This window comes from Aestuariimicrobium sp. Y1814, from assembly GCF_050113895.1.
Classification (GTDB): Bacteria; Actinomycetota; Actinomycetes; order Propionibacteriales; family Propionibacteriaceae; genus Aestuariimicrobium.
In genome coordinates this window covers 1-53932 of the sequence record NZ_JBNJRW010000008.1, presented here as the reverse complement: position 1 = coordinate 53932, position 53932 = coordinate 1, and the positions used below count along the sequence as shown (strand labels likewise).

The 53932-nt window shown below is 68.6% G+C and carries 63 protein-coding genes and 1 pseudogene (1 of these 64 cut by a window edge); 25 read left to right on the top strand and 39 right to left on the bottom strand.

Annotated features, from left to right (window positions below; genetic code table 11):
* Positions 1-234 carry the 3' portion of a cysteine hydrolase family protein gene (locus ACQE3C_RS10415; RefSeq protein WP_434539119.1) on the top strand. The gene continues 339 nt to the left of window position 1, outside the view, so 234 of the gene's 573 nt are visible here — the last part of the coding sequence; its start codon lies off the left edge, out of view; it ends in the stop codon at positions 232-234.
* Here ACQE3C_RS10415 and ACQE3C_RS10410 read toward each other — a convergent pair.
* Entirely contained in the window at positions 207-1208 is a 1002-nt protein-coding gene (locus tag ACQE3C_RS10410) for a YeiH family protein (RefSeq protein WP_434539118.1), read from the bottom strand. The two genes, ACQE3C_RS10415 and ACQE3C_RS10410, sit on opposite strands and share 28 nt — an antisense overlap.
* 81 nt (positions 1209-1289) lie before the next feature.
* Here ACQE3C_RS10410 and ACQE3C_RS10405 point away from each other — a divergent pair, with 81 nt between their 5' ends.
* Genes ACQE3C_RS10405 through ACQE3C_RS10395 form a run of 3 tightly spaced genes read left to right on the top strand, consistent with a single transcriptional unit; the run spans position 1290 to position 3891 of the window.
* Positions 1290-2171 (top strand): metal ABC transporter solute-binding protein, Zn/Mn family, encoded by an 882-nt coding sequence (locus tag ACQE3C_RS10405; RefSeq protein ID WP_434539117.1) that lies wholly within the window; start codon positions 1290-1292, stop codon positions 2169-2171.
* A complete protein-coding gene (locus tag ACQE3C_RS10400) occupies positions 2168-3031 on the top strand; it encodes a metal ABC transporter ATP-binding protein (protein WP_434539116.1) in 864 nt (287 codons plus the stop codon). Before ACQE3C_RS10405 ends, ACQE3C_RS10400 begins: the two co-directional genes overlap by 4 nt.
* Positions 3028-3891, top strand: a complete 864-nt coding sequence (locus ACQE3C_RS10395) for a metal ABC transporter permease (RefSeq protein WP_434539115.1) — start codon at positions 3028-3030, stop codon at positions 3889-3891. Before ACQE3C_RS10400 ends, ACQE3C_RS10395 begins: the two co-directional genes overlap by 4 nt.
* Here the strand turns inward: ACQE3C_RS10395 and ACQE3C_RS10390 are convergent.
* From ACQE3C_RS10390 to tpx, 3 genes are read right to left on the bottom strand one after another with little or no spacing between them, the layout of a single operon-like run.
* On the bottom strand, positions 3827-4753 hold the full coding sequence (locus ACQE3C_RS10390) for a Sir2 family NAD-dependent protein deacetylase (protein WP_434539114.1): 927 nt from the start codon (positions 4751-4753) through the stop codon (positions 3827-3829). The two genes, ACQE3C_RS10395 and ACQE3C_RS10390, sit on opposite strands and share 65 nt — an antisense overlap.
* Positions 4750-5715: an alpha/beta fold hydrolase gene (locus tag ACQE3C_RS10385; RefSeq protein WP_434539113.1), complete on the bottom strand. Its 966-nt coding sequence runs from the start codon at positions 5713-5715 to the stop codon at positions 4750-4752. Before ACQE3C_RS10385 ends, ACQE3C_RS10390 begins: the two co-directional genes overlap by 4 nt.
* A gap of 20 nt (positions 5716-5735) precedes the next feature.
* Positions 5736-6230 (bottom strand): thiol peroxidase, encoded by a 495-nt coding sequence (gene tpx / locus ACQE3C_RS10380; protein WP_434539112.1) that lies wholly within the window; start codon positions 6228-6230, stop codon positions 5736-5738.
* 50 nt (positions 6231-6280) lie between these two features.
* Here tpx and ACQE3C_RS10375 point away from each other — a divergent pair, with 50 nt between their 5' ends.
* Positions 6281-7006: a hypothetical protein gene (locus tag ACQE3C_RS10375; RefSeq protein ID WP_434539111.1), complete on the top strand. Its 726-nt coding sequence runs from the start codon at positions 6281-6283 to the stop codon at positions 7004-7006.
* The gene (locus ACQE3C_RS10370) at positions 7003-7503 is read left to right on the top strand and encodes an NUDIX hydrolase (RefSeq protein WP_434539110.1); all 501 of its coding nucleotides are present in this window, start codon (positions 7003-7005) and stop codon (positions 7501-7503) included. Before ACQE3C_RS10375 ends, ACQE3C_RS10370 begins: the two co-directional genes overlap by 4 nt.
* Positions 7504-7515: 12 nt before the next feature.
* Here ACQE3C_RS10370 and ACQE3C_RS10365 read toward each other — a convergent pair whose 3' ends face one another.
* Positions 7516-8532: a glutathione S-transferase family protein gene (locus ACQE3C_RS10365; RefSeq protein WP_434539109.1), complete on the bottom strand. Its 1017-nt coding sequence runs from the start codon at positions 8530-8532 to the stop codon at positions 7516-7518.
* A 328-nt stretch (positions 8533-8860) separates the two neighbouring features.
* On the opposite strand from ACQE3C_RS10365, the gene ACQE3C_RS10360 reads away from it, so the two are divergent.
* The gene (locus ACQE3C_RS10360; protein ID WP_434539108.1) at positions 8861-9952 is read left to right on the top strand and encodes a hypothetical protein; all 1092 of its coding nucleotides are present in this window, start codon (positions 8861-8863) and stop codon (positions 9950-9952) included.
* 81 nt (positions 9953-10033) lie between these two features.
* On the opposite strand, the gene ACQE3C_RS10355 is transcribed toward ACQE3C_RS10360, so the two are convergent.
* On the bottom strand, positions 10034-11419 hold the full coding sequence (locus tag ACQE3C_RS10355) for a serine hydrolase domain-containing protein (protein WP_434539107.1): 1386 nt from the start codon (positions 11417-11419) through the stop codon (positions 10034-10036).
* Between the two features lie 59 nt (positions 11420-11478).
* On the opposite strand from ACQE3C_RS10355, the gene ACQE3C_RS10350 reads away from it, so the two are divergent.
* Positions 11479-12174, top strand: a complete 696-nt coding sequence (locus ACQE3C_RS10350; protein WP_434539106.1) for a type 1 glutamine amidotransferase — start codon at positions 11479-11481, stop codon at positions 12172-12174.
* Positions 12175-12188: 14 nt separating this feature from the next.
* Here the strand turns inward: ACQE3C_RS10350 and ACQE3C_RS10345 are convergent, their stop codons facing one another.
* The 8 genes from ACQE3C_RS10345 to ACQE3C_RS10310 all read right to left on the bottom strand — a co-directional run bounded on the left by ACQE3C_RS10345 (position 12189) and on the right by ACQE3C_RS10310 (position 16725).
* Complete coding sequence (locus tag ACQE3C_RS10345; protein WP_434539105.1) at positions 12189-12704, bottom strand: hypothetical protein; 516 nt, start codon at positions 12702-12704, stop codon at positions 12189-12191.
* Positions 12705-12771: 67 nt separating this feature from the next.
* The gene (locus ACQE3C_RS10340) at positions 12772-13107 is read right to left on the bottom strand and encodes a YnfA family protein (protein WP_434539104.1); all 336 of its coding nucleotides are present in this window, start codon (positions 13105-13107) and stop codon (positions 12772-12774) included.
* A gap of 27 nt (positions 13108-13134) precedes the next feature.
* A complete protein-coding gene (locus ACQE3C_RS10335) occupies positions 13135-14106 on the bottom strand; it encodes an SRPBCC family protein (RefSeq protein WP_434539103.1) in 972 nt (323 codons plus the stop codon).
* A 24-nt stretch (positions 14107-14130) separates the two neighbouring features.
* Positions 14131-14484, bottom strand: a complete 354-nt coding sequence (locus tag ACQE3C_RS10330) for an ArsR/SmtB family transcription factor (protein WP_434539102.1) — start codon at positions 14482-14484, stop codon at positions 14131-14133.
* A gap of 55 nt (positions 14485-14539) precedes the next feature.
* Positions 14540-14929, bottom strand: a complete 390-nt coding sequence (locus ACQE3C_RS10325; protein WP_434539101.1) for a hypothetical protein — start codon at positions 14927-14929, stop codon at positions 14540-14542.
* 163 nt (positions 14930-15092) lie between these two features.
* Positions 15093-15359: a hypothetical protein gene (locus ACQE3C_RS10320; RefSeq protein ID WP_434539100.1), complete on the bottom strand. Its 267-nt coding sequence runs from the start codon at positions 15357-15359 to the stop codon at positions 15093-15095.
* Positions 15360-15375: 16 nt separating this feature from the next.
* Positions 15376-16344: a calcium/sodium antiporter gene (locus ACQE3C_RS10315; protein ID WP_434539099.1), complete on the bottom strand. Its 969-nt coding sequence runs from the start codon at positions 16342-16344 to the stop codon at positions 15376-15378.
* Between the two features lie 18 nt (positions 16345-16362).
* Positions 16363-16725, bottom strand: coding sequence for a DoxX family membrane protein (locus tag ACQE3C_RS10310; RefSeq protein WP_434539098.1), 363 nt, complete (start codon positions 16723-16725; stop codon positions 16363-16365).
* A 152-nt stretch (positions 16726-16877) separates the two neighbouring features.
* Here ACQE3C_RS10310 and ACQE3C_RS10305 point away from each other — a divergent pair, with 152 nt between their 5' ends.
* The 5 genes from ACQE3C_RS10305 to ACQE3C_RS10285 all read left to right on the top strand — a co-directional run bounded on the left by ACQE3C_RS10305 (position 16878) and on the right by ACQE3C_RS10285 (position 21460).
* Positions 16878-17600 carry an ABC transporter ATP-binding protein gene (locus ACQE3C_RS10305; RefSeq protein ID WP_434539097.1) on the top strand — a complete coding sequence of 241 codons (723 nt, stop codon included), beginning with the start codon at positions 16878-16880 and terminating at the stop codon, positions 17598-17600.
* A 2-nt stretch (positions 17601-17602) separates the two neighbouring features.
* Positions 17603-19015 carry an FtsX-like permease family protein gene (locus tag ACQE3C_RS10300; RefSeq protein WP_434539219.1) on the top strand — a complete coding sequence of 471 codons (1413 nt, stop codon included), beginning with the start codon at positions 17603-17605 and terminating at the stop codon, positions 19013-19015.
* Positions 19012-19422, top strand: coding sequence for an NAD(+)--rifampin ADP-ribosyltransferase (gene arr / locus ACQE3C_RS10295; protein WP_434539096.1), 411 nt, complete (start codon positions 19012-19014; stop codon positions 19420-19422). The genes ACQE3C_RS10300 and arr overlap by 4 nt, the downstream gene beginning before the upstream one ends.
* A gap of 23 nt (positions 19423-19445) precedes the next feature.
* Complete coding sequence (locus tag ACQE3C_RS10290) at positions 19446-19994, top strand: YdeI/OmpD-associated family protein (RefSeq protein WP_434539095.1); 549 nt, start codon at positions 19446-19448, stop codon at positions 19992-19994.
* A gap of 143 nt (positions 19995-20137) precedes the next feature.
* Entirely contained in the window at positions 20138-21460 is a 1323-nt protein-coding gene (locus tag ACQE3C_RS10285) for a DUF222 domain-containing protein (RefSeq protein WP_434539094.1), read from the top strand.
* Between the two features lie 3 nt (positions 21461-21463).
* Here the strand turns inward: ACQE3C_RS10285 and rocD are convergent, their stop codons facing one another.
* From rocD to ACQE3C_RS10270, 3 genes are all read right to left on the bottom strand, one after another.
* Positions 21464-22666 carry an ornithine--oxo-acid transaminase gene (gene rocD / locus ACQE3C_RS10280; RefSeq protein WP_434539093.1) on the bottom strand — a complete coding sequence of 401 codons (1203 nt, stop codon included), beginning with the start codon at positions 22664-22666 and terminating at the stop codon, positions 21464-21466.
* Complete coding sequence (gene ddaH, locus ACQE3C_RS10275) at positions 22663-23487, bottom strand: dimethylargininase (protein WP_434539092.1); 825 nt, start codon at positions 23485-23487, stop codon at positions 22663-22665. Before ddaH ends, rocD begins: the two co-directional genes overlap by 4 nt.
* A 107-nt stretch (positions 23488-23594) precedes the next feature.
* Complete coding sequence (locus ACQE3C_RS10270; RefSeq protein ID WP_434539091.1) at positions 23595-23984, bottom strand: hypothetical protein; 390 nt, start codon at positions 23982-23984, stop codon at positions 23595-23597.
* 34 nt (positions 23985-24018) lie between these two features.
* On the opposite strand from ACQE3C_RS10270, the gene ACQE3C_RS10265 reads away from it, so the two are divergent.
* Positions 24019-24492 carry an SRPBCC domain-containing protein gene (locus ACQE3C_RS10265; RefSeq protein ID WP_434539090.1) on the top strand — a complete coding sequence of 158 codons (474 nt, stop codon included), beginning with the start codon at positions 24019-24021 and terminating at the stop codon, positions 24490-24492.
* Positions 24477-25262: a hypothetical protein gene (locus tag ACQE3C_RS10260; RefSeq protein WP_434539089.1), complete on the top strand. Its 786-nt coding sequence runs from the start codon at positions 24477-24479 to the stop codon at positions 25260-25262. The genes ACQE3C_RS10265 and ACQE3C_RS10260 overlap by 16 nt, the downstream gene beginning before the upstream one ends.
* Here ACQE3C_RS10260 and ACQE3C_RS10255 read toward each other — a convergent pair.
* The 12 genes from ACQE3C_RS10255 to ACQE3C_RS10200 all read right to left on the bottom strand — a co-directional run bounded on the left by ACQE3C_RS10255 (position 25259) and on the right by ACQE3C_RS10200 (position 32829).
* Positions 25259-25705, bottom strand: a complete 447-nt coding sequence (locus ACQE3C_RS10255; protein WP_434539088.1) for a hypothetical protein — start codon at positions 25703-25705, stop codon at positions 25259-25261. The genes ACQE3C_RS10260 and ACQE3C_RS10255 overlap by 4 nt on opposite strands.
* Positions 25706-26078: 373 nt before the next feature.
* Positions 26079-26258 (bottom strand): hypothetical protein, encoded by a 180-nt coding sequence (locus ACQE3C_RS10250; RefSeq protein WP_434539087.1) that lies wholly within the window; start codon positions 26256-26258, stop codon positions 26079-26081.
* A gap of 106 nt (positions 26259-26364) precedes the next feature.
* Positions 26365-26724, bottom strand: a complete 360-nt coding sequence (locus ACQE3C_RS10245) for a hypothetical protein (RefSeq protein WP_434539086.1) — start codon at positions 26722-26724, stop codon at positions 26365-26367.
* A gap of 38 nt (positions 26725-26762) precedes the next feature.
* Positions 26763-27185, bottom strand: a complete 423-nt coding sequence (locus tag ACQE3C_RS10240) for a type II toxin-antitoxin system VapC family toxin (RefSeq protein WP_434539085.1) — start codon at positions 27183-27185, stop codon at positions 26763-26765.
* Positions 27182-27415, bottom strand: coding sequence for a FitA-like ribbon-helix-helix domain-containing protein (locus ACQE3C_RS10235; RefSeq protein ID WP_434539084.1), 234 nt, complete (start codon positions 27413-27415; stop codon positions 27182-27184). Before ACQE3C_RS10235 ends, ACQE3C_RS10240 begins: the two co-directional genes overlap by 4 nt.
* Positions 27416-27558: 143 nt before the next feature.
* A complete protein-coding gene (locus ACQE3C_RS10230) occupies positions 27559-28833 on the bottom strand; it encodes an ATP-binding protein (protein WP_434539083.1) in 1275 nt (424 codons plus the stop codon).
* A 4-nt stretch (positions 28834-28837) separates the two neighbouring features.
* Positions 28838-29161 carry a nucleotidyltransferase family protein gene (locus tag ACQE3C_RS10225; protein ID WP_434539082.1) on the bottom strand — a complete coding sequence of 108 codons (324 nt, stop codon included), beginning with the start codon at positions 29159-29161 and terminating at the stop codon, positions 28838-28840.
* A 104-nt stretch (positions 29162-29265) separates the two neighbouring features.
* The gene (locus tag ACQE3C_RS10220; protein WP_434539081.1) at positions 29266-29601 is read right to left on the bottom strand and encodes a HigA family addiction module antitoxin; all 336 of its coding nucleotides are present in this window, start codon (positions 29599-29601) and stop codon (positions 29266-29268) included.
* Positions 29561-29842, bottom strand: a complete 282-nt coding sequence (locus ACQE3C_RS10215) for a type II toxin-antitoxin system RelE/ParE family toxin (protein WP_434539080.1) — start codon at positions 29840-29842, stop codon at positions 29561-29563. Before ACQE3C_RS10215 ends, ACQE3C_RS10220 begins: the two co-directional genes overlap by 41 nt.
* A 33-nt stretch (positions 29843-29875) precedes the next feature.
* A complete protein-coding gene (gene ychF, locus ACQE3C_RS10210) occupies positions 29876-30949 on the bottom strand; it encodes a redox-regulated ATPase YchF (protein ID WP_434539079.1) in 1074 nt (357 codons plus the stop codon).
* A gap of 34 nt (positions 30950-30983) precedes the next feature.
* Positions 30984-32246 carry a M18 family aminopeptidase gene (locus ACQE3C_RS10205; RefSeq protein ID WP_434539078.1) on the bottom strand — a complete coding sequence of 421 codons (1263 nt, stop codon included), beginning with the start codon at positions 32244-32246 and terminating at the stop codon, positions 30984-30986.
* A gap of 19 nt (positions 32247-32265) precedes the next feature.
* Positions 32266-32829: a TetR/AcrR family transcriptional regulator gene (locus tag ACQE3C_RS10200; protein ID WP_434539077.1), complete on the bottom strand. Its 564-nt coding sequence runs from the start codon at positions 32827-32829 to the stop codon at positions 32266-32268.
* A gap of 83 nt (positions 32830-32912) precedes the next feature.
* On the opposite strand from ACQE3C_RS10200, the gene ACQE3C_RS10195 reads away from it, so the two are divergent.
* Genes ACQE3C_RS10195 through ilvA form a run of 3 tightly spaced genes read left to right on the top strand, consistent with a single transcriptional unit; the run spans position 32913 to position 36382 of the window.
* Positions 32913-33590 (top strand): hypothetical protein, encoded by a 678-nt coding sequence (locus tag ACQE3C_RS10195; protein WP_434539076.1) that lies wholly within the window; start codon positions 32913-32915, stop codon positions 33588-33590.
* Positions 33591-33594: 4 nt separating this feature from the next.
* Positions 33595-35055 (top strand): DNA recombination protein RmuC, encoded by a 1461-nt coding sequence (gene rmuC, locus ACQE3C_RS10190; RefSeq protein ID WP_434539075.1) that lies wholly within the window; start codon positions 33595-33597, stop codon positions 35053-35055.
* A 49-nt stretch (positions 35056-35104) separates the two neighbouring features.
* Positions 35105-36382: a threonine ammonia-lyase IlvA gene (ilvA, locus tag ACQE3C_RS10185; RefSeq protein WP_434539074.1), complete on the top strand. Its 1278-nt coding sequence runs from the start codon at positions 35105-35107 to the stop codon at positions 36380-36382.
* A 19-nt stretch (positions 36383-36401) separates the two neighbouring features.
* Here the strand turns inward: ilvA and ACQE3C_RS10180 are convergent, their stop codons facing one another.
* Positions 36402-37367, bottom strand: coding sequence for a 4-hydroxy-3-methylbut-2-enyl diphosphate reductase (locus tag ACQE3C_RS10180; protein WP_434539073.1), 966 nt, complete (start codon positions 37365-37367; stop codon positions 36402-36404).
* Positions 37368-37444: 77 nt separating this feature from the next.
* Here ACQE3C_RS10180 and ACQE3C_RS10175 point away from each other — a divergent pair, with 77 nt between their 5' ends.
* From ACQE3C_RS10175 to ACQE3C_RS10165, 3 genes are read left to right on the top strand one after another with little or no spacing between them, the layout of a single operon-like run.
* The gene (locus tag ACQE3C_RS10175; protein ID WP_434539072.1) at positions 37445-38242 is read left to right on the top strand and encodes a DUF2510 domain-containing protein; all 798 of its coding nucleotides are present in this window, start codon (positions 37445-37447) and stop codon (positions 38240-38242) included.
* A gap of 34 nt (positions 38243-38276) precedes the next feature.
* Positions 38277-39527 (top strand): exodeoxyribonuclease VII large subunit, encoded by a 1251-nt coding sequence (gene xseA, locus ACQE3C_RS10170; protein WP_434539071.1) that lies wholly within the window; start codon positions 38277-38279, stop codon positions 39525-39527.
* The gene (locus ACQE3C_RS10165; protein ID WP_434539070.1) at positions 39520-39732 is read left to right on the top strand and encodes an exodeoxyribonuclease VII small subunit; all 213 of its coding nucleotides are present in this window, start codon (positions 39520-39522) and stop codon (positions 39730-39732) included. Before xseA ends, ACQE3C_RS10165 begins: the two co-directional genes overlap by 8 nt.
* Here the strand turns inward: ACQE3C_RS10165 and ACQE3C_RS10160 are convergent.
* The 3 genes from ACQE3C_RS10160 to trhA all read right to left on the bottom strand — a co-directional run bounded on the left by ACQE3C_RS10160 (position 39721) and on the right by trhA (position 42572).
* A complete protein-coding gene (locus ACQE3C_RS10160; protein WP_434539069.1) occupies positions 39721-40269 on the bottom strand; it encodes a DUF4245 domain-containing protein in 549 nt (182 codons plus the stop codon). The genes ACQE3C_RS10165 and ACQE3C_RS10160 overlap by 12 nt on opposite strands.
* A gap of 45 nt (positions 40270-40314) precedes the next feature.
* Positions 40315-41598: a PhoH family protein gene (locus tag ACQE3C_RS10155; protein WP_434539218.1), complete on the bottom strand. Its 1284-nt coding sequence runs from the start codon at positions 41596-41598 to the stop codon at positions 40315-40317.
* A gap of 299 nt (positions 41599-41897) precedes the next feature.
* Positions 41898-42572, bottom strand: a complete 675-nt coding sequence (trhA, locus tag ACQE3C_RS10150; RefSeq protein ID WP_434539068.1) for a PAQR family membrane homeostasis protein TrhA — start codon at positions 42570-42572, stop codon at positions 41898-41900.
* A 64-nt stretch (positions 42573-42636) separates the two neighbouring features.
* Here trhA and ACQE3C_RS10145 point away from each other — a divergent pair, with 64 nt between their 5' ends.
* Genes ACQE3C_RS10145 through ACQE3C_RS10135 form a run of 3 tightly spaced genes read left to right on the top strand, consistent with a single transcriptional unit; the run spans position 42637 to position 45559 of the window.
* Positions 42637-43473 (top strand): isoprenyl transferase, encoded by an 837-nt coding sequence (locus ACQE3C_RS10145; protein ID WP_434539067.1) that lies wholly within the window; start codon positions 42637-42639, stop codon positions 43471-43473.
* 26 nt (positions 43474-43499) lie between these two features.
* On the top strand, positions 43500-43850 hold the full coding sequence (locus ACQE3C_RS10140) for an ArsR/SmtB family transcription factor (RefSeq protein ID WP_434539066.1): 351 nt from the start codon (positions 43500-43502) through the stop codon (positions 43848-43850).
* A complete protein-coding gene (locus ACQE3C_RS10135; RefSeq protein WP_434539065.1) occupies positions 43847-45559 on the top strand; it encodes a SulP family inorganic anion transporter in 1713 nt (570 codons plus the stop codon). The genes ACQE3C_RS10140 and ACQE3C_RS10135 overlap by 4 nt, the downstream gene beginning before the upstream one ends.
* Here the strand turns inward: ACQE3C_RS10135 and ACQE3C_RS10130 are convergent.
* Positions 45522-47309 (bottom strand): glycoside hydrolase family 15 protein, encoded by a 1788-nt coding sequence (locus ACQE3C_RS10130; RefSeq protein WP_434539064.1) that lies wholly within the window; start codon positions 47307-47309, stop codon positions 45522-45524. The genes ACQE3C_RS10135 and ACQE3C_RS10130 overlap by 38 nt on opposite strands.
* A gap of 15 nt (positions 47310-47324) precedes the next feature.
* Positions 47325-49370, bottom strand: coding sequence for a thioredoxin domain-containing protein (locus ACQE3C_RS10125; RefSeq protein ID WP_434539063.1), 2046 nt, complete (start codon positions 49368-49370; stop codon positions 47325-47327).
* 369 nt (positions 49371-49739) lie between these two features.
* On the opposite strand from ACQE3C_RS10125, the gene ACQE3C_RS10120 reads away from it, so the two are divergent.
* Positions 49740-51422, top strand: a complete 1683-nt coding sequence (locus tag ACQE3C_RS10120; protein ID WP_434539062.1) for a 5-methylcytosine restriction system specificity protein McrC — start codon at positions 49740-49742, stop codon at positions 51420-51422.
* 51 nt (positions 51423-51473) lie between these two features.
* On the opposite strand, the gene ACQE3C_RS10115 is transcribed toward ACQE3C_RS10120, so the two are convergent.
* The 4 genes and pseudogenes from ACQE3C_RS10115 to ACQE3C_RS10100 all read right to left on the bottom strand — a co-directional run.
* Positions 51474-51872, bottom strand: coding sequence for a hypothetical protein (locus ACQE3C_RS10115; RefSeq protein ID WP_434539061.1), 399 nt, complete (start codon positions 51870-51872; stop codon positions 51474-51476).
* Positions 51869-52456 carry a nucleotidyltransferase family protein gene (locus ACQE3C_RS10110; protein WP_434539060.1) on the bottom strand — a complete coding sequence of 196 codons (588 nt, stop codon included), beginning with the start codon at positions 52454-52456 and terminating at the stop codon, positions 51869-51871. The genes ACQE3C_RS10115 and ACQE3C_RS10110 overlap by 4 nt, the downstream gene beginning before the upstream one ends.
* Before the next feature lie 88 nt (positions 52457-52544).
* A complete protein-coding gene (locus ACQE3C_RS10105; RefSeq protein WP_434539217.1) occupies positions 52545-53318 on the bottom strand; it encodes a phospholipid scramblase-related protein in 774 nt (257 codons plus the stop codon).
* A 174-nt stretch (positions 53319-53492) separates the two neighbouring features.
* Positions 53493-53720: pseudogene (locus ACQE3C_RS10100) on the bottom strand (DUF2510 domain-containing protein); the annotation flags it as partial.
* Between the last annotated feature and the right edge of the window lie 212 nt (positions 53721-53932).

Here is a 53932-nt window from a genome sequence, read left to right as displayed (position 1 = left end):
CTGGCGATCACCGGCCCCCACCCGCACCTGGTACTGGCCGGGGTGTCGACCGACTGCTGCGTCCTGTCGACCGCGTTGGCTGCCGTCGACGACGGCGCCACGGTCACCGTGGTCGCCGACGCCTGCGCCGGCTCGAGCGACGACAACCACCGCAACGCCCTGGCCGCGATGGCACTGTATGCCCCGCAGCTGCAGGTGAGTTCGACTCAGGAGATCATCCGCACCCCGACGTAGGCCACCGAGGCCACCAGCAGCCAGGCCAGCAGGCCCAGCACCAGCGCACGCCCACCGGCCCTGCGCATCACCTGCCAGCGGATCGTGGTGCCCAGCGCGAACAGGGCCACGGTGAGCAGCGCCTCCTGGCTGGTGTGGGCCACCTGCAGGAACCCCTGCGGCAGCGCCACCAGCGAGTTGACCAGGATCGCGGCCAGGAAGCCGACCACGAACAGCGGCACCAGCGGCGGCTTGCGGGCACCCTCGTCGCGCGGCTCGTCCTGCCAGCGGCGGCGCAGGTACAGCCCCACCCCGAAGACCATCGGCGCCAGCAGCACCACCCGGGTCAGCTTCACGATCACCGCCGATTCCAGCGCACCGGGCACGGTGTTGGCGGTGGCCACGGTCTGGCCGACATCATGCACCGAGGCGCCGACCCATTGCCCGAAGGTGGCGGGCTCGACCAGGCCCAGCGGCAGGCGCAGCAGCGGCAGCACCACGATGGCCAGGGTGCCGCACAGGGTGACCAGGGACACCGCGACGGCGGTGTCGTCCTTCTTGCCGCGGGCCATCGGCTCCATCGCCGCGATCGCCGAGGCCCCGCAGATCGAGAAGCCGGTGGCGACCAGCAGGCCGGTGGCCCGGGGCAGTTTCAGCGCTCGGGCCAGCACCAGGGTGCCGGTGAAGGCGCACGCCACGGTGGCCAGGACGACCAGCAGCCCCGGGCCGCCCAGCTGGGCGACCTCACGCAGCGACAGTGCGAAACCGAGTAGGACGACGGCCAGCCGCAGCAGTTGCTTGGCCGCCACGGCCAGGCCGGGCCCGGCCCACTCGGGCAGCACCCCGAGGTTGACCAGCACCGCCCCCAGGACCACGGCGACCGTACCGGCCTGCACGCCCGGGAACCACCAGTGCACCAGCAGGCCGAGGCCACCACCGAGGGCGGCCAGGACCAACCCGGGTACCGGGGAGGACACTGTCGCGGGGCTGTTCACCGGTCCAGTCTGGCCCGTGATTTGGCAGAGCGGAAACCGGCTCATATGATAATCGTTATCAACCTTTGTGGAGGATGCTGAATGACCACCCAGATCACCCGCCGCGGCCTGTTCGGCCTGGCCGCCGCCACCCTGGTCGCGGCCGGCTGCAGCAGCAACGGCGGCGCCACCGACCCCGACGTCCCGACCGTGTTCGCCACGACCATCGTGTGGGGCTCGATCGCCGAGGCAGTCGGCGGTGACGCGGCGAAGGTGACGGCATCCATCTCCAGCCCCGACCAGGACCCGCACGACTACGAGGCCACCGCGCAGGACAAGCTGCTGGTCTCCCAGGCCGCCGTGGTCGTGGTCAACGGCGGCGGTTACGACGCCTGGGCCCAGCCCCTGCTCGAGTCGGTCGACAACGACCCGAGCGTCGTCAACGCCTTCGTCCTCAGCGAGTACCCCGAGGGCGCCAATGAACACGTCTTCTACGACCTCGACACCGCCATGGCGGTGGCGCGCCAGGTGGCCACTGCGCTGGGTGAGGTGAACCCGGCGCAGGCCCAGACCTACACCAGCAACGCCGACAACCTGGTCGCCGAACTCGAGGCGCTGCGCAAGCGCGCCACCGACTGGGCGGCGGCCAACGGCGGCGCAAAGGTGGTCAGCACCGAGTCGGTGGCCGAGTACCTGCTCGACGACCTCGGGCTGACCGATGTCACCCCCGCCGACTACATCCGCCAGTCGGAGGCCGAGTCCGGCCCCTCGGTGGCCGTGATCGAGGCAACCCGGCAGCTGATCGGCACCGAGGCACAAGTGCTGATCGTCAACGGGCAGACCGAGGACGCCGTCTCGAACCGCCTGGTCCAGCGGGCCAACGAGACCGGGGCGAAGGTCATCAAGGTCTACGAGACCTTCCCCGAAGGCACCACCGACTACGTCTCGTTCATCGGTGCCGCAGTCGATAGCCTGACCGAGTGAACGCCGCCATCACGAACCCCGACCGGGACGAGTCCCAGCCTGCGGTGTCCCTGAGCAATGCCTGCGTCGCCTTCGGTGGCCGCCCGCTGTGGGACCACCTGGACATCGACATCGCCCGCGGTGAGTTCGTCGCCGTGCTGGGCCCCAATGGCGTCGGCAAGACGACCCTGCTGCGGGTGCTGCTCGGCCAGGTGCCGCTTGCCCATGGCCAGGCCAGGGTCGGCGGTGAGCCGATCCGGGTGGGGTCGCGGCGCATCGGCTACGTCCCCCAGCAGAAGAGCCTCGACAACCGGGCCGCGATCCGCGGGCGCGACCTCGTCCGCTTCGGCCTGGACGGCGACCGGTGGGGCGTGGCCCTGCCGAGCCGCTCGCGGCGCCGCCAGGTGGACGAAGCGCTCGAGATGGTGGGGGCCACCGCCTACGCCGACGAACCCATCGGGATGCTGTCCGGGGGTGAGCAGCAGCGGCTGCGGATCGCCCAGGCGTTGGTCACCCGACCCGACGTGCTGCTGTGTGACGAACCGCTGCTCAGCCTCGACCTGGCCCACCAGCAGGCCGTCACCGACCTGATCGACCGCATGCGGCGCGAGCACCGGATCGCGGTGCTGTTCGTGACCCACGAGATCAACCCGATCATGCCGGTGGTCGACCGGGTGATCTACTTCGCCAACGGCCGCGCCCGCGTCGGCCCGCCCGACGAGGTGATCACCAGCGCCTCGCTCAGCGAGTTGTACGGCTCCTCGATCGAGGTGATCCGGCACCGGGACCGCGTGCTGGTGTTCGGCGCCGAGGAGGAGCCGCACCACGACCACGCCCATGACCACCATCACGACCATTCCGAGGAGGTGCCGTTCTCGTGAATGCCATCATCAACTTCGACAACTTCACCGCGCTGGTGCCCCTGGTGCAGGGGTCCCTGGTGGCCGGACTGATCCTGGGTGTGATCGCCGGGTTGATCGGGCCGATGATCCACGCCCGCGACCTGTCCTTCGCGGTGCACGGCACCAGTGAGTTGTCCTTCGCCGGGGCGGCCGCCGCGCTGTACTTGGGCTTCAATGTCGCCCACGGTGCGATCGTGGGCTCGGTCCTGGCGGCGCTGCTGCTGGGCCTGTTGGGCGCCCGCTCGCGTGAACGCAATGCCGCCATCGGCATCTTCCTGCCCTTCGGTCTGGGCCTCGGGGTGCTGTTCCTGTCGCTGTACAAGGGCCGCTCCTCGAACAAGTTCGGGCTGTTGACCGGCCAGATCGTGGCCGTCGACGATGCCCAGCTGGTGACCCTGTCGGTGGTCGCGGTGATCGTGGCGGTGTCGTTGGCGATCATGTGGCGGCCCCTGTTCTTCGCCTCGGTCGACCCGGAGGTCGCCATGGCCCGCGGGGTGCCGCTGCGGCTGCTGTCGATCGCGTTCATGGTCGTGCTGGGGTTGACCACCGCGATGGCGGTGCAGCTGGTCGGGGCACTGCTGGTGCTCTCGCTGCTGATCACCCCCACGGCGGCCGCGGCACGGGTGACCTCGAACCCGGTGGCGCTGGCGGCGCTGTCGGTGGTGTTCGCGGTGACCTCGGCAGTGGGCGGCATCCTGCTGTCCCTGGGGCCCGGGTTGCCGATCAGCCCCTACGTCACCACCGTCTCGTTCCTGATCTACCTGCTCTGCCTGCTCATCGGCCACCTGCGCCGTGGCGAGGGGTTCCGGCGCCGACCAACCCTTCGAGCAGGTTACTGACCGAACCGTCGAGTCGCACGCTCGCCAGGTCGTCCCCGCGGGTGGCGCCGTGGTTGATGATGATGATCGGCAGTCCCCGGGCGGCCGCCTGACGGACGAACCGCAGCCCCGACATCACTGACAGGGAACTCCCGGCGACCAGCACCGCCTCGGTCCGCTCCACCCAGTCGCGGGCCCGTTCCACCCGGGAGCGGGGCACCGTTTCGCCGAAGAAGACCACGTCCGGTTTCAGCACTCCCCCGCAGGATTCGCAGGCGGGGACGACGAAGTCGTGCCAGTCGTCGACCACGGCATCACCGTCGGGCCGCAACTCGGGGTGGCCACGCCAGGTGACGGTGCGCACGTGCGGGTTGGCCAGCGCCATCCGGTCCTGCATCAGCTGGCGGCTGGTCACCTCGTCGCAGTCGAGGCAGCGCACGTCGTGGATGCTGCCGTGCAGTTCGACCACCCGGTGACTGCCGGCCTGCAGGTGCAGCCCGTCGACGTTCTGGGTGATCAGACCGGTCAGTTCGCAGGGCCACCCGGCGTCCTCCCAGGCAGCGATCGCGGCGTGGCCCCGGTTGGGGGCCGCGACCCCCATCGCCGCCCAGCCCTGGTAGCCGCGGGCCCAGTAGCGCCGCCGGTTGGTTTCGCTGGAGACGAAGTCGGCCAGTTGCATGGGGGTGCCGCGCTGGGCCCCTCGTCCGCGGTAGTCGGGCACACCGGAGTCGGTGGAGACCCCGGCGCCGGTCACCACCACGCAGGAACCGACCCCGGCCAGCGCCTGCCAGGCGTCGTCAGGCACCCCGAGCGGCACGCCGGTGGGTTCCCATTCCTGCAGGGCACGGTCGAGCGGGCGGGGGGTGCCGACGATGCGGGTCACTTCTTGCGACGCCCGCCCAGGGCGTCGAGCCAGGTGAGCAGGTCGGCGAACACCTCTGCCCGGTTGGTCTCGTGGTAGACCTCGTGGCGCGCCCCGGAGTAGGTCTTGAGCGTGACGTGCTTGTTGCCGATGCTGCGGTAGAGCCCCTTGAGGGCGGTGGCGGCCCGTTCACCGCCGACCGGGTCGAGCGAGCCGGTCTGCAGCAGCACCGGCAGCTTCTTGCCGGTGTTCTTGACGACCTTCTTGGAGTTGACCCGTTCCAGCCCGCCGATCAGGTCGACATAGAGGGCGCTGGTGCACACGAAACCGCAGGCGGGGTCGGCGATGTAGGCGTCGACCTCGGCCTCGTCGCGGCTGAGCCAGTCGAAGTCGGTGCGGGCGGGCTTGAACTGGTTGTTGTAGGCGCCGAAGTTCATCCGGTCGAGCCGGTTCGCCCGGCTGCGGGGGCCACGGGCTCGCACCTGGGCCTTCGCGAACTGCTTGGCGGCCGACCCGATCAGGCCCTGCGGACGAGGGGTGCCGCTGAGCACCAACCCGTCCAGGTCGTGGGCCCACTGGGAGGCGTAGTCACGGGCCAGCAGGGACCCCATGCTGTGCCCGAGCAGCACCGTGGGCAGGCCGGGGTGCAGCACGGCGGCATGCAGCGCCACCGCGCGCAGGTCCTCGACGACCTTGCTCCACCCGAGCTTGTCGGCGAAGTGGCCGAGGTTGCCCAGCGGGTCGGCCGCGGCCTGGGTGGCCGGCGCCGCGGCCGCCGCCGTGCGACCGTGACCACGGTGATCGCCGGCGATGACGACCCAGCCCTGCTCGGTGAGTGCCCGGGCCAGGCCGTCGTAGCGACCACCGTGCTCAGCCATGCCATGGGAGATCTGGACGATCCCGCGTGGGTCCGTGTCGGGGATCCAGTGGTGGATGCCCATGCCCTGGCCGTTGACCTCGAGGTGGAAGACGGTGCTCCTCATGGCGCCAGTCTAGGGGTGGTTCACAGGGCCGACAGGGCAGCCTCGTAGTCGGGTTCCTGGGCGATCTCGGGCACGAGTTCGGTGTGCGACACGGTGCCGTCGGCGGAGATGACGACGATGGCGCGGGCCAGTCGGTCGGCCAGCGGGCCGTCGAGGATGGTCAGCCCGTAGTCGTCGCCGAAGCTGGTGCCCTTGGCGGAGGCGACCACGACATTGTCCAGGCCCTCGGCGGCGCAGAAGCCGGCCAGGGTCTCGAGTTCGTCATTGCTGAGGCACACCACCACGGTGTCGCTCAGGGAGCTGGCCCGCTCGTTGAAGGTGCGCACGCTGGTCTGGCACACGCCGGTCTCGATGTTGGGGAAGATGTTGAGCACCACGCGGGTGCCGGTCCAGGTGGAGGGCGTCAGCCGGACATCACCGGTGGATGCCACATCGAATGCGGGGGCCGGGGAGCCGACCGGGGGCAGCTCGCCGGAGGTGGTGGTGGGTTCGCCGCGACGCAGAATGTTAGCCATGTCCCCAGCGTGCCACACTTGAATGACGCACCCAGCCCAGGAGGACAGCCGTGACTACAGCCCGCAGCCGGTTCGTCGGCGCCGCCCTGGTCGCCCCGTTGCTTGTCGCCCTGTTGCTGGTCGGCTGCAGCAACGACGAGGGGCAGACCGCCGAACCCGTGGTGACCAGCGCCGGGCCCTCGGCCTCGGTGGCCGTGCCCGAGTCGACCTCGGCCACACCGCACCCCACCAGCTCGGCGCCGAGCAGCCTCCCCGCCACTGCCACCAGCCCGGTGGCGACCCGGCCGACGGTGCCCGCCGAACCCAACGGCACCCCCTCGGCCACCGGGACGATCCCGGCGACTTCTGCGCTGGGCACTGCCAGCGCCACCGGCACCAATGAGGACGGTGTGCCCAGCGGCACGGCGGCCTTCGGCCAGCCGTTCCAGTTCCCGAGCGGGTTGAAGGTCAATGTGACCAGCCCGACCACCTTCACCCCCACCAGCCAGGCCGACGTGCCCGCCGGGCAGCGGTACGTGTGGGTGAACGTCACCCTGCAGAACTCCAGCTCGACGGCCATCGACATCGGCATCGTGGGCCACGACGCGTCGGCCGGCGGCACCGAGGCCACCCGGATCTACGACCCGGCCAACCAGATCGTCCCCGCCGACGAGAACCCGGGCCAGCTCGGCCCCGGCCAGGTGCTGAGCTACCGGGTCGGCTTCGCGCAGGCCCCCGGTGCCGCGCTGCGGGTGCGCACCATGTACGGCTGGGACGGCCAGGTGGTCCACGCGTGAGCCCCACCCCACAGTTCATCCTGGACCTGCGCGCCACGATCGGGCATGCACCCCTGTTCCTGTTCGGGGTGACCGCAATCGTGCTGCGGGAACACGAGGGGCGCCAGCAGGTGCTGCTCGTCCAGCGCAGTGACACCCACGAATGGACCGCGGTCTCGGGCATCGTGGAGCCCGGCCAGCAGGTGCACGAGGCAGCGCTGCGCGAGGTCCTGGAGGAGACCTGTGTGGTCGCCGAGATCGTGCGGCTGACCTGGGTGAAGACCTACCCGATGGTCACCTACGTCAACGGCGACCAGGCCGAGTACATCAACCACACCTTCCTGATGCGCTACGTCTCTGGCGAGGCCACCCCCGGCGACGACGAGTCGGTGGCCGCGGCCTGGTTCGACCTGGACGACCTGCCGCCGATGCAGGTCGGCTACGTCGAACGACTCGAGCAGGCACTGCGGGACGAACCGGGCGTGCTGTTCGGCGACCTGCCGGGCACCCGCGCCTGATCCCCGGCTTGCTCAGGCGGGCTCGGGGGCGGTGCCGCCACCCCAGGGGTCGTCGCTGAGCGCTTCTCGTCCGTGGGGGGTGAGCCAGTTCGACAGGTCGGGGCCGACCGGGACGATCTGGCTGGGGTTGATGTCGGTGTGGACGATGTAGTAGTGCTGCTTGATCTGTTCGAAGTCGACGGTGTCGCCGAAGCCGGGGGTCTGGAACAGGTCGCGGGCGTAGGCCCACAGCACCGGCATCTCGGCCAGCTTCTGGCGGTTGCACTTGAAGTGGCCGTGGTAGACCGGGTCGAACCGCACCAGGGTGGTGAACAGGCGCACGTCTGCCTCGGTGATGTGCGGTCCCATCAGGTAGCGCCGGTCGGCCAGGTGCTCCTCGAGCCAGTCGAGGGCGACCCAGAGGCGTTCGTGGGCGGCCTCGTAGGCCTCCTGGGTGCCGGCGAAGCCGCAGCGGTAGACCCCGTTGTTCACCTCGGTGTAGATGCGCTTCATGATCGGCGCCATCTCGTCGCGCAGGTGCACGGGCCACAGGTCCGGCGCCCCCTCGCGGTGGAACTGGGTCCATTCGGTGCTGAAGTCGAGGGTGATCTGGGCGAAGTCGTTGGTGACCACCTCACCGGTGGCCTCCTCCACGACCGCCGGCACCGTGATGCCCCGGGGGTAGCCGGGGAAGCGCTTCTCGTAGGCGTCCTTCAGCTTGTGGATGCCGAGCACCGGGTCGACGCCGCCCGGGTCGAGGTCGAAGGTCCAGGAGTCGGCGTCGTGGGTGGGGCCGGGCAGGCCCAACGAGATGACGTCCTCGAGGCCGAGCAGTCGCCGGACGATGATCGTCCGGTTGGCCCAGGGGCAGGCGCGGGCCGCGACCAGTCGGTAGCGGCCGGGCTCAACGGGGTACTCGTCGGCACCCGGCGTGGGGTCGGCGACGATGCGCGTGGTGATGTAGTTCGTGTCCCTGGCGAACTCCTTGCCCTTGCTGGAGTAGACCCCACCTTGGGAGTGTTCGGCGGCCACCTGGTCGTTGTCTGACATGGCTCCAGCCTACGGCGCTTGATCGGCAAACTATGATGACATCAAGACAGTGTCACCGATGAGCACACCGAGTGCGGCATTGGGAAGCTGCCACACCGACGCGCACGCATGTGCTCGCTTGGCCAGTCCTGACTAGACAAGTGTGCAAACGGTGTCCGACTAGGGGCGACACAGCCCGCCATTTACCGAGCCCCTCTGGTGAATCGAACGTGGGGCATGTTAGTTTTCCCCGTGAGGGGCATCCCCCTCGGTCAGGTCTGACAAAGCTTGTGGATCTGATTTCACGTTCGGCGCCCCTCGGGGCGCTCCGTCTCGAATGGGAACAAGGATGTTCACAGCTTCTCTTGGCATCTTCCTGCTCGGCCTGATCGTCGCGGCCGCAGGTGGATTCTTTGGCGCAGCAGTGGGTGGCAACTTCGCCTTCGCGCTGACTGGTTTCTGCGTGCTCTTCGCTTGGGGCGTCGTGGTGACTCCGGTCGGCTCCACCATCGGCCTGGATCCAGCCATCGCTTTCAACTACATCGCCTTCGGGCCGTTCGTCGGCCCCCACATCGCCTTCGCCGGTGGCGCAGCAGCCGCCGCCTTCGCCGCCCACAAGGGGTACATCCCCTCCGGCAAGGACGCCACCTCCCCGCTGGCCGGCCTCGGCCGCCCGTCGGTGCTGCTGGTCGGCGCCGCCTTCGGTGTCCTGGGCTACCTGCTCCAGATCGGCCTGTCGCAGATCCCGTGGTTCGGTGCCCACACCGACTCGGTCGCCCTGACCGTTTTGATCTCCGCTCTCATCGCCCGTCTGGCCTTCGGCAACTCCGCCGCCGGCAAGGCCTCCATCACCAACCCCGAGCGCTTCCGCAAGGACAAGAAGGCCAAGGGTGGCTTCATGGGCAAGTGGGACACCACTGATGAGTACAAGTGGCTGCCCTACCAGGAGACCCCCGCCCAGTTCACCGCGATCGGTATCTTCTTTGGTCTTGCTGCGGCTGGTGTCGCCCTGATGCTCGCCATCAACTTCCCGGAGATGGCCGGCAGCGCCGCGACCTTCGCCTTCGGTATCTCCGCCATCATCATCTTGTTCCTGATCATCGGCTGGGACATGCCGGTTCAGCACCATGTGACCATCGTCGCTGGTCTGGCCGCCGTGCTGTTCTTCCCGATCTTCGCGGGTGAGGCTGAGAAGGGCTTCGCGTTCTACAGCGAGATCACCGAGATGACCAACTCCCTGTGGTACTCGGCCATCGGCGCACTGCTCGTCGGTGCTGTCTTCGGCTGGATCGGTGCCCTGCTCGGTGAGGTCTTCCAGCGCATCTGGTACGCCCGTGGCACGACCCACGTTGACCCCCCGGCTTCTTCGATCTGGCTGAACACCACCATCATCTGGGTGGTTGCCAGCGCCCTCGGCTTCGCCGGCGGCTTCGTCCTCTGACAGTCGGACTCAACCCAACACCCCCATTCGGAAGGCCCGTCGAGCACCTGCTCGGCGGGCCTTCCGCTTGCCCCGGCGGGCTCAGCGCAGCTGGCGCCAGCCCTGCTCGTCCACCCCGCCGGGCACCATGGCGTCGGGGTCGTAGGGTTCGCGGGTGTGGTGCAGCCCGGCCAGGATGAACCAGCGGGGGTCGTCGGGGTGCTCGGGGTCAATGCGCAGTTCCTCCCCGAAGGCCAGGTCCTCGCTGGTCCCGACCAGCCGGCCGTCCCCGTCGGGCCGCACGTGGGAGGCCAGGCCGGGAGCGTCGGTGGGGTGCACCACGACTTCGCTGTCGAGCACCTTCACCAGGAAGGGACGCGGGCCCCGGTACCACAGCCCGGTCAGCGCGCGGATTCCGTCGGGCAGGGCGGGTTGCTGGGACAGAGGTGACCCGGGGGACGAGCTGGCCAGTGGCGCCAGCAGGGCCAGGGCCTGCAGCCAGTCCGAGGCTCCCCCGTTCCACGCGGTCGAGTTGCCGCACACCGCCATGCTGGCACCGGTGCGGGGGTCCAGCACCAGATGGGCGGTGAACCCGGGCACCGAACCAGTGTGCATCACCTGGACGACCCCGTCGATGTTCTGCACCCGCAGCCCGAGCCCGTACCCACTGGTCCACGGTTGGCCCGCGGTGGTCACCAGGGTGGCCGGGTGCCGCATCAGGGCCAGGGTGTCGGGCCGCAGCACTCCCCTGCCCTCACCCACGCCGGCGAGGAAGGACCCGAGGACGACCAGGTCGCTCGGGGTCGACCACAGTTCGCCGGCCGGCCCCATGGCCAGGTAGGGGTTCACCGGTTCGGCGTGCACCAGCGGCTGCAGGGGGTGCACGGCCACGCCCTGGGCGTGGCTGCGCCCGGGCGTCCGGGCGGTGTGGCGCATGCCGAGTGGCTGCCAGACGACCTCGTCGAGCACCTGGTCCCATGGCACGTCATGGACCACCTCCAGCAGGCGACCGAGCACGGCGTAGCCGAGGTTGGAATAGTGGTGGGTGATGCCGGGTGGGCAGACCTGGGGCAGGTCCATGGCGACGATCTGTGCCCAGGTGCAGCCGCCGGCCCGCTCCCACCAGGGGCCGTCAATCTCGGCCACCAGCCCGCTGGTGTGCGACAGGAACTGTGCCACGGTGGCCCCGCCTGCCGGGGCATCGGGCAGGTAGCTGCGCATCGGGGCACCCAGGTCGATCGTGCCGGCCTCGACCAGCGCCAGCACCGCGACCGCGACCTGGGGTTTGGTGATCGAGGCGATGCGGTAGCGGGTGGTGGCCGTCGGCTTCCTGGCCCGCTTCCCCAGGGGGCACGCATCGCCGATGGCGGCCGACCAGACCACCTCGCCGCCGAGCGCGGCGGCCACCGACAGGGAGGGCTGGCGCTGGGCGCGGGCCCGCTCGGCCAGGGCGTGGGTGAGTTCGGCGAAGAATGCGTCGATCGGCATGGTCTCGACACTAGTCACCGCATCCACCGGCGGCAGCCACTGCCGATACGATCGCCCGCATGGCCAAGAAACCACGCATCACGGTCCTGCAGCCGGAGTCCGACGTGCCGCTGGACAGGTTCGAGGACTGGTTGCCGCGCGGGGTGCGGATGTCGGTCATCGACCTCGAGACCAAGGACGTCCCGAACCTGGACGCCATCGGCGACGGGCTGGTGGTGCTGGGCGGGCGCACGAGCGCGCACGGGTCCGAGAAGTGGATCCCGGTGGTCAAGGACCTGATCGCCGACCTGCACGACATCGACATCCCGGTGCTGGGCATCTGCCTGGGCCACCAGCTGGCCGCGGAGGCACTCGGCGGTCGGGTGAAAGTGGCCGACCCCCGCGGCCCCGAGGAGGGTGCCTTCGAGCTGGAGTGGCTGCCCGGTGCCGCCGCCGACCCCGTGCTTGGTGGCGCGGTCGTGGCCGGTGGCCCGGTGCCGATGTCCCACCACGATGCCGTCGTCGAGCTGCCGGCCGGCGCGGTCGAGCTGGCCCGCACGGCCACCTACGAGAATGCCGCGTTCCGACTGGGCGACACCTGGGGTGTGCAGTTCCACCCCGAGGCCTCCCCGGAGTTGATGCAGCGCTGGTGGGCGAGCAAGGGCCGCAAGGGCACCACGATGCTCGACCGGATGCGTCAGGTCGACCACCGGGTGGCCCCCACCTGCCAGGCGGTGGCCGACGGGTTCACCGCCGTCGTCAACGGCGACGCCTGACCCGTCGGCCCCGGTCAGCGGAAGCGGCGCAGCAGGTCCTCCCCCCTCGCGGTTCGGTCGGCGAACCCCACCCCGGCAGCCTCGGCGATGAGGGGCACCTGTGCCTCCAGGAAGTCGGACCGGTGCCGCACGAGGCGTCGGGTCCGTCCGTAGAGGATGCCCTCCAGCAGGCTGTCACGTTCCTGTCGTCCGCCGGCGCAGGGGGTGAGCCGGTACTCGGCGGCCAGGTAACCGACGACGAGGTCGGGCAGGTCGTCGAGCCCCTCCACCCGGCCGGGCCGGGGCTGCCAAGCCCGGTTCGGGTCGAGCCGTCGGACGACCTCGTTGTGCACCTCGACCAGGGCGTGGGCGTCCAGCCTGGCCAGGGCGATGTCGGTGGCGCAGTGCCCGTCAAGGGTGGGCTCGACCACGACTTCCCAGCAGCGGGCCACCCAGTCGTGGGACTGCCGGGGATTGTTGCTGTAGCACTCGAGGCTGCCAAGCTCGAGCGGGGACACCTCTTCCCAGAGGCTGGTGAGGACACCATTCATGATTCTTCGACCCTTCTGCTGGTGTTGGCACCACTCCACCAGCAGGGTCTGACAAAACTTGCGTACCCTACGCCGTGCGGGGCGCGTACATGATGACCGCCACGCCGACCAGGCAGATCAGCGCACCGGTGATGTCCCAGCGGTCGGGTCGGAAACCGTCGGCGACCATCCCCCAGAGCAACGAACCTGCCACGAAGACCCCGCCATAGGCGGCCAGGATTCGTCCGAAATTGGCGTCGGGCTGCAGGGTCGCGACCAGGCCGTAGAGGCCCAGGGCGATGACCCCGGCCCCGACCCAGGCCAGGCCCTTGTGTTCACGCACCCCCTGCCAGACCAGCCAGGCCCCACCGATCTCGAGCAGCGCGGCGAGGATGAACAGCGGCACTGACCTGAACACGTCCATGGGGACCAGTCTGGCAGGGGCGGGCGGTCAGGCGGCCAGTTGAGCCTCCAGCCGGGCGTAGCTGGCCTCCATGCCGTCGGTCATGCCGGTGCCCAGGACGATCTCGCGCACCTCGGCGCTGGGGTAGGTGATCAGCAGGCTCAGCAGAGTGCCCCCGTCGACCGGGGTCAGCGTGAGTTCGTTGCGGCTCGGCGGTCCGTCGGTGCCGATCATCTGCTCGGAGGTCACCTCGCGCACCCCGGGCTGCACCTCGAGCATCTGCCCGGTGAAGCCGAACCCGTTCTCGCCATTGGCGTCGACCCATTCGGTGCGGTGGGTATCGCCCACTTCCCGGGCGATCTCGCAGACGACCATCTGCCAGCCGTCGGGGCCGAGCAGCCACTGCTTCATCAGCTCGGGTTCGTGGTGCGCACGCCAGACCTGCTCGGTTGTTCCCCGGATGATGCGGCTGACGCGCACCTGGGTATCGCCGATCAGCTGGGCGATGGTCGCGGCGTCGCGGGCGAAGCTGGTCAGGTCGGCCAGCACCTGGTCGATCTGCGACATCGCTGCCCGGGTGCCCTCCTCCATGCCCATGTCGACCAGTTGCTGCAGTTGCTCGGCACTGTTGAACCAGGTGGTGGTGACCAGCCGGGTTGTCTCGCCGGCCTCCTCGAAGGTGAACACCATGCGCATGTTCGGCAGGCTGTCGTCGGGGGTGCCGTCGGCACCGGCGAAGCCGTCGAGCACCTCGAAGGACCTGCCGGGCTGCACGTCGAGGAACTGCCAGTAGCCGTGGCTGCGCTCGCCGTCGGGGCCGCTCATGTAGTAGTTCGACCGGCCGCCGGCGGCCATGTCGTGGCGGGTGAAGGTGGCCGGCCACTCGGGCGGGCCCCAGAAGCGTTCGATCTGGCGGGGGTCGACGTAGGCGTCCCAGACTCGCCGCAGGGGTGCGGCGAACTCGGCCTCGACGGTCATGGTGAGGTTCTCGGGGTCCTTGGTGATGGTGGTGATGGGCATCTAGGTGCCTTTCAGTGGGTGGGGTCAGTGGGTGGGGTCTTCGGCCAGGAGCGCGTCGAGCCGGTCGACGCGCCCGCGCCAGATGCGTTCGAACTCGTCCAGCAGGGACTGCGCGCTGCGGATGACTGCAGGGTTGCCGCTCACGAGTCGTTCACGGCCCTGCGCCGTCTTGGTCACCAGCCCAGCTGCTTCGAGGGCGGCAACGTGCTTCTGTACTGCCGCGAACGACATGTCGTAGTCCGCGGCCAGGGTCGACACCGAGATCGGCTGCACCAGTGTCCGCCGGACGATGTCACGTCGGGTGGCGTCGGCCAGTGCCCGGAAGATTCGGTCGATGTCCTGGTCGGAGAGTGCTGGGTCCTTCGGATGTACAACCATTTGGTTGTAGATTATTGCGGGTAGGGGTCGGCTGTCAAGAGGTGTGCTGCCGGCCTCAGGTGGCCTGGTCGCCGCCGAGGACGTCGACGTCGACGTGGTGGGTGTCCCACCGCAACCGCATCTGCAGCCGGCCGTCCACCAGCCCGACGGCGGTGACCAGGATCGCCCGGCGCCTGGCGACCGCGACACCCAGCGGGCCGATCCCCCGCCGGGGGCTGTCACAGTTGATCAGGACCGCGGTGTTGTCGGCGAACTGCAGCCGGGCCACGCCCTGGCTGAACCGGGTGACCAGCCGCAGCGGGGTCCCCCTCGCCTGCAGCAACAGCAGGCGTTGCTCGAGCGGGGCGAGGATGGCGGCGTGGTGCTCCCCCGCGACACGTTCGAAGGCCGCGGCAAACTCGGGGTCGACGAGTGCCTCGAGCACCTCGTCGCGCTCCTGCGCCATGCCTCCATTCTCCCCGGCTCCCACCGGGCGGGAAAGGGCTGGCGGCAATCGTTACCGCTGCGCGGCCCGTGCGCGGGAGTCGAGCTGCCGCAGGAGTCGCCAGGCGTTGAGCACGGCGAGGCTGATTGCGTCGGGGCCGCGGCAATGGCGGGTGCGAGCATCGTCAGGGGTTGTCGGCGCGCAGTTCTTCGTAGTGGGCCTCGACCACGTTTGCCGCGGCGGCGACGAACTGGGCAGGGACCCCGGCGAAGGTTCCACCGGGCTGCACCAGGGCGTCGAGGGCGGCCTTGGTCTCGACGGCCTGTTCATCGTGCAGGGCCTGGGCGGCCCTGATGATCTTGAGTGCCGCGCTCTGCAGCACTTCGGGCAGTTCGGCAAAGGCCGCGAGGAAGTCCTCGGCCTCGTCCTCGGGGGCGTTGTGGTGAGCCATGTGACCAGCCTAGAACTCAGACCCGGGCTGTGAGCAGGTACGCGAGATGGGCGAGGTAGGCGATCACCAGAATGATGCCCTCGAAGCGTTCGATCCGCTGGCCCGACCGGAACACGGGGATGCAGGCAGCCACGGCCACGGCCAGCACCACCAGGTCGATCGTCAGCACGTCGCGGGGAATGCCGATCGTCTCGGGCGAGAGGGCCATGGTGGCGCCGAGGATGAACAGGAGGTTGTACACGCTGGAGCCGAGCAGGTTGCCGATGGCGATGTCGCGTTCACCCTTGATAGTGGAGACCACGGTGGTGACCAGTTCGGGCGCCGAGGTGCCGATCGCGACGATGGTCAGGCCGATCACGGCTTCGCTGACCCCGCGCGAGACCGCCACGGCCACCGCGCCGTCGACCAGCCAGTCCGAGCCGACCACGATGATGACCAGGCCGATCACCAGCATCGCCGAGTCGGCCAGGATCCCCTTCCAGTTCTTGCCGTTGGGTACTTCGTACTCGTGTTCGTACTCCTCCTGCACCTCTTCGGGCTCGCTGCGGGCCGAGCGCAGGATCACCCAGGTGTAGACGACTCCGGCGACCAGCAGGATGATCCCCTCGAGGCGGGTCAGGCGTCCGTCCCACGCGACCACGACGAACAGTGCCGTGGCCGCCGCCATCGAGGGCAGGTCGAGCCGGATCGTCCGCGATTCGACGGCGATCGGGCTGAGCACCGCGCTGACACCCAGAATCAGCAGGAGGTTGACGATGTTGGTGCCGACGATGTTGCCCACGGCCAGCCCGCCGCTACCGGCCACCGCCGCCTGGATGCCGACCGCCAGTTCGGGGAACGAGGTGCCGATGGCCACCACGGTGAGCCCCACGATGATGGGTGGGATGCCCAGCCGGGTGGCCAGCCCGGAACCACCGCGGACGAGCAGTTCTGCGCCGACCACCAGTGCCAGCAGGCCGACGATGATGAGCAGGGCTGGACCCACCTCAGATCACCGCCCCATTCAGTCGCGGGTGGCGTAGGCCAGCAGTCCGCCGGCCATGGCCAGGTTCTTCAGGAACTGGATGCGATGGTTCGCCTTCATCGCCGGGTCGTCATGCTTCCAGAACGGGTGGCCGGCCAGGGTGGTCGGCACCAGCGCCAGCGCCAGCCCCGTGGCGGCAGCCCGCGGCAGCACCCCGACCGCCAGCGCGGCGCCACCGGCGACCATGGCCCCACCGTTGATCCGCACCGCGAGTTCGGGCTCGGGGACACCGAAATCCTCGGCTGCCTTCACGCGGGGACCGGGCTCGGTGGCCGCACCCCAACCCATGACGATGAAGGGTGCCCCGAGTGCGACTCGGCCGAGGATGTGCAGAAGTTTCATAACAGGGTCCCCTCGTCGTGGGTGCGTTTCCGCCCCCCAGCCTAGCGAGGGCCATCGAGGGGTTACTGTCATGCTTGGACCCACCCCGCTATTGAGAGAAGCCACCAATGACGGTGACAGAGGCAAACACGCAAGCAACCACCCTCCAGACCATGATCGGCGCCGCGGGCGTCCACAAGTCCTACGAGGTGGGCCGGGACCAGGTGGAGATCCTCCACGGGATCTCACTGGAAGTCCGCGAGACCGAGATGGTCGCGGTCATGGGCCCCTCGGGCTCGGGCAAGTCCACCCTGATGTACTGCCTGGCGGGGCTCGAGGACGCCACCCAGGGACAGGTCGTGGTCAACGGCGTTGACCTGGCCGGCCGTTCGCGGGCAGAACTGGCGAAGATGCGTCGGTCCGAGTTGGGGTTCATGTTCCAGAGCTACAACCTGGTGCCGACCCTGACCGCGTCCGAGAACGTCGAGCTGCCCTACCTTTTGGCGGGGACCAAGCCACCCAAGGACCTCGTCCGCGAGACCCTCGAGCAGGTGGGCCTGGATGAGCGCCGCGATGCCCGCCCGTCGTCGATGTCCGGCGGTGAGCAGCAGCGCGTCGCGCTGGCCAGGGTGATGGCGCAGCAGCCGAAGGTCCTGTTCGCCGACGAACCCACCGGCGCCCTGGACACCCGCATGGGCGGCATCGTCCTCGAGGCGCTGGGCCGGATTGCGCACTCCCCCGGCCAGTGCGCGCTGATCGTCACCCACGACCCCAACGTCGCCGCCGAGTGCGACCGCGTGCTGTTCCTGCGCGACGGCCGCCTCGTCCAGGAGCTCACGCGCCCCGACGCGGCGGCGGTGGCCGCCCAGCTCACCGCGCTCACGCCGGGGGCGTGACCATGCTCAAGATCCAGCGCGCAGAGTTGCGCAACTCGTGGACGAACTGGCTGGGCGTCAGCATCGTCTTCCTGACCCTCAGCCTCGTGTTCGTGTTCTCGTCGCTGACCATCGTGAGTGGTTTCACGGCGGTCGCCAACGGCGAGATGGCACTCGAGCAGTCCGGTGAGTTCACCCTGGTGCCCATCACCAACTTCGTGCTCGGCGGCATCGTGGGGCTCGGGGTCGTCTCGTCGTCGGTCGGCTTGGTCGTCGATTACCGGCGCGGGGCCCTGGCGCGGCTGTCACTGGCGGGGGCGACGCCACGCCAGGTGGCGGGCACCGTGATGGGCCAGTTGGCCGCGGTGACGATCGCCTGCGCCCTGGTCGCTGACGTGATCTGCCTGATCGGGCTGGGGGCCGGGCTGGAACTGCTGGCGGCTGCCCGCACCGAACCGGACATGCTCGTGGTGGCCCCGACCCCGATCCGTGACCTGGGGGCGGTCCTGTTGACCAATGTGCTGACCGTGGGGTTCGCCCTGCTGGCCGGCTGGGGGCAGGCCCGCAAGGCGAGCAGGATCCCACCCGTGGAGGCCCTGCGCCAGGCGGAGTCGGCGACCTCGAAGCCCCGGGTCGTCCTGCCGGTGCTGGGCGCAGTGGCCGCTGTGGTGGCCACGCTGGCGGCCTTCGCCATGATCCCCGTGCTGGCGCAGTACCGCGACAAGGAGACCGCCAGCAACGTCATGCAGTTGGCGATCGCGGTGCTGCTGACCAGCACGCTGGCGATGTCGGCGGTGGCGCACCTGTACGTCGGGCCGTTGGCGCGGTTCTGGACCGGGCTCATCCCGGTGCGTAGCGCCACCTGGCAGATCGCCCGCCGCAACGTGTCGCGGCGCGGCACCCGGTTCGCGCGCTCGGTCACGCCGGTGATGTTCACCGTCGCCCTGCTGCTGGGTATGACGGTCATCATGCCCACCATCGCTGCCACGACGGCGAAAGCCGGGCTGGAGATCCAGCTGTCGGCAGCGGGGCTGGGCCCGGTGCTCACCATGGTCGGACCCATGCTCGCGATCGCCCTGGCCGGTGGTGTGGGGTCGCTGTTGATGATGAGCAAGCAGCGTGACGCCGAACTCGCCCTGACCGGGGTGCTGGGCGCCACGCCGAGCCAGCGGCGGGTCCTGCCGATCCTCGAGGCCGGGATCATCGCCGGGACCGCCCTGTTCCCGGCGTTGGTGGCCGTGGGTGTCGAGATCGCCTACTTCTGGTTCGGGCTGCCGGCGGCCGGGTACGACCCGGTGGTGTCGGTGCCGTGGGCGTACTTCGTCGGCTCGTTCCTGGTGGCGCTGCTCATCACGGTGGCGGCGACGCTGCTGCCCACCCTGCCCGCACTGCGGCTGCCCGAACGCCGGGTGCTGGCGAGGCTGGCGGCGGAGTGAGCGATGAGGGACCGTTCTTCCACGGGACGATCGCCGACCTGCGGGTCGGTGACCTGCTGCGGGCGGGGCACCGGTCGAACTACCGGCCCGATGTCGTGATGAACCACGTCTACTTCACGGCCCAGCGCGACGGTGCCGGGCTGGCCGCCGAACTGGCACGGGAACTCGACGGTGGCACCGCCGCTCCGCGGGTCTACCGGGTCGAACCGACCGGGGCGTTCGAGGACGACCCGAACGTGACGGACAAGAAGTTCCCGGGGAACCCCACCCGCTCGTACCGGACCCGTGAGCCGTTGCGCATCGCCGAGGAGGTCACCGACTGGACCCGGCTGACGCCGGAAGCGCTGCAGGAGTGGCGCGACCGGCTGGCCCGGCTGCGGGAGAGCAACGCCGAGATCATCAACTGAGGCGCTCGAAAGGGGGCCCGCCGATGCAGGCCGATGCCGAGAACGTGGAACCGCAGGGCCTCGACGAGTGGTCTGCCTGGCTGGCCGAACACCATGGTCGGGGCGATGGGGTGTGGCTGGTGTCACGCCGCAAGGCCGCTGACAGGGCGGTCTCGTACGAGGACTGCGTGGTCGAGGCCCTGCGGTGGGGCTGGGTCGACTCGACCCAGCAGCCCGTGGACGAGCACCGTTCCCGCATGTGGTTCGCGCCGCGGCGGTCCGGCAGAATCTGGACGCGGCGGAACAAGGAGCGGGTCGCCCGGCTGGTGGCCGAGGGTCGGCTCGAGCCCGCGGGCCCGGCGGCGGTGGACGCAGCGAAGGCCAACGGCAACTGGACGCTGATGGATGCTGTGGAGGACCGCATCGTCCCCGACGACCTGGCCGCTGCGCTGGATGCCCTCGGTGCGCGGGAGGGCTGGGACCGGCTGACACCTTCGGCGCAGAAGCAGCAGTTGGCCTGGATTGCCACGGCCAAGCGGCCTGAGACCCGGGCGAAGCGGGTGGCGGCGACGGCGGAGGCGGCCGCGGAGTAGGTCGGGCGCTCTGCAGGTTTTGTCGGACCCTCGGGGGAGAATGGATCATCAGTTCGAATCAATGGTGATCGGGGACGATGATGGCGCAGGGTGGGCAGGTTGCGCAGTTCGATGTGGTGAGGGCGCGGGGGAGACTCGCGGAGTTGGCGGGGGCGAACCAGGCGGTGTGGCAGGCCGAAGCCGTCCGGTTTCGGGTGTGGGCGGAGTTCGCCGATGAGTACACCACGCCCGCCCATGATGGTGGGCCGGTGTTGGCCGGTACGGAGCGGATGCTGCAGTGGGGTGGGGACGGGACCCCGTTGGTGGCCGAGTTCTGCGTCCTGGAGGTGGCGGCGGCGTTGCGGTTGGACGAGCACCAGGTCCGTTGCCAGATCGGGGACGCGTTGGCGGTGCGGCACCGGTTGCCGGGTGTGTGGCAGGCCGTGATGGCCGGCTGGTTCCGGGTCTGGGCCGCGGTCGACCTGGCTGATGCCACCCGCACCCTGCCCCTGGCGGAGGCCCTCCTCCTGGATAGGGAGATCAAGCCGTTGTTGTTGGTGTGGTCGCGGCGCCGGTTGCTGAAGTATGTGAAGGGTCGGGTCACTGACCTGCACCCCCAGCAGGCCCAGTCTGAGCATGAGCAGTTGAAGGAGCAGTGCCGGGTGGACTTCGAGGAACCCGTGGCCGGGTTCACCCGGGTCTTCGCGACCCTGCCGGCCGGGGAGGCGGTCGGGTTGAAGGCCCGTATCCAGCAGGTGGCGGTGATCCTGGGCAAGTGCCCCCGTGACCCCGACGTACCGGTGGAGTCGTTGGAGTACCGGCAGGCGCAAGCCCTGGGGTTGTTGGCCAGCCCCGCCTACGCCCTCCAGTTGCTGCAGGCCGACCTTGCGGACCGGTTGCCGGCACTCGACCCCCAGTGCCCGATGGCCGGGTGGGCCGGGCATGAGTGCGGCACCATCACCACCGACCCGGCGAAACTGCTGCCCACCGTCGAGGTGGTGGTGCACCTGACCGACCAGGTCCTCCGCGACGGTGCCGGGGTGGCCCGCAGTGAACAGGTCGGCCCCCTGCTCGCCGGCTGGGTGAAGACGCTGGTCGGGCACAGTCGGGTCCGGGTCCGCCCCGTCCTCGATGCGGGCAACCAGGTGCCGGTGGATTCCTACGAATGCCCACCGAACATGCGCCGGGCCGTGGAACTGCGCAACCCCTACGAGGTGTTCCCGTTCTCCAGCCGCCTGTCCCCGGGCCTCGACCTGGACCACACCACCCCCTGGACCCCCACCAGCGGACTCACCAGGGCGGACAACCTCGGGCCGTTGTCCCGGCGGGTCCACCGCGCGAAAACCCACGGTGGCTGGCACCTCGAACAACTCCACCCCGGCATGTTCATCTGGACCTCACCCCTGGGATTCCGCTACCTCGTCACCCCCACCGGATCCTGGATGATCAACGACCCCACCACCCACATCACCACCCTCGCCGGCTGAGCACTACTCGGCCAGCACCAGCGCCAGTTGGTCGACGGCCCAGTTCAGCTCGGACTGCTGGATCGTCAGTGGCGGTGCCAGTCGGACGGTATGACCGTGGGTGTCCTTGACGAGCACTCCGCGCGCGAGCATGCGCTCGGCGACCTCGCGTCCGGTGCCGCGGGAGGGTTCGATGTCGACCCCTGCCCAGAGCCCGGCCACGCGCACGTCCGTGAGCCCGTGTCCGAGCAGGGCGTCCAGTCGCGCCTTGAGGTGGCGCCCCAGGGTCGCGGAGCGGTCCTGGAACTCGCCGGTGCGCAGCAATTCGACCACTCGCAGGCCGACGGCCGCGGCAAGCGGGTTCCCTCCGAACGTCGACCCGTGCTCGCCGGGCTGGAACACACCGAGCACCTCGCGGTCCCCGACGACCGCCGAGACCGGCAGGATCCCGCCGCCCAGGGCCTTGCCCAGCAGGTACAGGTCGGGGACGACACCGTCGCGCTCGCACGCGAAGGTGACCCCGGCTCGTCCGAGCCCGGACTGGATCTCGTCGGCGACCAGCAGCACGTTGTGCCGGGTGCACAGCTCGCGGACCCTGCGCAGGTAGCCCGCCGGCGGGATGATGACGCCGGCCTCACCCTGGATGGGTTCGATGAGCACCGCGGCCGTGGACTCCCCGATCGCGGCCTCGATGGCGTCCGCCTCCTGGTACGGGACGATGTCGAAGCCGGGGGTGAACGGACCGAACCCGTCACGGGCGAGCGGGTCGTCGCTGAACCCGACGATGGTGGTCGTGCGGCCGTGGAAGTTGCCCGCGGCGACGATGATGCGGGCGCTGTCGGCAGGCACCCCCTTGACCCGGTAGGCCCAGGCGCGAGCGGCCTTGATGCCGGTCTCGACGGCCTCCGCGCCGGTGTTCATCGGCAGCACGAGGTCCTTGCCGCACAACTCGGCCAGGGCAGCACAGAAACCAGCGAGCTGGTCGTTGTGGAAGGCCCTGCTGGTCAGGGTCAGTCGTCCGATCTGGTCAACCGCCGCCCCGACCAGGTCGGGGTGGCGGTGCCCGAAGTTGAGGGCCGAGTAGGCCGACAGCAGGTCGAGGTAGCGCCTGCCCTCGACGTCGGTGACCCACACGTCCTGCGCCGAGGCCACGACCACCGGCAACGGGTGGTAGTTGTGGGCGACGTGCTGGTTCTCCTCGTAGATGTGGCGAGTTGTCGTGCTCATGATCTGCCTCCTCGCAGCTCCAGCGTGCAACATTTGATCCCGCCGCCGCCGAGGTGCAGTTCGGACACGTCGACGGGGACGGGGAGGTAGCCGCGCTCACGCAGCTCGGCCTCGAAGTGCCCGGTGTCCGGCGGGATGATCACGTGGCGGCCATCGCTGGTCGCGTTCACCACCAGCGCGTCCGGTGCGGGGGTGGGCAGTCGGATCGCGTCGGGGAAGCGCACCGCGAGCTCGTCCTGGCTGGGCTGGTCGAAGGCCGCGGGCAGGTAGGCGATGGTCTCCTCATCGAGCACGCACAGCGCCGTGTCGAGGTGGTAGTAGGTGGGGTTGACCAGCCGCAGCGAGACGACCTCTCGTCCGAACACCCGCGCGACCTCATCGTGACTGGCGCGAACCGACCTGAAGCCGTGGCCGGCCAGGATCGTGTCACCCACCAGCATCAGGTCGCCCTCCCCCTCCTGCGTGGCGACCGGCTCGACCACGTCGAACCCGTGGGCGGCGCACCAGTCCAGGAAGTGGGGTTCCTCGCCGCGCCGTTCGGCGACGGCAAACCGGGCGCCGAGCGCGATGCCGTCGATGACCAGGCCGGCGTTGGCCGTGTAGACCATGTCGTCCAGGCCCGGGACCGGGTCGATCAGTTCGACCTCGTGGCCCAGGCGCAGGTAGGTATCGTGCAATGCCTGCCACTGGGCCAGCGCCCTGGCCCGGTCGGGCTGCCGACCCCGGTTCATCCATGGATTGATCTCGGAGCTGACCGCGAAGTGCTCGGGTCGGCACATGAGGTAGCGACGCGGTTGTTGGATTCGCTGCGTGGAGGACATGTCGCTCCCACCCCGATGTGGTCGGCGGACGCTGTCCCTGGGCCCGGCGGCACTTCAACCCGCTGCTGACCAGCGAGGAAGAGGCGACACGAGCACGCCTGTGGCCATTATTCCACGGCGTGCCCGGCGGCGTCGATGATCATGCTCTCGTGGGTCACGGTGGCTCCGAGCACCGTGCCCCGCTCGTCGAGGAACACCACGTCCACATTGCCGAGCCCGGTCCACGGCGCGGGCTTGGAGTCCTCGGCGAAGAACCCGCCCAGCGCCTCGATGGCAGCGATGATGTCGCGGTCGTAGGGGTAGCGTCGCTTCACCGCCGTGGGCCGCGGGCGGGCGTAGCCATTGCCCGCCGCGACGCCGATCGTCCGGGTCGAGGCGAGGTGTGCCAACTGGACGAGCAGCGGGTGCCCCTCGTCCCCGTCGTTGAAGACGAACTCAATGTGGGCCGTCCGAGGGCGCAGTGACTGCATCCACGCCAGCTGTTCGTCCTTGGTCACGCCTGCACGCTACCGGGCGCGGCAGACTGGGCGCATGCCCTTGCTCACTGCCGCCGCCGAACAAGGCACCGTCAGGCTCACGTGGGAACTCCCCCATGACCCGAGAAGCGTCTGGCAGCACCTGACCGACGTCGACCGGTTGACGGAATGGCTGGGGCAGCTGCGGTTCGGAAGCTTCACGGTGGGCGACGAGCTCGTGATCGACCACGGCGAGGGATACCTGTGTCGCAGCATCGTGCAGGTTGCCGACGAACCCCGGGTGCTCGCGATGACGTGGCACTTCCCGGACGAGCCGGCTTCCCGGCTCAGCATCAATCTGGATCCACCCGGACGACTGGAGCTCGAGCACACCGCCCTCGGCGACCTGGTCGGGTCATACCTGCCGGGGTGGATCACGCACCTCACCTTCCTCGAGGCCTCGCTGCGTGGCGAACCGATTCCGTTGAGCGCCTTCTGGGGGCTCCACGCCACCCACGAACGACTGACCGCACCATGGCTCGGATCCTGATCACCGGCATGTCCGGTGCCGGCAAGTCGACGCTGCTGGCTGAGCTGGCGGCCCGCGGGCACCTGACTGTCGACACCGACTACGACGGCTGGGAACAGATCAGCGATCTGCTCGCCGAGCACGGCGACCTCGTGGTGTCGGGAACCGCAGAGAACCAGGGGCAGTTCTACGACCGGTTTGAGCACGTGATCCTGCTCAGCGCCCCGGTCGAGACCCTCATCGAACGCGTCGCGACTCGGACGAACAATCCCTACGGACGCACCCCCGAGCAGCAGGACGAGATCCGTAGGTATGTGCGGGAGGTGGAGCCGCTCCTGCGACGCGGGGCGAGCCTGGAGCTCGACGGGCGCCGACCCGTCCGCGAACTGGCCGATGTGGTCGAGTCCCTCAGTGTGGACGAGGACGCCATGCACTACGTCGACCACGAACCCGGGGCCTGGTTCCTGGTCGAGCACGATGACGCGCTCTACCTGGATGCCCGCTACACGTACAGTGCGCTCATCGACGACTCGGCGTTGATCCGCCTGACCGACCGTGAGCGTCACGACTACCTCGCGCGCGGACGGGACTCGATAGGTGAGCTGGCAGCAGCCGTGCATGAGAGCGCACCGTATCGGCCCACCTCCGTGTTCCACGAGCGCGACCTGTACCGCTCCCCCGAGGGGCGTCGGTGGCGCCAGCGGGTCGGGATGGCGATCGCCGACCACGCCTGGATCAGGCGTCAGAACTCCGCTCTTTTCCCGCCCGAGGCAAGGCGGCAGGCGCCCTAGCCGGGGATGGCTTTGATGAGTTCTTCCAGGTCCTTCACCGCGTTCTCGAATGTGTAGGACGCGGGTGCATTGGTGCAAACACCACCCGACTCGAACTCGCTGTCGCACTTGTAGATGACGTGCACGGTGAGGCCGGGGAGCTGCAGGGTGAGGTGAGGCCGGTCACGGTCCTGTTGCAGCAGGCCGACCCCGATGATCACTCCTCCGCGAGACTGGGCGACGTCAGAGTTCACCAGTGACCCGGTCTTCTCTCCCTGCCTACGAACGACCTCAACATTGACATCGTCCGGCTGGGACTGAACCATGATCTCCACCTCGAAGGGGGTGGTGTTGTAGCGGGCCGCGACCGGCTCTGACTTCCAGTTGCATCGCAAGGTGACATGCGGATTGTCGGCCCCACCGGTCTCGACGTAGACGTGGTCGACGGGCACCATTTCGCCCACCAGTCCGGGAAAGAATTCCCCGTAGCGCTGGCAGGGGAACGTCTCGAGCGGGGGGAATGGGACGAGGTCGAAATTCTCCTTCGCCGGGGCCGCGGTCGTCGCGAGGACGGATTCGCTCGACTCAGTTGTCGTCGGCCCAGCTGCTGAGACCGTTGATGGACTGCCTGTTGCGGGGTCGCTCGAGCCGCACCCCGAAAGCACCAGCGCGCAGATCAATGCGATCGCACCCCAACCATTGACCCGAATCCGCTTCATGAAACGCCCCGTTCTTGCTACGGCTAGACGCTAGACCTGAAGTCGACCGCGGTGCAATAGGGAGGAGTTGGGGAGCGTCCCAAATTGGCAAGCGCGAACACCGGGGTAGGCGACAGCACTACTCCACGCCGCCAGTCGGCGCGGGCGTCCCGAGTGCCGCCATCGTGCGGCGAAAGACGACGTGTCGGTCATCGGTGACGACGACCTTGACGCCTGCCTCCGCCGCGGCGACGCAGGCCGCCGCGATCGCAGCGCGGACGTGCTCGGGCCGCACGATCGGGTCCAGGGGGGTGCGCATGCCGCCGTGGTGAGCTCTGCCTGGGCCGCACCGGCGTGGTGTGACAGCCACCCGCCGAATCGAGACGCCACCTGCACGGGCGCATCCCGCGTGTCGAAGGCCACACCTAGCGTGACGACCGACCCGCGGCAGAGACCACGAGGAAGTCGTCGGACGAGGCGAGCCCGGCACGGAGCCGGAGCCTCGCGGTTCGGATGGGCAGCGCGACCAGCACGAGCATGACCGCAAAGATCACAATCAGCACGTAGGTCGGCACCCGGCCCACGCCGGAGACGACCAAGTACACGGCCGTAAGCACCAGCAGTGCGAACACGATCCAGACGCCGACGAGCGCGGACCTGTTGGAGCGCTCGGCCGTGTAGACGCGCCCGGCGCCGAAGAAGTCCCGCCACTGCGCCACGTGGGCGGGCTCAAGTCCGATCGCACTCAGGTCACTGCCGATAACAGGGCCTCCTGACGGTCTCATTCCTGCTGAGGGTGGTCTCGTCGACGGTAACGCACATGTCAGGAAGCCAACCACGGGTCGATCAAACCCACACCCGTGTGCTCGAAATCCTTCACGTTCCGTGTTGCACAGGTCGCGTCGTGAGCCAGGCAGATCGCAGCTATCTGCGCATCGGCAGTGCTGATGGGAGCGCCCGCGGCCGCTCGGGCAACGAGCACGTCGGCGTAGCACTCCGCCGCGGCTTCGTCGAAAGGAAGTAGTGCACGACTCCCCCGGTAAGGCCCGAGCGCCTCATCGATCCGGGAGGCCAGGCGTGCTCTTCGCTGACCGTCCGGAAGTCGGCGAACGCCTGCCAGCAACTCCGCGAGGGTGATCGAGGTGATCGCGACGTCGTCCGTCAATGCCTCCATCCACTCGATCACCCGCAGCTCCAGCGCGGGTCGGAAGATCTCCGAGACGACGTTGGTGTCGAGGATGATCACTCGAAGTCCACCCACCTCGCGACGTCGTCGCGTTCCGGAACCGTCAACCCCTCAGCACCCCCGACATCCTGCGCCGCAGCCAACAACGCCAAGCCGACGTGCGGCCTTCGAGCTGCCTTGGTGAGGATGTCGCGAACCTCAGCCTCCATGGACCGCCCGTGCTCTTTGGCCTGCTTGGCGAGTTGCCGCTTCACTGCCTCGTCGAGCCCACGAACAACGATGGATGACATCTTCAACCACCTCCCCTGATATCACTAATGATAGCCATCGGGGCCAGTCCTCGCTCCCCGGCACGGAGCTGGGCCAGGCCGGCGGCGACGACACCGGCATGGGAGATCAGGACAAGCTGCCGGGGGCGATGACTCACGACCGATCAGGTGGGCACGGGCGTCCAGAGCCGGTCGACGGGCATCACATGCAGCCGGTCCTCGTAGGTGTAGGAACGAGAACCGGTCGTCAGCATGATGCCTCCGATGAATCTCGCGCCCAGCAAGTCACGAAGCTGAGCCAGACCACGAAACTCCTTCCCGGGGGCTCGTTCACTGGCCTTGACCTCGAACGCGACAACTCGCCCGTCGTCGAGCTCGACAACGAGATCGACCTCAGCTCCGTCACTCGTGCGCCAGTGCCCGAGCGCTGCGGGCTCCTCCAACCAGGACGCCTGCTTGCGCAGTTCCCCGACGACGAAGGTCTCCAGCAGGTGGCCGAAGTCGGTGAGTGACGACGGGTCGATACCGGTGAGCTTCTCGGGGGTGAGTCGGAGCAGTCGGGCGGCCAGCCCGGAGTCGACGACGTGGACCTTTGGCTTCGCGCTCACGCGCGAGCGAAGATTCTTGCCCCACGCGGGGAGACGCACGACCAGGAAGAGATCCTCAAGGAGCCGGAGATGATTCTCGGCGGTGGGCCTGCTGACGCCAAGCTTCTCAGCTGCCGTCGTCACGTTCAGCAGCTGACCAGTCTGTGCCGCGACGTACGCCAACAGGTCTGCCAGCGCCTGACGCTCGCGGATCCTGCTCAGCTCCACGGCATCGCGCTCGACGGACGCTCGGACGAAGTCGTCGAACCAGCGAGCCCTGGCCGGACCCGATCGCCGCAGCGCGAGGGGCATTCCTCCGGAGCACACGCGATCGACATACTCAGCTCGCGTCGTCGTCGACAATGGGTCGGCGCTCACGACCGCATCGGCATCCGCTGAGAGCGCCTCGAGCAGGTTCTCCCGCGCTCCCTCCAGCTCCCCTTGGGAGAGTGGCCAGATGACGAGCGAATGGAGGCGTCCGGTCAGCGCCTGCACTGTCGCTGGCAGGGCATCCTGCCTCGTCGACCCTGTGATGACCGCCGTTCCCGGAGGGCTCCCCTCACGATTCAGGCGCGCCTTGAGCGCATCAAGCACATCCGGGACTCGCTGATACTCGTCGATGCACACTGGGGCCCCGACTCTCACTGTGGCTGCCAGATTCCCCTGGACAGCCTCGCGCACCCCGACGTCGTCGAGGTCGATCACCGAACTGCCAACAGATTCAGCAAAGCCGCGGAGCACCGTTGACTTGCCTACCGACCGTGGACCGTGCAAGGCGATCACCGGTTCGATCTGCACCCGCTCCGCCAGGAGATCACTGATGCGACGGGGGACGAATCCATCCAGCTCCATGAGCCTAACTTAGCAAACGTGAGCGTCCGTGGCTTACAAACACGAGCATGGCCGTCTCGGTCGCGGCGTATCCCTGCCGGGTCCGGCCGGACGCCCGCATCAGCAGGTTCCCGTCCGCGGGGTTCGTCTCGACGAGGATGTCGATGTCCGACCCCGGGGTCGCCGTGCCGCGAGCGACGCAGCCGAACAGCTTCTGGTTCGTCGCGCCGTACCGGTCAAGTAGCACCTCAAACCCGTCTCGACGCGCGTCGAGGAACTCGCGGAGCGAGCGTCTCGGGCGTCGCAGCAACCTCAGGCACACCTTCAGGATACCGGCGACGGCGGGCATTGAGGATCGTGCGGCGCTGACCAGGGTTTAGACATAGAATCGAAATTCGACCACATTCCGGCGCAGGGCAACGTCACGCACCCAGCCCCCGTGGCTTCAGAATGTCACGCGGACTGCAGCGGCGCGATCGCCGCAACCTGGTCACGCAGTGCCCGCCGCTCGAGCCGCAGCTCATAGTTCGACTGCAGGTTCATCCAGAACTCCTCGGATGTCCCGAAGTAGCGCGCCAGACGGATCGCCGTGTCCGCGGTGATCCCTCGCTTGCCGTGCACGATCTCGTTGATGCGCCGCGGCGGCACACCGATCGACACCGCCAGCTTGTTCTGCGTGATCCCGAAGCCCTCGATGAAGTCCTCCATCAGGATCTCTCCCGGATGGATCGGCTCGATCAGGTCAGGCTCAGTGGTAGTCGACGAGTTCGACATCTTCAGCACCTCCATCTCTCCAGACGAAGCAGAGACGCCACTGCGCGTTCACGCGGATGCTGTGCTGCCCACGTCGGTCACCGACGAGCCGCTCCAAGCGGTTCCCCGGTGGGACCCGGAGGTCTTCGACATCTTTCGCCGCATGGATCAGTTCGAGCTTCCGCAAGGTCGCCCGCTGCACGGTCCGGTCGACGCGCTTGACGTACTGCTCATGCCAGATGCGTTCGGTGTCCTTGCTGCCGAACGATCTGATCACGAGACCAGTGTATGGCGGATACCGTCAATAACGCTAGACGTTAAACCGGAACTCGACCACGTCACCGTCCTGCATGACGTAGTCCTTGCCCTCCAGGCGCATCTTCCCTGCAGCCTTCGCGGCCTGCTCGGAACCGGCGGCCACCAGGTCGTCAAAGCTGACCACCTCGGCCTTGATGAAGCCCTTCTGGAAGTCGGTGTGGATCACACCAGCTGCCTCCGGCGCGGTCGCGCCCTTGGGGATCGTCCACCCGCGAGCCTCCTTGGGGCCGGCGGTCAGGTAGCTCTGCAGCCCCAGCGTGTCGTAGCCCACCCGAGCCAGCACGTCCAGGCCGGGTTCGTCGACACCGCTGTCGGCCAGGAACTCGCGCGCCTCCTCGTCGGTCATCTCGACCAGCTCCGACTCGAACTTGGCATCCAGGAAGATCGCCTCGGCCGGGGCCACGATTTCGCGCATCCGCGACTTGAGGTCCTCGTTGGCCAGCTCGTCCTGGTCGCAGTTGAACACGTAGATGAACGGCTTGGCGGTGAGCAGGAAGAACTCGCGCAGCAGCTCGGTGTCCATCCCCGAGGCGAAGACGGTCGTCCCCGAGTTGAGCACCTCGATCGCCTCGTTCATGGCCGCCAGCTTGGGCTGGACGTCCTTCTTGATCCGGGCTTCCTTGTCGACGCGCGGCAGGGCCTTCTCCAGGGTCTGCAGGTCGGCCAGGATCAGCTCGGTGGTGATCGTCGAGATATCACTGCCGGGGTCGACCTTGCCGTCGACGTGGGTGACGTCGGCGTCCTCGAACACCCGGGTCACCTGGCAGATCGCCTGGGCCTCACGGATGTTGGCCAGGAACGCGTTGCCCATGCCCTCACCCTGGCTGGCTCCCTTGACGATGCCGGCGATGTCGACGAATGACACCGTGGCGGGCACGAGCCGCTCCGAGCCGTAGATCTCGGCCAGCTTGGCCAGCCGCGGGTCGGGCACCCCGACCACGCCGACGTTCGGCTCGATCGTGGCGAACGGGTAGTTCGCGGCGAGCACATCGTTCTTGGTCAGGGCGTTGAAAAGGGTCGACTTGCCGGCGTTGGGCAGTCCGACGATTCCGATGGTAAGAGCCACGAGAGGCAAGCTTACCCGTGAGCGCCGCCCCGGCTCACACCCCCGACCAGTACGCTTCCAGCGCCCGTGACAGGTACCAGGGGTCGTCGGCCCCGCACATTTCGCGCGCCGAATGCATCGACAGCAGCGGGATGCCGACATCGACCGTGGTGATGCCCAGCCGGGAGGCCGTGATCGGCCCAATGGTCGAGCCGCAGGGCACCGAGTTGTTCGACACGAACGGCTGGCTGGGCACCTCGGCGGCATCACAGGCCCGACGCCACAGCGCCGCACCGACCGCATCGGTGGCGTAGCGCTGGTTCGCGTTGATCTTCAGCAGCGGACCGGCATTCACCAGCGGCTGGTTCTGCGGGTCGTGGCGACCGACATGGTTGGGGTGCACCGCATGCCCGGCATCAGCCGAAATGCAGCTCGAGCGACGGATCATCGCGGCAAACCGGTCACCCGCAATGCCGTGCCCGGCAGCAATGCGGCGCAGCACGTCCTCCAGGAGCGGACCGGCCGCACCACTCGCCGTGGCCGAACCGACCTCTTCATGGTCGAAGGCCACCATGACCGCGATGTCGGAGCCCAGTTCCACCCGGCTCAGCGCCACCAGACCCGCGTGCACACTGCTCAGGTTGTCCAGCCGCGGCGAGGCGAAGAACTGCTCCCCCACGCCGAACATGCCCGGTTCCTGGGTGGTGAAGGCGACCACGTCGTGGTGGGCCAGGTCGGCCCGCTCGATGCCGGCCTGTTCACAGAGGTACTCCTCGATGTCGAGGTCGGCGTCGCCGACCGCGAAGACCGGACGAGTGTGCTGCTGCCGGTCAAGCGTCAAACCGTCGTTGGCCGTGCGATCGAGGTGGATGGCCAACTGCGGGATCCGCAGGATAGGCCCGGTGCGCACCATCCGCACCTCGCCCTCGACCGTGGTCAGCCGACCCGCCAGCCCCAGTTCGCGATCGAGCCACGAGTTGAGCAGCGGCCCACCGTAGATCTCCATGCCGGCCTGCTGCCAGCCGGCGACGCTCGCGGTGGCGTTCGGCTTCAACTTGAAGCCCGGTGAGTCGGTGTGCGACCCGACAATACGGAACCCGGTCGTGTCATCGACGGTGTCGGGCACCAGCCAGGCCACCACCGCCCCGTCGCGGACGACGAACTGCCCGCCGTGGCTGCGTTCCCAGGGTCGCGCCTCGTCCAAGCGGGTGAAACCACTGGCCTCCAGGTGCGCGGCCACGACATCAGCGGCGTGGTACGAGCTGGGCGAGGCCTTGACGAATGATGCCAGGCCCTCGAGGTGATCGCGTGCAGACATGGACCCATCCAACCAGAGTTCAGTCCAGCCCCAGGGTGGACACCTGGCGTTCGACCACCTCCCGGAAGAAGGCGTCGGTGTCGTCCACCACGCCGCGGAAGTGGCCGGCCAACTCCAGGGAGATGAACCCGATCACCTGCGCGAGTTCGGCCACCGCACCGGTGGCAGAGATGTCCAGGAAGGGGGCCGCCACCCGGGCCGCGGCCGGGATGGTCTGCGGGGGTGCCTGGTAGTCAGGCACCGGCGTGCCGTAGATCAGCTGGAACTCGTGCGGGAAGGCCCGGGCCCAGTCGCGTGCAGCCAGGGCCGCGGCACGCCAGAGCTGCGCCGGACCACCGTCGACCTCGGCGACGGCCTGCTCGACGGCGCCAGCGAGGTGGCCGTAGCTCTCGATGATCAACTCGGTCAGCAGCGCCTCGCGGTTGGGAAAGTAGCGGAACACCGCCGAGGAGACCATGCCCACGTCGCGCGCGACCGCCCGCATGGACAACCCCGCCGCGCCCTGCTGGGCGATCTGGCTGCGCGCACTGGCCAGGATGCGCGCGGTGTTCTCGGCCCTGCCCTGTTCCCGGATTCCCGCCATGGACCCCATCATGCCGACCCCGCCAGGAAATTGCGAGAGCAATGCTCTTGCTTTTTCGAGAGCACTGCTCTCATACTGGACCCATGAAGACCACAGCCACTCCCCTGTTCGGCCTCGGGGTCACGATGGCCGCCTACCTGCTGCTGCGCCCCTACGGCGATTCCGGCGATACGGCGGCCACCGCTGCCGCGTTCGCCAGTCCGCTGTGGGTTGCCGCCCACCTGTGCGGGGTGCTGGCGATCGCCCAGTTCGCCCGGCTTGCCCTACGGCTGGACGAGGCGCTGGCCTCGACCGGGCGCCGCTCCACCAGCGCCCGCCCGGCGCGCACCCTGACCCTGGTCGGCCTCGTGCTGTGCCTGCCCTACTACGGCACCGAGACCTTCGGCCTGCATGCCCTGGGCCGGGCGCACCGGGCCGATCCCTCCGCCGGGATGCTCGCGGTGGCCGAGCAGGTGCGCAACCAGCCGGTCGCGCTGGCGACGTTCGGCATCGGCCTGCTCGCACTGTCGGTGGCGGGGGTGCTGGTGGCGCTGGCCTGGGCCCGCCACAGCCGGACGATGAGCTGGGCGGCGTGGCCGTTGGGCGTGGCCATGGCACTGTTCCCGGTGCAGTTCTACCTGCCGCCGGCCGGGCGCATCGGCTACGGCCTGGTGGTGGCGGCCTGCGCCGCACTGTGGCTGGTGGCCGTGCTGCGGCGACCCACCGATTCGGCCCCCAGCGGGGTGGCCGACAAGTTTTGTCAGAGTGCTGCGGCACAGTGAAGACATGACTTCCGCATCGCTCGTCCTGCTGCTGACCGGCCTGGTCGTGGGCGCCCTCGGCACCTGGCTGGTGGCCCGCTCCCGGGGCCAGGCCGACCTGCACGAGGCCCGGGCCGGCGCCGAACGGGCCCGAGCCGAGACCGCACAGGTGCGGGCCGAGCTGGCCACCCAGCGTGAACTGCTGGCCCAGCACCGCACCGAGGCCGCCAATGCCGACGCCGACCGGGCCGAGCACCAGGCCATGGTCAGCCAGGCCCGCACCGAGGCGGCCGAGGCGAAGGCCGACCTGGCCGGCGCCATCGCCCAGCGCGATGCCGCCAGGGCCCAGGTCGCGGCTATCAGCGCCGACCAGCAGCGGATGACCGACCAGTTCAAGCTGCTCTCGGCCGAGCAGCTCGAACAGCAGGGGCGCACCGCCGACGCCGCGGCGGCCGAGCGCCAGAAGGCCGTCGAAGCAGTGGTCACCCCGCTGACCCAGCAGCTGGCCGAGTTCCAGCAGAAGATCACCCTGATGGAGCGCGAGCGCACCGCCCTGACCACCGAACTGCGCGAGCAGGTCAAGCTGGTCAGCGCGACCGGCGACCAGGTCCGCCGCGAGACCCACGCCCTGGCCACCGCGCTGCGCAAGCCGCAGGTGCGCGGCCAGTGGGGTGAGCTGCAGCTCAAGCGGCTGGTCGAGTTCTCCGGCCTGGTCGAGAACATCCACTTCGTGACCCAGGCGACCACCACGACGAGTGCCGAGACCACCATCCGGCCCGACATGACGATCCTGCTGGGTGACGGCAAGCAGGTGCACGTCGACTCGAAGGTGCCGCTGTCGGCCTTCCTCGACGCCCACGAGAGCGAGTCCGAGGTCGAACGCGAGCAGCGCCTGGTCCAGTTCACCCGCAACGTCCGCACCCACATCGACCAGCTCGCCGACAAGAAGTACTGGTCCTCCGAGGTGGCCACCCCGGAGTTCGTGATCATGTTCATCCCGATGGAGTCGCTCTACGCCGAGGCCATGCACCGCATGCCCGACCTGTTCGAGCACGCCACCGCCCGGGGCATCGTGCTGGCCAACCCCGGCTCACTGATCGCACTGCTCAAGACCGTGGCCCACTCGTGGCGGCAGGCCGAACTCGCCGAGAACGCCGGGAAGGTGCTCAGCCTGGCCCGCGAACTGCACGACCGGCTCGCCACCATGGGCGCCAACATCGACAAGCTCGGCCGCGCACTGGGCAGCACGGTGAAGGCCTACAACGCCTCGGTCGGCTCCCTCGAGGCCCGGGTGCTGCCCACCGCCCGCAAGCTGAACGACCTGCATGTCACCGAGGCGGCGCTGGAGTCCCCCAGCCGGGTCGACGCCGAGGTGCGCCCGCTCACCGCCCCCGAACTGGAGATGAGGCGCCCCGACCCGAGCCTGGCGGAGTTGGTCGAGGACACCACACCGGCGCGCACCGCACACCTGCGCCAGCTCGGCTGACCCGCCGCCGACGGCCAAGGGGTGCGAGTTCGCCCGGGTGGGAGTACAAATGAACCTTGTGACCACTCTCGCTGAAACCGCTGCCCTGATCGAGGCCGCCACCGGCGTCCTGCACGGTGTCGCCACGATGACGCCCCTGCAGCACAACGAGCGCCTGTCACAGGCCAGCGGGGCCGAGGTCTGGCTCAAGCGGGAAGACCTGCAGCCGGTGCGCTCCTACAAGTTGCGCGGCGCCTACTTCCTGATGAGCCGGCTCACCGCCGACGAGCGGGCCGCCGGCGTGATCTGCGCCTCGGCCGGCAACCACGGCCAGGGAGTCGCCTGGAGTTGCGCGCGGCTCGGCATCAACGCACGCATCTTCATCCCGTCCACCACCCCGCGCCAGAAGCGTGACCGCATGAACGCGCTGGGCCAGGGCCACATCGAGCTGGTGGTCGGCGGCGACACCTATGACGACGCCTCCACCCTGGCGAAGAAGGTGGCCGCCACCGAGGGGGCCACCATGGTGCCGGCCTTCGACGACCTGCGCACCGTCGCCGGTCAGGGCACCCTGGCCCCCGAGATCGTCGAACAACTCGGCAAGGCCCCCGACGTGCTGCTCGTCCCGGTCGGCGGCGGCGGGCTGCTGTCGGGCCTGGGCGCGTGGTTCCGCATCAACTACCCCGACACCCGCATCATCGGCGTCGAACCCGCCGGGGCGCCCAGCATGATCCGCGCACTGGAGGCCGGGCAGCCGGTCTCGCTGAAGGGCATCGACACCTTCATCGACGGCGCCGCGGTCAGCCGCGCCGGCGACCTCACCCTGCCGCTGGTCAGGCAGGTCGCCCCCGAGATGATCGCCGTGCCTGAGGGGCAGGTCTGCACGGAGATGCTCGACATGTATCAGGTCGACGGCATCATCGCCGAGCCGGCCGGGGCGTTGTCGTCGGCCGCGCTGCGCACCTCCGAGGTCGACAGCGCCGTGGTCATCGGGCCCGGGAAGACAGTCGTCTCGATCGTCTCGGGCGGCAACAATGACGTCTCCCGTTACGCCGAGATCGTCGAGCGCTCCCTGGTGCACCAGGGCCGCAAGCGCTACCTGCTGGTCAGCTTCCCGCAGGAGCCGGGAGCGCTGCGCCGCTTCCTCGACGAGGTGCTCGGCCCCGATGACGACATCGTCCACTTCGAGTACATCAAGCGGTCCAACCGCGACACCGGCCCGGCGCTGGTGGGCATCGAACTGTCCGACCCCTTCGACTTCCCGAAGCTGGTCGAACGCCTCGACGCCACCAACATCCAGGCCGAGGTGCTGCCCGCCGACAGCCCCTTCACCCGACTGCTCGTCTGAGCCGGGCCGCAGAAGCCCGTCAGTGCTGCTGAGCGCGCTTGATGTCCTTGCGCAGTTCCGGCGGCAGCGCGAAGACCAGCGACTCCTCGGTCAGGCGCTCCTCGACCGCGGCCGGGAAGCCGCGGTCCTGCAGGTGTGACAGCACGCCCTGGACCAGTTCGTCGGGCACCGAGGCACCGCTGGTGACCCCGACCGACTCGACTCCCTCGAGCCAGGCATCGTCGATCTCCCCGGCGTTGTCGACGCGGTAGGCGGCCTTGGCGCCGGCATCCAGCGCGACCTCGACCAGCCGCACCGAGTTGGACGAGTTCTGCGAGCCGACCACGATGACCAGGTCGCTGTGCTCGGCGATCTGCTTGATCGCGGCCTGCCGGTTCGAGGTGGCGTAGCAGATGTCGTCCGAGGGCGGGTCCATCAGCAGCGGGAACTTCTCCCGCAGGCGGCGCACCGTCTCATAGGTCTCATCGACGCTCAGGGTGGTCTGGCTGAGCCAGGCCAGCTTGCTCGGGTCCTTGACCTCGAGGGCGTCGACGTCCTCGGGGTGCTCGACCAGGGTCATGTGGTCGGGGGCCTCACCCATGGTGCCCTCGACCTCTTCGTGGTTCGCGTGGCCGATCAGCAGGATCTCGCGGTCGTCGGCGGCGAACCGCTTGGCCTCGTGGTGCACCTTGGTCACCAGCGGGCAGGTCGCGTCAATGGTCTTCAGTTCCCGCTCGGCGGCCTCGGCGTGCACCGCCGGGGAGACCCCGTGGGCGGAGAAGACGACGGTGGCGCCCTCGGGCACCTCGACGAGTTCCTCCACGAAGATCGCCCCACGCTGTTCCAGGGTCTCCACCACGTGCTTGTTGTGCACGATCTGCTTGCGCACGTACACGGGCGGGCCGTACAGGTCCAGGGCCTTCTCGACGGTGATCACGGCCCGGTCGACACCCGCACAGTACCCACGGGGTGCGGCCACCACGACACGCTTGGAGGTCTCAGTCATGCCGTCAGTCTACCGGGGGGTGAGCCGGTGCAGCGGCACACTGGAACCCGACCCCACTTCAAGGAGAACGTTGCCGCATGGCCGAACCGGGCTGGTACCACGACCCCACCGGAACTGAGCGCTACCGCTACTGGGACGGCTCGAGCTGGTCGACATCCACCAGCCAGGAACTGCCTGGGGGTCGCGGCCCCCGGTATCGATGGGCCCTGTTCCTGGTCGCCGGTGTCGTCGCCCTCGCGGTGGTGCTCACCCTGCTGCTGCCCCGCGGCGGCACCGACCCCGACACCGACGCCACCGAGCAGACCACCACGACCGAGGCACCCACCGACCCCCAGACCCCGGGCGCCACCCAGACCTCCCGTGACCTGTGCACCGCCGGCAATGGGCGCTACCTGTCGGCATCCAAGCAGAAGAACGTGGTGCACACGGGCCTGGCCATCGACTTCCCGCAGGACTGGGGCTTCCGCCTCGACGTCGACCAGTTCCCCTGGCTCGAAGACGTCTACCCCTTCGGCACGATCGCGAACGACATCGAGGCCGCCATCATCATCGGACGACAGCCCGCCGCACTGCCCACCGACCTGACCCTGGCCGTGCAGCAGAACTGGTTGTGCTTCGTCGACCGCGGTTTCCTGCAGGACGAGGGCCTGCCCGACGAACTACCGGCCGACGTCGAGACCATCGAGACCAACGGCGTCCCCGGGGCGAAGGCCGACATCACCGCCGAGACCAGCCAGGGCAAGGTGGTCCTCACCATCCGCGTCCACCACACCGGCAGCGCACTGGTGAGCTTCATCGGCTACCACGACCAGGCTGGCGACACCGCGATCGACGAGCAGATCCGCACCACCCTGGACACCATCCGCCGCGGCTGACGATTCTGTCGGACCCACCACCTAGGGTGGTTGCGTGGCCGAACTCCAGAGCTCTGCTGACCGCCCCCAACCGCTGGGGCGGGTGGTCGCTGCGCTCAAGGGCTGGGTGGAACGCACCGGCGACATCTGGGTCGAGGGCCAGGTGCTCGAGATCAACCGCCGCAGCGGCGCCACCCAGTACCTCAAGCTGCGTGACTCGCGGGTCAACGTGTCGGCCACACTGACCTGCAGCCGGCTCGTGCTCGACAATGCCGGCCCGCTCACCGAAGGCGCCACCGTCGCCGCGTGGGTGAAGGCCCGCGTGTGGGAGCAGAACACCCAACTCAGTTTCGAGTGCCGGGAACTGCGCCCCATGGGCGAGGGCCAGCTGCTGGCCCGCCTCGAACACCTCAAACGCACCCTGCAAGCTGAGGGCCTGTTCGACCCGCACCGCAAACAGCGGCTGCCGTTCGTCCCGGCCGTCATCGGGCTGATCTCGGGCGCCAACTCCGACGCCGAACGCGACGTGGTCACCAACACCCGCCGCCGCTGGCCCTCGGCCCGCTTCGAGGTGCGCAACACCCCGGTGCAGGGCGCCACCGCGGCGGCCGAGATCATCGACGCCCTGGCCGAGCTCGACCGCACCCCCGGCGTCGAGGTGATCGTGATCGCCCGCGGCGGCGGTTCCTTGGAAGACCTGCTGCCCTTCTCCGACGAGGGCCTGGTGCGGGCGGTCGCCGCCTGCCGCACCCCGGTGGTCTCGGCGATCGGCCACGAGAAGGACTCCCCCATCCTCGACAACGTCGCCGACCTGCGCGCCTCGACCCCGACCGATGCCGCGAAACGGATCGTCCCCGATGCCACCGAGGAACGTGCCCTGGTGCAGCAGGCCCGCAGCCGGATGGCGCAGGCGGTGGTTTCCCGGCTCGAGAACGAACAGCGGCTGCTCGACCAGCTGCGCTCCCGCCCGGTGTTGCTGAACCCGCTGGCCAGCTTCGAGATGCACCAGGAACGTCTCGACTCCCAGCGCGCCAGCCTGCACGCGGCCATCAGCCGCGCCGTGGACGACGAGTCACGCCAGCTGCGCCACCTGCTCGAACGTGTCCGGTCCCTGTCACCGCAGCGGACCCTGGAACGCGGCTACGCCATCCTCACCGACGGCACCGACACCATCACCTCGGTCACCTCGGTGGACGAGGGCGACGACCTGCTGGCCTACCTCGCCGACGGCGAGCTCGTCCTCGAAGTGCGCCAGAGCACCCCGAACCCCCACCCCCAAGCACCGGCCGGAGGCGACCATGACTGAGACCCCGCAGATCCCCTACGAGCAGGCCCGCGCCGAACTGGCCGAGGTGGTCACCAAACTCGAGTCGGGCCGCGCCCCGCTGGCCGAGTCGATGCAGCTGTGGCAGCGCGGCGAGCAGCTGGCCGAGATCTGCCAGCAGTGGCTGGACGGGGCCCGCGCCACGGTCGAGGCCGCCCGCAAGTCAGTCGACAAGTCACTCGAGTAGCCCGGCGACCTCACTGAGGCGTTCCACCCCGGCGTCGGAGACCAGCACGGTGGTCACCCCGGCATCACTGGTGTGCACCAGCGAATGGGTGCGCCGGTCGGCCGAGAGGTAGTGCTGCCACTCCCGGCCGGCGGCCTCGACCGGCCCGACCGGGGTGCCCTCCCGGGTGACGTGCACCAGGTAGGGCGCGGCCGGGGCACTGGTCTGGTTGATCGCGAAGTAGACCTGGTGATCGGCCAGGAACCCCAACTCCAACGTCGGGCCACCGGCCGGGTCACCCGAGGGCAGCACCTGGCCGGTCTCCACCCAGACCGCCTTGGTGGCCGTCCACCCGGCGGGCAACGCCTTCAGCGTCTGCACCTCGAACTCGTCGGCCTGCTGCGCCTGGGCCACCACCGACTGCCAGTCCACCGAGGTCACCGGCGGCCCCTCGGGGTCGCGGGTGAAGAACCAGGTGATCAGCAGCACCGGCACCATCAACACGATGATGGTCCAGATCATGTCGCGGGCAGTTGCGTTCTTGTTGGGTCCAGCCACCCGGCCAGTGTCCCAGCTACACCAACCGGGGACCAATCAGCCCCATCAGAGGGATTCCTCCAGCATGTCGGTGACCAGGGCGGCGATCGGGGAACGCTCCGAGCGGGTCAGGGTCACGTGGCCGAACAGCGGGTTGCCCTTCAGCTTCTCGACCACGGCCGCGACCCCGTCGTGGCGCCCGACCCGCAGGTTGTCACGCTGGGCCACGTCGTGGGTCAGTACCACCCGCGAGTTCTGCCCGATGCGGCTGAGCACCGTCAGCAGCACATTGCGTTCCAGCGACTGCGCCTCGTCGACGATCACGAACGCGTCATGCAGCGAACGCCCACGGATGTGGGTCAGCGGCAGCACCTCGAGCATCTCCTGCTCGATGATCTCGTCGATCACGTACTTGTTGGTCAGCGCCCCGAGGGTGTCGAAGACGGCCTGGCCCCACGGCGACATCTTCTCGTTCTCGTTGCCGGGCAGGTAGCCGAGCTCCTGGCCGCCGACCGCGTACAGCGGCCGGAACACCATCATCTTGGAGTACATCCGGCGTTCCATCACCATCTCGAGCCCCGCACACAGGGCCAGGGCCGACTTGCCGGTGCCGGCGCGCCCACCCAGCGACACGATGCCGACCTCCGGGTCGAGCAGCAGGTCGAGCGCGACCCGCTGCTCAGCCGATCGTCCGTGCAGCCCGAACGCTTCGCGGTCGGACTTCACCAGCCGCACCTGCCCGGTGGCGGTCTTGCGCCCCAGCGCGGTACCGCTGGACGAGTGCAGCACCAGGCCGGTGTTGACCGGCAGCGACTCCGCCTCGGCGACCTCGGCCGACCCGCCTGCGTAGAGTGCGTCGATGACCTCACCGGGCACCTCGAGTGACTTCATGCCGGTCCAACCGGTGTCACGGGCCAGTTCGGCGCGGTACTCCTGGGCCTGCAGCCCGACCGCCGAGGCCTTGACCCGCATCGGCAGGTCCTTCGAGACCAGCACCACGTCGGCACCCTCGGCCTGGTAGTTCAGCGCCACCGCCAGGATGCGGGTGTCGTTGTCGCCCAGCCGGAAGCCGAGCGGCAGCCGGGTCTGGTCGGTGTGGTTCAGCTCCACGTGGATCACCCCACCGCGGTCATTGACCGGGATCGGCTCGTCGAGTCGTCCGTGCTCAACCCGCAGGTCGTCCAGCAGTCGCAGCGCCGAGCGGGCGAAGTAGCCCAGTTCCGGGTGGTGGCGCTTGGCCTCGAGTTCGGTGATGACCACGATCGGCACGACGATGGCGTGCTCGGCGAAACGCAGCAATGCGCGGGGGTCACTCAGCAGCACGGAGGTGTCGATCACATAGGTGGTCAGCGGCCGGGAGGAACCGGTGAACGCGAGGGGCGGGGCCGCCTGGTCCGGCGTGGTGTTCTGGTCGGTGGCGCTCTTGAGCACGGTGTTTCCTTCCCGTGGCAAGGGCCTCACACCAACGGCGAACAACCCTTGCTGGATCTTTCGTTCCGTGGTGAAGCATCGTCGGGGAAGGCGGGCCATGGGGCCCTGACAGCCGCTTCTGGTCCCGACGCTAATCGCCGTGACTGCCCGATCCCGGTTGGCGCGCCGGAAATTCATTCCGGCCGCGCGAGAGTTCACCCAGTGTTTGCCGAGCAGGCTCAGGCGAAGGTGGCCACGCAGATCGCGGCGAAGTGGCACAGTGCGGCCACCACCGTCGCGGCGTGGAAGATCTCGTGGAAGCCGAACCAGGTCGGTGACGGGTTGGGCCGCTTGCGGGCATAGACCACCGCACCGAGTGAGTAGACCAGGCCACCGGCGATGATCAGCGCCACCACGAGCGGCCCGCCGTTGGTCCAGAACTGGCCCAGCCAGCCGACCGCCGCCCAGCCCATCAGCAGGTACAGCGCGGTGTAGAGCCAGCGTGGGGCCGACAGCCACAGCACCCGGAACCCGACGCCCAGCGCGGCCGCGACCCAGATCAGCACCAGCAGCGCTACCCGGGAGCGTCCCTCGAGCAGTTGCACGGCCAGCGGCGTGTAGGTGCCGGCGATGAACACGAAGATGTTGGCGTGGTCGAAGCGGCGCAGCAGTCTCGTGGTGCGTTCGCTCCAGGTGCCGCGGTGGTAGACCGCAGAGTTGCCGAACAGCAGCAGGGCGCTCAACAGGTAGACCGCCACGGCCACTCGTCCGCCGATGGTCGGGGTGAAGATGATCAGCACCAGCCCGCCCAGGAAGGCCAGCGGGGTCATGCCGGTGTGCAGCCACCCCCTCAGCCGGGGCTTCACTGCTGCCACCACGTCCGCCACCCGGGGCGACTCACTCAACTTCTGCACACCACTAACCTACGCTTGCGTAGGTTCAGGTACAACACGGCCCCGCTTCGCTAGGCTGACCAGCATGTCGAAGTCGTCACTGTTCAGCCGACTGCGCAGCCCCGAGGGCAGGCAGGAACTGATCGACCGACTGCACCCGCGCGGACTGCTCTACCGCTCCTACGAGGGGCGACTCACCGCCGAGCTCGACCGCGACCGGCTGCCGCAGCACGTGGCGGTGATGGCCGACGGGAACCGCCGCTGGGCCCGACTGAACGCCCCCGGCCAGCCACTGATCACCGGGTACCGGGCCGGCGCCGACAAGCTGCGCGACTTCTGCGGGTGGTGCGACGAGTCCGGCATCGGTCGGGTCACCCTGTGGGTGCTGAGCACCGACAACCTGCAGCGCGCCGACCGTGACGAGCTCGACGGGCTGCTGCAGGTGATCGGCGACATGGTCACCGACCTGGCCACCCACCCCAACTGGCGGGTGCAGATCGTCGGCGCGATGGACCTGCTGCCCGACGACATCGCCGCCCGGCTCAAGGCCGCCACCGAACCCACCGCCGGGCGCACCGGCATGCACATCAACATCGCGGTCAGCTACGGCGGACGACACGAGTTGCGCGACGCCTTCCGTTCCCTGCTGGCCGAAGAGGCCGAGAAGGGGACGACCTTGGCCGAGTTGGCCACCACCTTGGAGATCGAGCAGATCGCTGACCACCTGTACACCAAGGGGCAGCCCGACCCCGACCTGATCATCCGTACCAGCGGTGAGCAGCGGGTCTCGGGGTTCCTGATCTGGCAGAGCGTGCACAGTGAGCTGTACTTCTGTGAGGCGCTGTGGCCCGACTTCCGCCGGGTCGACTTCCTGCGCGCCCTGCGTTCCTTCACCCAGCGTGAGCGTCGCTACGGCCGCTGAGCAAACACCGATATGATGACTTCATCATGTCACCACATTGGCAGGCCTCCCCGCAGGCACCCCTGTACGAAGTCAAGGCCGGGCTGTTCCGCGGCCTGTCCCACCCGCTGCGCATCCGGGTGCTCGAACTGCTCGCTGACGGCCAGGAGCACACCGTCGCCGAACTGCTCGAGCAGACCGAGCTCGAGGCCTCGCACCTGTCCCAGCACCTGGCCGTGCTGCGCCACAACCGGCTGGTGATCTCCGAGCGGCGCGGCAGCCACGTGCACTACCGGCTGTTCTCACCGGCGGTCGCCGACCTGCTCAGCGTCGCCCGCCGGCTGTTGACCGAACTGGTCGACGACGTCGAGTCCCTGCCGAAGTTGCCCACGCCATGAGCGCCCCCACCCAGAACGCCGCCATCCCGGCGAGGCGGTCGCGGTCGTGGCGCACCCTGCTGCCGTCGTGGTCGGACTACCGCGACCTGCGCACCACCTGGCGCAAGGACCTGCTGGCCGGGCTCACCGTCGGCATCGTCGCGCTGCCGCTGGCCCTCGGTTTCGGGGTCAGCTCCGGTGTGACCGCCGAGGCCGGCCTGATCACCGCCATCGTGGCCGGCATGCTGGCCGCGGTCTTCGGCGGCTCGAACGTGCAGGTGTCGGGGCCCACCGGCGCCATGGCGGTCGTCCTGCTGCCCATCGTCGCCACCCAGGGTGTCGGCGTGGTCGCCGCGATCGCGGTGATGGCCGGCATCATGGTGGTCGCCGCCGGGGCGCTGCGGCTGGGGCGGGTGGTCTCGTTCATCCCCTGGCCGGTGATCGAGGGCTTCACCATGGGCATCGGGGTGATCATCCTGCTGCAGCAGGTGCCGCTGCTGGTCTCACCGGTGCAGTCGGCGGCCGGCGAGCACTCGTCCAACACCGTGGTCGCCGCCGTCCAGTCGATCAGCGAGGCCCAACTCGGCTACCTGCCGTGGAGCCTGGGCGCTGCCGCGGTGGTGGCGGCCTGCATGCTGCTGGCCCCCCGGCTGCACCCGACCCTGCCCGGCTCACTGATCGGCATCGTCGTGGTGACCGTGGTCGCCGCCCTGGTCGACACCCCGCTGGCGGTGATCGGCGAACTCCCCCACACCCTGCCGATGCCGTCGCTGCCCCAGCTCAGCCCCGGTCTGGCCGTCGAACTGCTGCCGGCCGCGGCCACCGTCGCAGCCCTGGCCGCGATCGAGTCTTTGCTCTCGGCGCGGGTCGCGGCGTCCATGGACGACACCGGCCCCTACGACCCCGACCGGGAACTGATCGGCCAGGGCATCGCCTCGATCGGCTCGGGGTTCTTCGGCGGAATGCCGGCCACCGCGGCGCTGGCCCGCACCGCGGTGAACGTCCGTTCGGGCGGTCGCAGCCGGCTCGCGGCGATCACCCATGCGCTGGTGCTGCTGCTGGTGGTGCTGGTCGCCGCCGGCCCGGTGGGCATGATCCCGCTGGCTGCCCTGGGCGGCATCCTGGTGGTCACCGCCACGAAGATGGTGAACCTGGTCACCGCGCGCTCGATCATGGGTTCCACGAAGGGCGATGCGATCAGCTTCGTGGTCACCTTCGTCGTCACCCTGGCCTTCGACCTGATCGTGGCCGTGGTGGTGGGCATGGTGCTGCTGGGCATTGTCGCGATCCGCAACATGGTGCGCGCCACCGAGGTCAGCCGGGAACCGATCCGCGGGCAGGACCTGCCCGGTGACGAGCAGATCGCCATCCTGCGCTTCGACGGGCCGCTGATCTTCGCCTCGTCCGAGAAGGTATTCGACGCGGCCGTGCACATCCAGGGGGTGACCGTGGTGATCCTGCGGATGTCGCAGCTCGAACTGGTCGACGCCAGCGGCGCCCGGGTGCTCAGCGAGATCGTCACCGGCCTGGAACGGCGCGGCATCACCGTGCTGCTGAAGGGTGTGCAGCCCGGCCACGAGCAGATCTTCCGGTCGGTGGGTGTGCTCGACTCACTGCGCCACCACAAGCACCTGTTCGTCGCCATGGACGATGCCCTGGCCCACGCCCGCATCCACGTCGAACGTGAGCGGGCTAACCGAGAACCTCGTCCAACGCATCAGCTGCCCTGATCAACCCCAGGTGGCTGAACGCCTGCGGGAAGTTGCCGGCCAGCCGCCCGTACACCGGGGAGTACTCCTCGGCGAGCAGGCCCAGGTCGGTGCTGACGCCGACGAGCCGGTCCATCATCGCGCAAGCGTCGAGCAGGCGTCCCGAGCGGGCGTACTGCTCGACCAGCCAGAACGCGCAGATCAGGAAGGAGTACTCGTCGCCCGGCAGCCCGTCGGTGCCGGCAGCGGTGCGGTAGCGGTGGACGAAGCCGTGCTCGTCGAGCAGGTCGGCCTCGATCCGGGCGACGGTGGACAGCATCCGCGGGTCGTCGTGGGCGAGCAACCCGACCTGCGGCAGCTGCAGCAGGGAGGCATCGACCTCGGTGTTCTCATAGGTCTGGGTGAAGCTCTGCAGCTGCTCGTTGAAGCCCCGTTCGAGCACCTCGGCGCGCATCCGGTCACGCAGTTCGCGCCAGCGTTCCACGGGTCCGTCGAGGCCGTACTCCTCGACGGCCCGCACGCCCCGGTCGAACGCGGCCCACATCATGGCCCGGCTGTGGGTGAAGTGGTGCAGGTCGCCGCGCATCTCCCAGATGCCGTGGTCGCGACGTTCGAGGTTGGCTTCCTGGAAGTCGAGCATCGACTTCTGCAGTCCCCACGAGAACTCGTCCTCGGCGACGCCGGCCTCGCGCAGGGTGTGCAGGGCGACCATCACCTCACCGACGACATCGGCCTGGTACTGGCCGGCTGCCCCGTTGCCGATCCGCACCGGGGTCGAGTTCTCATAGCCGGGCAGGTGGTCGAGTTCGAACTCGGGCAGGTGGCGTTCCCCGCCCAGTCCGTACATGATGCGCAGCTTGTTGGGGTCACCGGCGATGGCGCGCAGCAGCCAGTGGCGCCAGCGGTTGGCGCCGTCGGTGAAGCCGTGGGCCAGCAGTGCCTCGATGGTCAGCGCCGAGTCACGCAGCCACACGTAGCGGTAGTCCCAGTTGCGGCTGCCGCCGAACTCCTCGGGCAGTGAGGTGGTCGGGGCTGCCACGATGCCGCCGGTCACCTCGTCGGTCAGCGCCCGCAGGGTCAGCAGGGATCGGCGGACCTGTTCGGCGTAGGGGCCGCGCACGTCGATCGCGGACGCCCAGTCGTTCCAGGCGGCGATGGTGGCCTCCATGCCGGTGACCGGTTCGAGCACCTCGGGGTACTCGTGGAACGACGGTGACCAGGACAGGTCCCAGTGCAGCTCGTCGCCGGCGGTCAGTTCGAACTCACCGACATGGACGTCGTCGCGCTGTTCCAGCAGCGGCCCGCGCAGCAGCAGCGAGTCGGGACCGGCGACGGCCAGGATTTCGCAGGCGTCACCGTCGGTCACGTTGCGGAAGTAGGGCACGGCCTCGCCGTAGCTGAACCTGATCCGCAGCACGTTGCGCACGACCAGGTGGCCGGCGTCGCAGCGCACGCTGCGCATCAGGTCGTGGCGGGTGGGTTGGTCGGGGGCGGCGACGGGCATGTAGTCGGTCACCGTGACCTGGCCGGTGGGGGTGCGCCAGGTGGTCTGCAGGACGAACGAGTCGCCGACGTAGCGGCGGTCGACGACCTCACCGTCGACGGCTTCGAGGGTCCAGTGGCCGGCGTCCTCACCGCCGAGGATCGCGGTGAACACCGCCTGGGAGTCGAACCGGGGCAGGCAGAGCCAGTCGATGCTGCCCTGTTCGGAGACCAGGGCGGCGCTGTGCTGGTCGGACAGCAGGGCGTACTTCTCCAGCGGGGTGTCCATGGGTTCTTCCCGGGATCAGGTGCGGCTCCACAGCGGGGTCTTGAACTCGGTGTAGCTGGTCACCGGTTCGAAGCAGACCTGCCCGCGGCAGACGTAGGCGGTGGCCTGCCCGTCGCGCTGCTCGCGGTCGTCGAACAGGTGCCCGAAGCCGGTCGTCCCGGCGGGGCCGGCGACGATCGCCGAACCGGCCGGCGCCATCCGCCAGGCGGCGCGGACGAGCTGGTTCATCCGGTCGTCCTCGTCGACCACGATGGTGACGTCGGCGAGTTTCAGGCCGCGGCGGGCCTCGTCCATGACGAGCACGTCGGCCAGGCTCCAGCCGGCGTGGCGGGGAGCGGCGGCGACGGTGGCCCACGTCGTCCGGGCGGCGGCGTCGGCGCGCTCGCCGTAGCGCTGCTCACCGGTCAGCACCCCGACCGCGCGCAGGGCGTGGACCATGGTGGCGGTGCCGCTGGGGGTGGCGTTGTCCATCAGGTCGCGGGGGCGGGCGAAGCGCAGGTCGTCGTCACCGGCGTCGAAGAACCCGCCGTCGTCGGCGCTGAACAGTTCGTCGGCCTGGTCGACGAGCCAGGCGGCGCGTTCGAGCCAGGTGGCGTCCCCGAGGGCGCCGGCGAGGCGGGTGAAGCCCAGCGCCAGGGCGCCGTAGTCCTCGGTGACGGCCGGGCTGTCGCCGGGCACGCCGCCGCGGCTGCTGCGGCGCAGTTCGCGGACGCCGTCGACCTCGACCAGGTGCACCTGCCAGACCGCCTCGGCGGCACGGCGGGCCAGTTCAACCCATTCGGGCTTGTCGAAGACCATGCCGGCGGTGACCAGCGAGTCGATCGCCAGCCCGTTCCAGGAGGCGATGACCTTGTCGTCGCGGGCCGGGCGGAAGCGCCCGTCGCGGACCTCCTTGAGCCGGGCCGAGACCCGTTCGAGGCGGGGCCAGTCGCCGACCTTGCGCAGCTGCAGGGTCGACAGGCCGTGCTCGAAGGTGCCCTGGTTGGTGACGTGGAAGACGTCCTGCGCCCAGGCGGCGTCGTCCTCACCCAGAGCATCGTTGAGCAGTTCGGGGTTCCAGACGTAGTAGATGCCCTCGTGCACCGAGCCGCGGATGTCGACCGAGTCGGCGTCCAGCGACGAGGCGAACCCGCCGTTCTCGGTGGCCATCTCGTCGGCCAGCCAGTCGACGATGCCGAAGATGACCCGTTCGAACAGGGCCCGCTTGTCGGGGTCGTGGTCGGCGGTGCGCCGCCAGGTGCGGGTGTAGGTGCCCAGCAGCAGCGCGTTGTCGTAGAGCATCTTCTCGAAGTGCGGCACCACCCACTGGGCGTCGACCGAGTAGCGGTGGAAGCCGCCGCCGATCTGGTCGTGGATGCCGCCGCGGGCCATCGTCTCGCAGGTCAGCTGGGCCATGTCGAGGCTGGTGTGGTCACCCTTGACGAGCAGCGCGTCGAGCACCATCGCTGCGGGGAACTTCGGGGCCGACCCGAAGCCGCCGTGCAGCATGTCGTAGTCCTTGCCGAGCGCGTCGAGGGTCTGCATGGCTGTGGGGGCCTTCTCGGCGGCTTCGGGCACCTGGTTGATCTCGGCCAGCTGCGTGCGGATCTGCTCGGCGGACTCGAGCACCGCCTCGTGCTGCTCGTCCCAGGTCTTGGCGAGCGCCTCGACCAGCTGGGTGAAGCTGGGCAGGCCCTGGCGCGGCTCGGGCGGGAAGTAGGTGCCGGCGAAGAACGGCAGGCCGTCGGGGGTCAGGAAGACCGTCATCGGCCAGCCGCCCTGCCCGGTGAGGGCCTGGGTGGCGTTCATGTAGACCGCATCGACGTCGGGGTGCTCCTCGCGGTCGACCTTGATCGAGACGAAGTGCTCGTTGAGCACCTTGGCCACCTCGGGGTCGTCGAAGGACTCATGGGCCATCACGTGGCACCAGTGGCAGGCGGCATAGCCGACACTCAGCATCACCGGCACGTTGCGTTCCCGGGCCTCGGCGAAAGCCTCCTCACCCCACGGGTACCAGTCCACCGGTTGGCGGGCGTGCTGCAACAGGTAGGGGGAAGTGGCGTCGGACAAGCGGTTCGGCATGGGGCAAGCCTAGTGCGGGGCGCTGACAGCAACGGCCGGCGCCCAACCCCGGTCTCCAGTCGGGGACGATCAAGCCTACGCGCGCCGCGCCTTGGCCACGGCACTGATATTTGTCGGCGGGCATCGCTACGCTCGCCACGAGGCGGAAGGTGGGAGCAACATGGCTGACCATGAAGAGATCGGGGTCCTGGAGCACGAGATTCGGCGGCGGTGGCACGAGACACACATCAAGCGGTTCACCCTCGACACCGAGAATCACGTCCGGTGGCGTGCCCAGAACCTCTCTCCTCATGCAGACGAGGCACGCGACTTTCTTGACGGGCTGCGAAGGTCACGTGAGTTGGGCGCCTTCCAGGCGAGTACCGACAAGTGGGTGCGAAGTTCCCCCTCCGGTTACGCTGGAACCGCGGGACAGAGATCATCAACCAGATCAACAAGTTGTCGCCAGAGCCAGTTGTCGCGGTCACCGTCCTGCTGGATGTCCTGACCACTCCTGTCGACCTCGACGACGCAACACGCAAGATCCAACTCCTCGCCACTCACTTGGAATCGATTCGTGTTGGATCGCACCCCAGCGCCAGCCGCGCACCATTCGTGGCGTCCTACTACTGGGGCCTCGATGCCCCAACGGATTGGCCCGTGGCATGGCCCAAATCCACTGAGTACCTGGAGTACTGCACGGGGGTCTCAACCTACGACGACCAAGGCGACCGGTATGCCGAGCTGTACCGCTATGCAATGGAGCTCGACGGCGATCCACTTCGTTTCGAGCAGGTCACGGACTGGTGGGCCGACCAACGGCCAATAGTCATGGACCCCGCCCTATGTGATCGGGCGGCTCTTCGCGAAGCTGCCGACAAGGTGACCGATGACCCCGAGAGATACCGCGGTAATGCGCGTGCATTGGTGGCCGTCGCCCAACACATCGGAACCTCCCTCGAAGCCAGGATTTCCGGCGCCACGGGTCGTACGCTCAAGGCGCACAAACCATCACTCACATGGGACGGGGTCTGGCCGCGAGGGGATCTCTGGGTGGATTGGCGGGTGCCCGGCACCTACGGCCTTGCCGTGCGGTTGTGGCTCAACGGACGGGGACTCGCGATCGGGCTGCGTCCCTACCCGAATGGCAACGCCGGTGGTACCGAGCGCGTCAGGGCGCTCGTCGAGAGTCATCCTCTACCCGGCTATGAGCTTCTCGCCTCCGGTGGTTCACGGATCGGCAAGGACGTCGGCTTCATTGGAGGCGGCAGTGGTGAGGCGGTCTATGCCCGCTGGTTCGGCCGTGATGCCCTTTCCTCGCTCGACCTGCCGAAGGAAGTCCTCAAGACCGCAGCGGCCGTGGCCCCGTTGATCGCCGTGCTCGCTGGTGATACCAACATCGGCGACGGTGCGGACGAGTTGGCCTCGATCGTTGCCGAGTTCAAGGCGTCGACCGGGTACCCGACGGCTGGCAATGAGCAGGATCAGGCGACCCGTCGGGACTACGCACCGGCGCTCGGTTTGGCCCGTCTGGTGCTCACGAATCTCACTCTGACCGACGTCCGGGGCTCAACCACCGCGTTGTCATTCATGGTCGACATGAACGACCTCTTCCAGCGGTTCGTGACGGAGCGCCTGCGAAGAGAGCTTCAGGGCCGACTGGATCTCATCGGTGAGCCGACCGTTCACTTGGGCCAGGGGCAGCAAGTGGCGATGCAACCGGATCTGGTGTTCCGCGCCCCTCGCGGAGTCATCCGTTACGTGGGCGACATCAAATACAAGCTTGCTCCCGATGCGCGTGGCCGAAGCAGCGATTACTACCAGTTACTGGCCTACACGACCGCCATGGATCTGACCGAAGGCGTCCTGATCTATTGCAGCGACTCGGGCGATACGCACCAGAGCGTTGTGACGGTTAAACACAGCGGGAAGAGGCTCGTTCTTCACTCAATTGACCTGAGCGGAACACCGGCGCAGGTCGAGCACGAAATCGCGACACTGGCCGATGCCATCGCCGCCAGCAGCATTGGGGGTGGCACCTCCTACGTTGCAGGCGATCCCATGGCCCCTTAGGCAGTGCTCTCCTCCCCGTCTCCCACCCGAGGACGAGTGGCTCCGCAGCACTCATCGCTGCCCGAGAAGCACCTTCGCCAGACCCACGAGCAGTTCCGCTCTACGCACCAACGGCTTCGCCTTGGCAAGCGTGATCAGCATGGTGCCGTACTCAACCTCGCTCTTGATGGCGATCAGTTCTCGCAACGACTTTTCTGCAGCCGCGGCCTCAACATGTGCCCCTAGTGCTTGGCGCAATTCCTTCACTGCTGTGGCGTGGTCCTTCGCCTTGCTGGTGTGACCGGTCAGTACGGTGACGATCGCGTCCTTTGCACTGATCCCAGCGTGGATGGCGTCACCTGCGGCTGGATTCGCACGCTCCAGATCGAGATTGTCCTGAGCAGAGTCGAGGTACTCCTGCGCCTTCTGGCGATAGCGGCGCGCATGGGCCCTGCTCTCCACGCTCGTCACGACGCCGTCCGGATCCGACGAGGTAGTTCACCAACCAGAGCGATCCCGTCCCGCCGGATCTCGGCGACAACGGGCTCGCTGTCCTCAGGAGGACGTTCGAGCTCCTCCCGGGTGAGGTGGAGGATGTCACACTCATTGCCGAGTTGTTCCTGGACCTGTCGCTGCAGGTCCGCTCTGCCAGCCCACGCCTCTGATGCGACCACGACCAGATCGATGTCGCTGTCTGCATGTGCCTCACCGCGGGCGACGGATCCAAAAACGATCACAGCGTCGGCACCACTCACAGTTTCGCGTACGACGTGACCCAGCATCTCGACCGGACTGGCCAGGAGTCGCAGTGGCGCGATCGCCACGTGACGTTCGTTGATGCGGTGGACACCAGCTCGGCCGATGGTCTCGGTCGTGATCAGCCCCAGTTGCTCAAGCTCCCGAAGCGCCTGCTGCACCGCACCCAGGCTGTGCCGATCTGCCACCAGTGCATGAACGCGCCGCCCGGTCAGGGGCGCGGCAGTCCGCATCAGTGCGCCGAGCACGGCGCCACGCGCGCCGGGGATCACACCGCCGAAGGCTTCACCAAAGTGCATGTGACCATCCTACTGGTCACATGAACAAAATACAGGTCATTACCCCATGGCCGCCGAGCCACGCATCGGCGTAGCGGCTCATCCCAACTCACCTGAAGGTGCGCGTTCCCGAGAACGTCGACCCACGCGTCTGCTCCCCACGCTCCTTCAGCTCAATGTCGATCGCCAGGGCCGCGGCGATCACCAACGAGCGCAATGGCTCGTCGATCGGGCCATGCAGCTTGATGACGTAATGGTCTGCAGTGGTGAAGCGCTCTTTCATCCACCCCGCCCAGGTCTTGGTCACGCGAGCGATTTCTTTCCCTTCCAGATCACGCACGTTGAACCCCCACTGGTCCATCCCATCGGCGTGCACGGACCCCAGGCGCTTCCCTTGGGCCTCAAGACCAAATCGGGCATGACCGACCTTGTCGAGCCCCTCCACGGACGCCGAGACCACCTCTTGAGCTCCACCCAGGGCGGATGCTGCAAGCAGTCCCGTGACGCCACCGATCGTCCAGCCCACGATGGCTGATGCGCTTGTGATCCCGGTATGCGCCACCGTGGCCACCGCTCCTGCCACGCCCCATGACTCGTGGACAATCTGTCCGATTGGCACTCCTCGTTCCCCTTGCACGGACAGCTTCCCCTTCACCTGGAAAAAGCCCATTGCAGGGCGCATCATGGCGAGAAGAACTCGGCCCTGCGGATCCACCAGGCGATATCGGCGTTCGCGTTTGTCCTCTGCCCGACCAATGATGCTGTCCGCCACTTTGGACGACAGGTCGCGACGAAGTTCCTCGATCGTCCCGAGTTGGTGACCGTGCTGGCTGAACACCGAGTACCCGACCCGTGAACCGAACACCTTGGCCTTCTGGTTCACCACCAGCACCTGCTCTGTGAAAAGGGTGCCCCCTCCCTCGGGAGTCTCGTCAGCAGCCAGCACCTTGCGGGCTTGGCGCGCAACCTTGTTGCTCGTTCGACTCGTGGGCGTCCTCCTGGTTGCGTGCGGCACTGCCGGGTCAACACCCGGGACACCCCGCGACAGCACTCGCTCTGTCCACCGGATACCGTCCCAGTAGCGCTGCTCGTGCCGGCCGAAAGGATCGGGCCACCAGCCCGTCGGCCGCGGCTGTCCCGCTCCGCTCCGTGCCGGGATCAGAGGGTCGACTCCTTGTCGGCCTTGGGACGCGACGTGATCAGTCCACCTGGCACCGTCCCAGTACCTGCGTTCGTGACGGCCTGAGGGATCCGGATGCCACCCTGCCGAGGCTCGTTCGGCCATGCGGCAACGATATCCGTCAGGGCCGCCCGAGAACAGGTCCGCCGACATGGCCGATTAACGCGGACAGCGTTGTGTTCACACCGACACAGGTCGACCTATGTCGGGATGCACCGATTCATGTCGCCACGCCACTCAAACGGTTCGGCGTGCGCGCGAAGGTGTCGCCGCAGCACACCCGGGACGGGATGCTCAGCTGCGCTTCTTGTTCCGGG

Excerpts from the sequence above, each read along its gene's own strand:
- ACQE3C_RS10360 (WP_434539108.1), top strand. The coding sequence starts at position 8,861 with ATGTTCACAGCTTCTCTTGGCATCTTCCTGCTCGGCCTGATCGTCGCG.
- ACQE3C_RS10335 (WP_434539103.1), bottom strand. The coding sequence starts at position 14,106 with ATGCCCATCACCACCATCACCAAGGACCCCGAGAACCTCACCATGACC.
- ACQE3C_RS10385 (WP_434539113.1), bottom strand. The coding sequence starts at position 5,715 with ATGAGGAGCACCGTCTTCCACCTCGAGGTCAACGGCCAGGGCATGGGC.
- rocD (WP_434539093.1), bottom strand. The coding sequence starts at position 22,666 with ATGAGCACGACAACTCGCCACATCTACGAGGAGAACCAGCACGTCGCC.
- rmuC (WP_434539075.1), top strand. The coding sequence starts at position 33,595 with ATGACTTCCGCATCGCTCGTCCTGCTGCTGACCGGCCTGGTCGTGGGC.
- ilvA (WP_434539074.1), top strand. The coding sequence starts at position 35,105 with ATGAACCTTGTGACCACTCTCGCTGAAACCGCTGCCCTGATCGAGGCC.
- ACQE3C_RS10245 (WP_434539086.1), bottom strand. The coding sequence starts at position 26,724 with ATGAGACCGTCAGGAGGCCCTGTTATCGGCAGTGACCTGAGTGCGATC.
- ACQE3C_RS10110 (WP_434539060.1), bottom strand. The coding sequence starts at position 52,456 with ATGCACTTTGGTGAAGCCTTCGGCGGTGTGATCCCCGGCGCGCGTGGC.
- ACQE3C_RS10205 (WP_434539078.1), bottom strand. The coding sequence starts at position 32,246 with ATGTCTGCACGCGATCACCTCGAGGGCCTGGCATCATTCGTCAAGGCC.
- ACQE3C_RS10260 (WP_434539089.1), top strand. The coding sequence starts at position 24,477 with ATGGCTCGGATCCTGATCACCGGCATGTCCGGTGCCGGCAAGTCGACG.
- ACQE3C_RS10355 (WP_434539107.1), bottom strand. The coding sequence starts at position 11,419 with ATGCCGATCGACGCATTCTTCGCCGAACTCACCCACGCCCTGGCCGAG.
- ACQE3C_RS10345 (WP_434539105.1), bottom strand. The coding sequence starts at position 12,704 with ATGAATGGTGTCCTCACCAGCCTCTGGGAAGAGGTGTCCCCGCTCGAG.
- ACQE3C_RS10140 (WP_434539066.1), top strand. The coding sequence starts at position 43,500 with ATGTCACCACATTGGCAGGCCTCCCCGCAGGCACCCCTGTACGAAGTC.
- ACQE3C_RS10175 (WP_434539072.1), top strand. The coding sequence starts at position 37,445 with ATGGCCGAACCGGGCTGGTACCACGACCCCACCGGAACTGAGCGCTAC.
- tpx (WP_434539112.1), bottom strand. The coding sequence starts at position 6,230 with ATGGCTAACATTCTGCGTCGCGGCGAACCCACCACCACCTCCGGCGAG.
- ACQE3C_RS10230 (WP_434539083.1), bottom strand. The coding sequence starts at position 28,833 with ATGGAGCTGGATGGATTCGTCCCCCGTCGCATCAGTGATCTCCTGGCG.
- ACQE3C_RS10330 (WP_434539102.1), bottom strand. The coding sequence starts at position 14,484 with ATGGTTGTACATCCGAAGGACCCAGCACTCTCCGACCAGGACATCGAC.
- ACQE3C_RS10350 (WP_434539106.1), top strand. The coding sequence starts at position 11,479 with ATGGCCAAGAAACCACGCATCACGGTCCTGCAGCCGGAGTCCGACGTG.
- ACQE3C_RS10135 (WP_434539065.1), top strand. The coding sequence starts at position 43,847 with ATGAGCGCCCCCACCCAGAACGCCGCCATCCCGGCGAGGCGGTCGCGG.
- ACQE3C_RS10220 (WP_434539081.1), bottom strand. The coding sequence starts at position 29,601 with ATGGAGGTGCTGAAGATGTCGAACTCGTCGACTACCACTGAGCCTGAC.
- ACQE3C_RS10340 (WP_434539104.1), bottom strand. The coding sequence starts at position 13,107 with ATGGACGTGTTCAGGTCAGTGCCGCTGTTCATCCTCGCCGCGCTGCTC.
- ACQE3C_RS10365 (WP_434539109.1), bottom strand. The coding sequence starts at position 8,532 with ATGTCAGACAACGACCAGGTGGCCGCCGAACACTCCCAAGGTGGGGTC.
- ACQE3C_RS10130 (WP_434539064.1), bottom strand. The coding sequence starts at position 47,309 with ATGGACACCCCGCTGGAGAAGTACGCCCTGCTGTCCGACCAGCACAGC.
- ACQE3C_RS10235 (WP_434539084.1), bottom strand. The coding sequence starts at position 27,415 with ATGTCATCCATCGTTGTTCGTGGGCTCGACGAGGCAGTGAAGCGGCAA.
- ACQE3C_RS10225 (WP_434539082.1), bottom strand. The coding sequence starts at position 29,161 with ATGCCCGCCGTCGCCGGTATCCTGAAGGTGTGCCTGAGGTTGCTGCGA.
- ACQE3C_RS10305 (WP_434539097.1), top strand. The coding sequence starts at position 16,878 with ATGATCGGCGCCGCGGGCGTCCACAAGTCCTACGAGGTGGGCCGGGAC.
- ACQE3C_RS10265 (WP_434539090.1), top strand. The coding sequence starts at position 24,019 with ATGCCCTTGCTCACTGCCGCCGCCGAACAAGGCACCGTCAGGCTCACG.
- ACQE3C_RS10320 (WP_434539100.1), bottom strand. The coding sequence starts at position 15,359 with ATGGCTCACCACAACGCCCCCGAGGACGAGGCCGAGGACTTCCTCGCG.
- ACQE3C_RS10200 (WP_434539077.1), bottom strand. The coding sequence starts at position 32,829 with ATGGCGGGAATCCGGGAACAGGGCAGGGCCGAGAACACCGCGCGCATC.
- ACQE3C_RS10165 (WP_434539070.1), top strand. The coding sequence starts at position 39,520 with ATGACTGAGACCCCGCAGATCCCCTACGAGCAGGCCCGCGCCGAACTG.
- ddaH (WP_434539092.1), bottom strand. The coding sequence starts at position 23,487 with ATGTCCTCCACGCAGCGAATCCAACAACCGCGTCGCTACCTCATGTGC.
- ACQE3C_RS10300 (WP_434539219.1), top strand. The coding sequence starts at position 17,603 with ATGCTCAAGATCCAGCGCGCAGAGTTGCGCAACTCGTGGACGAACTGG.
- ACQE3C_RS10125 (WP_434539063.1), bottom strand. The coding sequence starts at position 49,370 with ATGCCGAACCGCTTGTCCGACGCCACTTCCCCCTACCTGTTGCAGCAC.
- ACQE3C_RS10405 (WP_434539117.1), top strand. The coding sequence starts at position 1,290 with ATGACCACCCAGATCACCCGCCGCGGCCTGTTCGGCCTGGCCGCCGCC.
- ACQE3C_RS10290 (WP_434539095.1), top strand. The coding sequence starts at position 19,446 with ATGCAGGCCGATGCCGAGAACGTGGAACCGCAGGGCCTCGACGAGTGG.
- ACQE3C_RS10325 (WP_434539101.1), bottom strand. The coding sequence starts at position 14,929 with ATGGCGCAGGAGCGCGACGAGGTGCTCGAGGCACTCGTCGACCCCGAG.
- ACQE3C_RS10195 (WP_434539076.1), top strand. The coding sequence starts at position 32,913 with ATGAAGACCACAGCCACTCCCCTGTTCGGCCTCGGGGTCACGATGGCC.
- ACQE3C_RS10180 (WP_434539073.1), bottom strand. The coding sequence starts at position 37,367 with ATGACTGAGACCTCCAAGCGTGTCGTGGTGGCCGCACCCCGTGGGTAC.
- ACQE3C_RS10250 (WP_434539087.1), bottom strand. The coding sequence starts at position 26,258 with ATGCGCACCCCCCTGGACCCGATCGTGCGGCCCGAGCACGTCCGCGCT.
- ACQE3C_RS10310 (WP_434539098.1), bottom strand. The coding sequence starts at position 16,725 with ATGAAACTTCTGCACATCCTCGGCCGAGTCGCACTCGGGGCACCCTTC.
- ACQE3C_RS10145 (WP_434539067.1), top strand. The coding sequence starts at position 42,637 with ATGTCGAAGTCGTCACTGTTCAGCCGACTGCGCAGCCCCGAGGGCAGG.